This window comes from Prosthecobacter dejongeii, from assembly GCF_014203045.1.
GTDB lineage: Bacteria > Verrucomicrobiota > Verrucomicrobiia > Verrucomicrobiales > Verrucomicrobiaceae > Prosthecobacter > Prosthecobacter dejongeii.
In genome coordinates, this window is record NZ_JACHIF010000008.1 from 230,686 (window position 1) to 281,670 (window position 50,985).

Annotated in this window: 39 protein-coding genes; 22 read left to right on the forward strand and 17 right to left on the reverse strand. The window is 52.5% G+C overall.

The window, feature by feature from the left end; all coding sequences use genetic code 11:
- Positions 1 to 257 precede the first annotated feature (257 nt).
- Positions 258 to 10,418 (forward strand): choice-of-anchor D domain-containing protein, encoded by a 10,161-nt coding sequence (locus tag HNQ64_RS18060; RefSeq protein ID WP_184211249.1) that lies wholly within the window; start codon positions 258 to 260, stop codon positions 10,416 to 10,418.
- Between the two features lie 86 nt (positions 10,419 to 10,504).
- Entirely contained in the window at positions 10,505 to 14,308 is a 3,804-nt protein-coding gene (locus tag HNQ64_RS18065) for a kelch repeat-containing protein (RefSeq protein ID WP_184211251.1), read from the forward strand.
- 92 nt (positions 14,309 to 14,400) lie between these two features.
- Here the strand turns inward: HNQ64_RS18065 and HNQ64_RS18070 are convergent, their stop codons facing one another.
- The 3 genes from HNQ64_RS18070 to HNQ64_RS18080 form a co-directional block, all read right to left on the reverse strand.
- Complete coding sequence (locus HNQ64_RS18070) at positions 14,401 to 15,039, reverse strand: response regulator (RefSeq protein WP_184211253.1); 639 nt, start codon at positions 15,037 to 15,039, stop codon at positions 14,401 to 14,403.
- Positions 15,036 to 17,396: a PAS domain S-box protein gene (locus HNQ64_RS18075; protein ID WP_184211255.1), complete on the reverse strand. Its 2,361-nt coding sequence runs from the start codon at positions 17,394 to 17,396 to the stop codon at positions 15,036 to 15,038. Before HNQ64_RS18075 ends, HNQ64_RS18070 begins: the two co-directional genes overlap by 4 nt.
- Before the next feature lie 347 nt (positions 17,397 to 17,743).
- Positions 17,744 to 18,154, reverse strand: a complete 411-nt coding sequence (locus HNQ64_RS18080) for a GxxExxY protein (RefSeq protein WP_184211257.1) — start codon at positions 18,152 to 18,154, stop codon at positions 17,744 to 17,746.
- 230 nt (positions 18,155 to 18,384) lie between these two features.
- Between HNQ64_RS18080 and dhaL the strand changes: the two genes are divergently transcribed.
- Positions 18,385 to 19,020: a dihydroxyacetone kinase subunit DhaL gene (dhaL, locus tag HNQ64_RS18085; protein WP_184211259.1), complete on the forward strand. Its 636-nt coding sequence runs from the start codon at positions 18,385 to 18,387 to the stop codon at positions 19,018 to 19,020.
- A gap of 17 nt (positions 19,021 to 19,037) precedes the next feature.
- Here dhaL and HNQ64_RS18090 read toward each other — a convergent pair whose 3' ends face one another.
- The 6 genes from HNQ64_RS18090 to HNQ64_RS18115 all read right to left on the reverse strand — a co-directional run bounded on the left by HNQ64_RS18090 (position 19,038) and on the right by HNQ64_RS18115 (position 24,782).
- The gene (locus tag HNQ64_RS18090; protein ID WP_184211261.1) at positions 19,038 to 21,590 is read right to left on the reverse strand and encodes a peptidase MA family metallohydrolase; all 2,553 of its coding nucleotides are present in this window, start codon (positions 21,588 to 21,590) and stop codon (positions 19,038 to 19,040) included.
- Between the two features lie 221 nt (positions 21,591 to 21,811).
- The gene (locus HNQ64_RS18095) at positions 21,812 to 22,318 is read right to left on the reverse strand and encodes a hypothetical protein (protein WP_184211263.1); all 507 of its coding nucleotides are present in this window, start codon (positions 22,316 to 22,318) and stop codon (positions 21,812 to 21,814) included.
- A gap of 49 nt (positions 22,319 to 22,367) precedes the next feature.
- Complete coding sequence (locus HNQ64_RS18100; protein ID WP_184211265.1) at positions 22,368 to 22,979, reverse strand: sigma-70 family RNA polymerase sigma factor; 612 nt, start codon at positions 22,977 to 22,979, stop codon at positions 22,368 to 22,370.
- 94 nt (positions 22,980 to 23,073) lie between these two features.
- Positions 23,074 to 23,430 carry a dihydroneopterin aldolase gene (locus HNQ64_RS18105; protein WP_184211267.1) on the reverse strand — a complete coding sequence of 119 codons (357 nt, stop codon included), beginning with the start codon at positions 23,428 to 23,430 and terminating at the stop codon, positions 23,074 to 23,076.
- The gene (locus tag HNQ64_RS18110) at positions 23,427 to 24,065 is read right to left on the reverse strand and encodes an HAD family hydrolase (RefSeq protein ID WP_184211269.1); all 639 of its coding nucleotides are present in this window, start codon (positions 24,063 to 24,065) and stop codon (positions 23,427 to 23,429) included. Before HNQ64_RS18110 ends, HNQ64_RS18105 begins: the two co-directional genes overlap by 4 nt.
- Before the next feature lie 66 nt (positions 24,066 to 24,131).
- Positions 24,132 to 24,782 carry a DUF2306 domain-containing protein gene (locus HNQ64_RS18115; protein WP_184211271.1) on the reverse strand — a complete coding sequence of 217 codons (651 nt, stop codon included), beginning with the start codon at positions 24,780 to 24,782 and terminating at the stop codon, positions 24,132 to 24,134.
- Positions 24,783 to 24,807: 25 nt separating this feature from the next.
- Between HNQ64_RS18115 and HNQ64_RS18120 the strand changes: the two genes are divergently transcribed.
- The 15 genes from HNQ64_RS18120 (at position 24,808) to HNQ64_RS18190 (ending at position 44,006) form a co-directional block, all read left to right on the forward strand.
- On the forward strand, positions 24,808 to 25,530 hold the full coding sequence (locus tag HNQ64_RS18120; protein ID WP_184211273.1) for a YARHG domain-containing protein: 723 nt from the start codon (positions 24,808 to 24,810) through the stop codon (positions 25,528 to 25,530).
- A 210-nt stretch (positions 25,531 to 25,740) separates the two neighbouring features.
- Complete coding sequence (locus HNQ64_RS18125) at positions 25,741 to 26,604, forward strand: sugar phosphate isomerase/epimerase family protein (RefSeq protein ID WP_184211275.1); 864 nt, start codon at positions 25,741 to 25,743, stop codon at positions 26,602 to 26,604.
- Between the two features lie 359 nt (positions 26,605 to 26,963).
- Positions 26,964 to 27,938, forward strand: a complete 975-nt coding sequence (locus tag HNQ64_RS18130; RefSeq protein ID WP_184211277.1) for a Gfo/Idh/MocA family protein — start codon at positions 26,964 to 26,966, stop codon at positions 27,936 to 27,938.
- A 116-nt stretch (positions 27,939 to 28,054) separates the two neighbouring features.
- Complete coding sequence (locus HNQ64_RS18135) at positions 28,055 to 28,390, forward strand: zinc ribbon domain-containing protein YjdM (RefSeq protein ID WP_184211279.1); 336 nt, start codon at positions 28,055 to 28,057, stop codon at positions 28,388 to 28,390.
- 139 nt (positions 28,391 to 28,529) lie between these two features.
- Positions 28,530 to 31,037 carry a PSD1 and planctomycete cytochrome C domain-containing protein gene (locus HNQ64_RS18140; protein ID WP_184211281.1) on the forward strand — a complete coding sequence of 836 codons (2,508 nt, stop codon included), beginning with the start codon at positions 28,530 to 28,532 and terminating at the stop codon, positions 31,035 to 31,037.
- A gap of 32 nt (positions 31,038 to 31,069) precedes the next feature.
- Positions 31,070 to 32,473, forward strand: a complete 1,404-nt coding sequence (locus HNQ64_RS18145) for a DUF1501 domain-containing protein (RefSeq protein ID WP_184211282.1) — start codon at positions 31,070 to 31,072, stop codon at positions 32,471 to 32,473.
- 75 nt (positions 32,474 to 32,548) lie between these two features.
- On the forward strand, positions 32,549 to 33,670 hold the full coding sequence (rsgA, locus tag HNQ64_RS18150) for a ribosome small subunit-dependent GTPase A (protein ID WP_184211284.1): 1,122 nt from the start codon (positions 32,549 to 32,551) through the stop codon (positions 33,668 to 33,670).
- A gap of 97 nt (positions 33,671 to 33,767) precedes the next feature.
- Positions 33,768 to 34,769: an AAA family ATPase gene (locus HNQ64_RS18155; protein WP_184211286.1), complete on the forward strand. Its 1,002-nt coding sequence runs from the start codon at positions 33,768 to 33,770 to the stop codon at positions 34,767 to 34,769.
- A gap of 54 nt (positions 34,770 to 34,823) precedes the next feature.
- On the forward strand, positions 34,824 to 35,735 hold the full coding sequence (locus HNQ64_RS18160; RefSeq protein ID WP_184211288.1) for a DUF58 domain-containing protein: 912 nt from the start codon (positions 34,824 to 34,826) through the stop codon (positions 35,733 to 35,735).
- Positions 35,735 to 36,820: a DUF4381 family protein gene (locus HNQ64_RS18165; RefSeq protein ID WP_184211290.1), complete on the forward strand. Its 1,086-nt coding sequence runs from the start codon at positions 35,735 to 35,737 to the stop codon at positions 36,818 to 36,820. The genes HNQ64_RS18160 and HNQ64_RS18165 overlap by 1 nt, the downstream gene beginning before the upstream one ends.
- The gene (locus HNQ64_RS18170; RefSeq protein WP_184211292.1) at positions 36,817 to 37,842 is read left to right on the forward strand and encodes a VWA domain-containing protein; all 1,026 of its coding nucleotides are present in this window, start codon (positions 36,817 to 36,819) and stop codon (positions 37,840 to 37,842) included. The genes HNQ64_RS18165 and HNQ64_RS18170 overlap by 4 nt, the downstream gene beginning before the upstream one ends.
- 13 nt (positions 37,843 to 37,855) lie before the next feature.
- Positions 37,856 to 39,811, forward strand: coding sequence for a VWA domain-containing protein (locus HNQ64_RS18175; RefSeq protein ID WP_184211294.1), 1,956 nt, complete (start codon positions 37,856 to 37,858; stop codon positions 39,809 to 39,811).
- A 24-nt stretch (positions 39,812 to 39,835) separates the two neighbouring features.
- Entirely contained in the window at positions 39,836 to 42,391 is a 2,556-nt protein-coding gene (locus tag HNQ64_RS18180) for a BatD family protein (RefSeq protein WP_184211296.1), read from the forward strand.
- Positions 42,392 to 42,676: 285 nt separating this feature from the next.
- Entirely contained in the window at positions 42,677 to 43,240 is a 564-nt protein-coding gene (locus HNQ64_RS18185; RefSeq protein ID WP_184211298.1) for an RNA polymerase sigma factor, read from the forward strand.
- Positions 43,233 to 44,006: a hypothetical protein gene (locus HNQ64_RS18190; protein WP_184211300.1), complete on the forward strand. Its 774-nt coding sequence runs from the start codon at positions 43,233 to 43,235 to the stop codon at positions 44,004 to 44,006. Before HNQ64_RS18185 ends, HNQ64_RS18190 begins: the two co-directional genes overlap by 8 nt.
- Here the strand turns inward: HNQ64_RS18190 and HNQ64_RS18195 are convergent.
- Positions 43,992 to 44,444, reverse strand: a complete 453-nt coding sequence (locus tag HNQ64_RS18195) for an RrF2 family transcriptional regulator (RefSeq protein ID WP_184211302.1) — start codon at positions 44,442 to 44,444, stop codon at positions 43,992 to 43,994. The genes HNQ64_RS18190 and HNQ64_RS18195 overlap by 15 nt on opposite strands.
- 109 nt (positions 44,445 to 44,553) lie before the next feature.
- On the opposite strand from HNQ64_RS18195, the gene HNQ64_RS18200 reads away from it, so the two are divergent.
- The 4 genes from HNQ64_RS18200 (at position 44,554) to cysS (ending at position 47,178) form a co-directional block, all read left to right on the forward strand.
- Positions 44,554 to 44,832: a hypothetical protein gene (locus HNQ64_RS18200; RefSeq protein ID WP_184211304.1), complete on the forward strand. Its 279-nt coding sequence runs from the start codon at positions 44,554 to 44,556 to the stop codon at positions 44,830 to 44,832.
- A gap of 209 nt (positions 44,833 to 45,041) precedes the next feature.
- Positions 45,042 to 45,290, forward strand: a complete 249-nt coding sequence (gene rpsP / locus HNQ64_RS18205; protein WP_184211306.1) for a 30S ribosomal protein S16 — start codon at positions 45,042 to 45,044, stop codon at positions 45,288 to 45,290.
- Between the two features lie 67 nt (positions 45,291 to 45,357).
- On the forward strand, positions 45,358 to 45,678 hold the full coding sequence (locus HNQ64_RS18210) for a KH domain-containing protein (protein ID WP_184211308.1): 321 nt from the start codon (positions 45,358 to 45,360) through the stop codon (positions 45,676 to 45,678).
- A gap of 90 nt (positions 45,679 to 45,768) precedes the next feature.
- Complete coding sequence (cysS, locus tag HNQ64_RS18215; RefSeq protein WP_184211310.1) at positions 45,769 to 47,178, forward strand: cysteine--tRNA ligase; 1,410 nt, start codon at positions 45,769 to 45,771, stop codon at positions 47,176 to 47,178.
- A 172-nt stretch (positions 47,179 to 47,350) separates the two neighbouring features.
- Here cysS and HNQ64_RS24500 read toward each other — a convergent pair whose 3' ends face one another.
- The 7 genes from HNQ64_RS24500 to HNQ64_RS18245 form a co-directional block, all read right to left on the reverse strand.
- Positions 47,351 to 47,500, reverse strand: coding sequence for a transposase (locus HNQ64_RS24500; RefSeq protein WP_408004365.1), 150 nt, complete (start codon positions 47,498 to 47,500; stop codon positions 47,351 to 47,353).
- Between the two features lie 15 nt (positions 47,501 to 47,515).
- The gene (locus HNQ64_RS18225; RefSeq protein ID WP_184211312.1) at positions 47,516 to 47,905 is read right to left on the reverse strand and encodes a hypothetical protein; all 390 of its coding nucleotides are present in this window, start codon (positions 47,903 to 47,905) and stop codon (positions 47,516 to 47,518) included.
- Positions 47,906 to 47,930: 25 nt separating this feature from the next.
- Positions 47,931 to 48,062 carry a hypothetical protein gene (locus HNQ64_RS24185; RefSeq protein ID WP_281382954.1) on the reverse strand — a complete coding sequence of 44 codons (132 nt, stop codon included), beginning with the start codon at positions 48,060 to 48,062 and terminating at the stop codon, positions 47,931 to 47,933.
- Positions 48,063 to 48,306: 244 nt separating this feature from the next.
- Positions 48,307 to 48,939, reverse strand: coding sequence for a hypothetical protein (locus HNQ64_RS18230; protein ID WP_184211314.1), 633 nt, complete (start codon positions 48,937 to 48,939; stop codon positions 48,307 to 48,309).
- Between the two features lie 10 nt (positions 48,940 to 48,949).
- The gene (locus HNQ64_RS18235; protein ID WP_184211316.1) at positions 48,950 to 49,588 is read right to left on the reverse strand and encodes a hypothetical protein; all 639 of its coding nucleotides are present in this window, start codon (positions 49,586 to 49,588) and stop codon (positions 48,950 to 48,952) included.
- A 5-nt stretch (positions 49,589 to 49,593) separates the two neighbouring features.
- Positions 49,594 to 49,827, reverse strand: a complete 234-nt coding sequence (locus tag HNQ64_RS18240; protein WP_184211318.1) for a hypothetical protein — start codon at positions 49,825 to 49,827, stop codon at positions 49,594 to 49,596.
- Between the two features lie 3 nt (positions 49,828 to 49,830).
- Complete coding sequence (locus tag HNQ64_RS18245) at positions 49,831 to 50,976, reverse strand: hypothetical protein (RefSeq protein WP_221305492.1); 1,146 nt, start codon at positions 50,974 to 50,976, stop codon at positions 49,831 to 49,833.
- Positions 50,977 to 50,985: the final 9 nt, after the last annotated feature.

The window sequence follows — 50,985 nt, forward strand, 5'->3', positions numbered from 1 at the left end:
GATTTTTTTTGTAACGCAAACCCATCGATCCTGTAGAGCCTAGTGTGAAGTACTATGGGACATTGCCTGACAGACGAAAAAGTAAGGAAAATAAAAAATGTCAGACAATATTAAGGTAAATTAATCATTTTATTTCGGCTTTAAGGATTAAGTATAAATACGAAAGCTCAAAAATTAAGATAATTACAATACTTTATCTTAAACAAAAATTTCGCTCAAAGACACCCCGCATAGACGCATTGCCACCTCCCGATTCCATGAAACGACCCTCCCCCTCCAAATTACGACTCTTGGCCGCTGCGGCCTTTTCGATACTGTCCGGTTCTTTATCCGCAGCCACCATCAATGTAACGGCCGGGGACATCATTCAAACCGCTGTCAATAGCGCGACAGCTGGGGATGAGATTGTTGTTGGTCCTGGCACCTACAACGAACGTGTCGTGATCAACAAAGCGATTAAGCTGATTTCTTTAAATGGTCGTGGGACGACGATCATTGACGGTTCTGCTGTAGCTTCTGGTGCTCAGGGTGCGATTGAATTGATCGGAAACACGGACGGAACTGTCATCGGTGAAACGGGTCACGGATTCACTCTTGTGGGCTTCGATAATGTTCCCGGCAGCGAGGTGGGGGCCTTGTATGTGCAGGGAACGCACAACAACCTGAAAATCGAAGGCAATGATATTGTGGCAAATGGAGATTCAGCCTTAACGTTCCAGTTCAATGCTGTGACGGGAACAAATGTTCTCATTAACGACAATATTTTCTCCGGCAAAACCTTCGTTGGTGCCTTTCCAGCAACAGGAAATCAGTTCACGGTACCCAATGTGGCTCGGCAGGTCATTGTTATTGGAAATGGTCCATCGAATCCTGTGACCCTTTTTAATCTGCAATTCACCAATAACCAGATCACTGCGATTTCAGGTGCCACGCAAGCAGGGGAAACAAGGGGTAATCTGCTGGCGACAATTGATGTGGATGGCGTGACAGTTACTGGAAATACCTTTGCTGGCGTCACTCCTAGCAGGGCCGCGTTTCGGGCTCGGCGTCCAGATCTCGTTCTTACTGGTAACACGTTCAATACCACCAATGTCGGTTCTTTGCTCGACGTTCAAAACAACACGACGCCGCTGAGTTCATTGATCGCAGCAAACACGGTCACCAATAGCAGCTCATCTGCAGCAGGTTCCGCCATTACTGGAACTGAGGCTTACACAACGATTCAGGCTGCTGTGAATGCCGCCATTCCTGGCGCTACCATCAGTGTGACGCCTGGTATCTACAACGAGCGAGTGGTCATTAGCAAAGCGGTGCGCCTGATTTCAACGGGTGGTCGTGGAGTCACTACCATTGATGCGAGCGCGGTGGCGGGCAGTGCTCTGGGGGCAATTGAAGTGCAGGGAACACTCACTGGTGTGACTATCGGTGAATCTAGTGCTGGATTCACGCTCATTGGTTATGATGGAACTCCAGGGCTAGAAGCAGCAGCGCTGTATGTGAAAGGTTCGCAGACGACCCTTAAAATCGAAGGCAATGACATTCGCGCCAACGGTGATTCTGCGTTAACCATTGAATTTGGAACGGCGGGTTCGGGTGTTCTCATCAATGACAACCTGTTTTCAGGTAAAACTTTTGTTGGTGCCAATCCCGCCTTTGCTCCCTCATCCCAACAATTCACTACCGCAAATGTCGCGCGTCAGCTGATCGTGATCGGTAATGGTGGTGGTGCTGGAGCTTCTTCGCTAAGTGGTGTTACTTTTAGCAATAACAGGATTGAGGCTATCACGGGTGGATATGACACCGCTGTCATGCCTCCCGTTGCTTGGGGGAACAATGCGGCCACGATTGACGTGAGCAATCTCGTGATGACTGGCAATCAATTTGTCAGCACTATTACTTTTGGGACTGCTTTCCGTGTTCGTCGTTCGGGTGCCACAATCTCGGGCAATACTTTTGACACCACCAACATGGGGCCAAATACGGCTCTGATCATTACCGAAAACAACGTCACGTCGATTGCTGATTTTATTGCAGCGAATACTCTGGTGAAAAATGGCCAGCCTGCAGGCGCTGCTCTTACCGGAAGCAACGCCTTCACCACCATCAATGCCGCTATTGCGGCGGCTGCACTCAATGCCAACATCAATCTTCTGGCTGGCACTTACTCTGAATATGTAAACGTGAACAAAGCCGTGACTTTGATCGGTGCTCCTAATCGTGCCTCGATCGTCCAAGCTCCCGCCGGTGCAGCGACTAGCGCTGTTACCATTGCTGCTTCCAATGCAACGATCTCAGGTCTGACGATCACTCGTTCTGGAAACACTGTTGCAACTTGGAATGACACCTTGAGTTCTGCGGGAATTTCCATTCAGGGGGCATTCACCAATGCACGTATCACGGAAAACTTGATCACCGGGATGCGCACAGGGATTGACATCAACAATAGCAGTGGCCACTCCGTGTTCCGCAATGTTCTGGAGAATAACCACACTGGGATGATTCTGCGCAACCAGACGGACAATCTATTGGTTGAGCAAAACTACATCATCAATAACCGCACTGTTGGGGTTCTTTTCCTTGATGCTGGAGGAGCTCCCCCGCAGCAAGCTGCTAACAGCAAGTTCAACAGCAATGCAATCAGTGGCAACTGGTATGGACAGGTAGTTGATCGCCAAACCAATCCCTCGTTGTCGCCCGACAAGTTGAAGGATTTCAGCGGCAACTGGTTCGGCACTGCCACGCCTTCAGTCGTCACCGCCAATAGTGCAGAGCTTCGCTACGACGAGCTTATTCCAGTCGTGTTTGGTGGCACCGCTTCCGCTCCAGGAGGCCAACCTGAACTTGCAGGCCCCGGTTCTGCCAACATCGATTTTTCACCCATTTTTACTTTAGGTACCGACGCAGAACCTGCGACTTATGGTTTCCAAGGTGTTCCTGCCAATCTACAGGTCAAAGCAGACATTGCGGTGGTTGGTGCGGCTACCATCAGCAACATCCAGCAAGCCATCAACGCCGTGACCTCTCCGGCCACTGTTAAGATCCCAAATGGCACTTATGGTGGATCAGTGAGTGGGGCAGGTAAGGCCATCACTTTCAGCATTGGAGCGAGCCCAGGTGCCATTGTGGTCAACGGTGATTTTGCGATCGATTCTGATGACACCTTGGAAATTGAGATTGAGGGCAACTTGCCAGGCACAGGTTACGACCAATACACCATCAATGGTGCCGTTTCTCTTGGCGGCGCTAATGTAGTGTTCTCTGGCGGTTACAGCTTGCTCGAAACGGACCAGATTTTATTCTTGGTGAATGACTTAGCGGATGCCGTCATTGGCACCTTTGCAGGCAAGCCTAACGGCACCGTGGTATCGTTCGGAGGTGGTTCGGCGATCGGTTATCTTTTGGGAAGCGGTAATGACATCGGTCTTGGTCTTTCCAATATTACCGTTTCTCAGGGCCCTGTGACCATTACCGACGGCCAAAACACCCCATTGATTGATATCGGGACGAAGACTCCAGATTCGGGTGATCCATCCAAAGTCTTCACTATCCAAAACTCGGGCGCATCTCCTGTCGAGATTACCGATGTTACCGCCCCAGCTGCCTACACCATTTCAGGCATTGCACTCCCTCTGTCTCTGGAGCCTAATCAGACGACCACTTTCACGGTCACTCTCACTTCTGACACAGCCAACACTCACACTGGCACGGTATCTATCACCAGTAACGAGGCAGTGGGTAGCCCATTTACCTTCGGCATAACGGGGTTTGTGACACCGGATGTCGTGGTGACGCCCGGTGGTGTGGCTGGCGAGGCCGATGTCGATATCCAGATCTACAACGCCGCAGGGACAGATCCGCTCACTCTCACGGTCGCTGTGCCGAATGATACCACTTACACCCTGACCCGCAGCAGTGGCACCTGGGGCACCATTGCATTGACAGGTGTCAGCAGCGCCAATACTGCGGTGTTGACCATCACAAAGTCTGAAGTGGACGAGGTGAACATCCGTGATGTCGTGGGCCTGGGATCAGGTGCGGTGCAGGTGACCTTCAACGGTCGTGGATCGGTCACATCTGGCCGGACTTTTGACGATGACTTTAATGTCTTTCTCGACACAGCCACGGCCGGAGAAGTGAGGCTCGACGGTAACTGTCAGTTCACCGGTGATGCATCTTTGAATGTGGAGACGCTTCTTAACATTTACCTTACGGGGCAGACTCCTGGCCGCACGGTTTCTGTCGTGGATGGCGATCTTACCCTGAAGGCCAACCAAGGGGCGACCGCTAGTTCCGGCGAATTCACTGGAATCCATTTCAATCGTTACACAGCTAGTTCCAGCGGTAGTGGAAACATCACTCTTCTCGGACGCGGCGGTAACGGCACTAATGGGGCATCCAACCGGGGATTCTACATGCAGTCCAATTCGGTTGTTGAGAGCACTTCAACGGATGTCATGACCGCTGGAACCATCGAGATCAGCGGCACAGGTGGTGCGACAAGCGGCGCGACAAATAATGCCGCTGGCGTTCTCATCACTGGGGCCGCCACCCGGATCATCTCAAACGCAGGTGGCATTGAGGTGGTTGGCAGCACTGACTCGACCGGCACAGGTGGCAGTTTATTGGGCGTCTCCGTTGAGAATGGAGCACAGATAAACGGCATTGGCTCTGCAGATGTCACCGTCACGGGAACCGGTGGAGATGCTACAAGCGGTGCTAACAACCGTGGTGTATCTGTCAATGCTACTAACTCGTTAGTCACGGTTGAAGATGGAACGTTGATCATCAGTGGCACTGCGGGTGATGCGCCCGCCAGCAGCTCTCAGATTGGTGTTCGCATTTCAGCCGGTGGCGCTGTTAGCTCCACTGGGGACGGTCCAATTTCTTTAACAGCGATCGCTGGTGCAGGCACCACGGATAACATCGGGCTGCAAATCACGGGTACAGGAAGTCAGCTTACCTCACTGAACGGTGACATCACGGTGACTGCGACAGCAGGAGGTTCTGGTGCTACTAATGGTAATAATGGCATTCGTGTGACAGCTGGGGGCCGCGTTATTTCCACGGGGGCCGCTGATATCAACATCACCGCTACCGAAAAATTCAATGGTCCCAATTCTCAGGCCTTCAGCCTGGATAATGCCGATTCTGCCATTGTTTCAACGGCAGGAACTGGTGACGTATTCATTCGGGCGAATTCGATGCGAATTGTAACCGGGGGTGTCATCACCGCTACTGGGAATGAAGTCACCGTCGGTCCCCGCACAGCACTTCCTGCCACATTGGGAGGCGATGACGTGGTTTCGATGGGCTCTGTGATCAGCTTTGGTATCCCTCAGGCTGAAATCAACAGCATCGCTGCTGCCAAATTGACGGTCGGTGACATTAGCAACACCACAACGGTGGCAGTGGGTGTGCCAGTCACCATCCCAGCGGGTATGGACCTGGAACTGGCCGCAAGTGGCAATGTGGAGTTGGATGCAGTGATCACTTCTGCAGATGACGTCATCTTTACCTCCGCAACAGGCGTCGTGAATCCTGATCTCACAGGCAATGATCTTACCGCAGGATCGGTGGCCTTCGGGAGTGGGACGACTCTCCAAATTCCTATCAAAGGAACGACGGCTGATAGTGAAGTCGGCTACCGTAAATTGACGGTCACTGGCGCAGTGAACCTCACTGGTTCTGACCTTGAGATTCCCAGCGATGTCTTTGCTCCATCCGTCGGTGCCCGATTTGTTATTGTAGAAAACGATGGCGTCGATGTCGTCACTGGCAATTTCGCCGGACTGCCACAAGGCTACCTGATTCCCAATTTCCGAGGAACTGCACGCGAGCTGCTTGTTCGTTATAATGAAGACTCCACGACGCCTCTCGCCACTGGCAATGACGTGGTGCTGACTCTGGTTGCCCCGGAAATCCAGGTCTTCGACGGACTCACCGAACTGGCGGACGCACAGCTGGGAGTCACCGCTTTTGGCTCGACGACCGTGGGTGGTCCAGTCGGCAAACAGTTCACCATTACCAACGATGGTCTCGGCACCCTGGCCATCAGCAGCATTACGGCTCCTACAGGATTTTCCGTGAGCGGAGCACCGACTTCGATCGCTCCTGGGCAGTCATCCAACTTCACGGTGACCTTCACCGCTGCCACGGCAGGCACCTTCAGTGGTGACGTGGAAATTGTCAGTGACGATGTCGATGAAGCATCGTTTACCTTCCCAGTGAGTGGCACCGCTACTCCACAGGTGGTGGTGACTGGCACTGTGGTGGACATCGAACTGGCAAATACTGGCAATGATCCGTTCAACATTGTTATCGCCGTGCCTGCCGCGCCGAACGACAATCGTTACACATTGACCCGCAGCGCTGGAACCTGGAACTTTGCCGAGACGCCAGGAGTTGCAACGGGCACCGGCACATCGGTACTGACGCTCTTCAAGAGCGGTGTCACAGAAGTGAACATCACGGATGCCGTCGGCCTTGGAACAGGCCTTGTGGGAGTGGAGTTCAACGGGCGTGCTGCGATCACGACGGGGAGAACCTTCGATGATTCTTTTTACGTGGATCTTGACACAGCGACTGCGGGTGCGGTGACTTTTACCGGCAATTGCATATTCACTGGCACTGCCTCCTTGGATGTGGAGACATTGCTGAATATCTCAGTCAGCAGTGGTCGCACCGTTTCGGTAGTGGACGGAGATCTGAGCTTGATCGCCAACCGTGGAGCTGTGGCATCCTCGGGGACTTTTGTGGGTGTGCGTTTGGATGGAGGGAGCGTGATCACCAACGGCACGGGAAGTGTCAACGTCAGCGGACGTGGAGGCAATACACTCACAGGCGGCGAAAACCGTGGGGTGCTCTTGATTAACGGTGGCAAGGTGCGCAGTCTTTTCACCGGAACTAATCCAGGAACTGTCACGGTCAGAGGGACAGGGGGGCCAGTGACTGGATCCACTACCAACTCCTCTGGGGTGACTGTGACTGGTGGTGCAAGCATCATTTCTTCCGCTGGCGGGGATGTGCTTATCTCCGGTGACAGTGAAACGCAGGGTACAGGTGGCAGCCACTACGGTGTGGCAATCAACTTGATGGCCGATGTGGAGGTGGCTGGCGATGCTGAGCTTTCCATCATTGGCGTTGGAGCTCCTGGCAATGCTGGCTCTGGTAACCACGGTGTTTTTATCAATGCTTTTGGCACTGTCGTCAGTGCTGCCGAAGGTAAGCTGAGCATTCAGGGAACGGGTGGGTCCTTCGTGGGTGACACGACAGGAACTTATCGTGGTGTGAGTATCGGGGGCGGTGCCATCGTTAGTTCCACGGGTGCGGCACCGATTGAAATTACGGGAGTGGGGGGAATCGGCCTCAGTGACAACATTGGTGTTTTTGTGGATTCCGATGCTGAGATCACTTCTGCGACTGGTAAGATTACTTTGGCTGGAACGGGCGGTGGCCACAATGCAGCAGCTAGCCAAACCAATTATGGAGTCCGAATCACAGCCGGGGGGACTTTAGCATCTACTGGCACTGCTGATATCGAGATCAGAGCCGCAGGCAATGGCCTCCCATTGGCTGCTTACTTCCCGCCATTCAGCTTGGATGGTGATGGATCATCCATCGTGTCCTCAGGCACTGGCGACCTCGAAGTCATCGCTAATGGTGTTCGGATTTTCAGCAGCGGTGTTAACCCCTATCCTACCATCAACGTAGCAGGCAATGGCGTGACATTCCGTCCGCTGAGCGCAACGGCAGTATCCATCGGTGGTGCTGATGCCTCCGGGATATTGGGTCTGGTTGGGCTGGAGCTAAACACCATCACCGCTGGTAGCATCACGGTGGGTGATCTGACCCAGACAAGCACGCTCACTGTTGCTGCGGATGTGACCGTGCCGACAAATGCAAATCTGCTGCTGAAGGCGGATGGTAACATCACTCAGAATACAGGTGCCGGCGCGATCACCACTCAGGGGAGTGGTGCCGTGCAGGTGACTTCCCAATCGGGTGCCCTTCGTCCGCTGCGAACGACCACCGACATGACGGTTGCCGGAGCAGCAGGGCTTACCTTCGGGACTGGCGTGACAACTGAGCTTGAAATCTCGATTAATGGTTTGGCTCAGAACAATGAAGCCACAGGTTATCGGGCCTTGATCGTTGCTGGCGGAGTATCTCTCCACAACACGGCGCTGCTCCTGACTGGCAGCTTCCCAGGGGCTAATTTAGGCGACAGCTTTGTGATCGTTGAGAACGATGCTGCCGATGCTGTGGGAGGCACTTTCCTTGGCCTCAATGATGCGACCCTTATATCTGCAGATTTTCAGGGTTCGGGTAAACCGGCCTGGGTGGACTACCTGGGTGGAGACGGCAATGACGTGGAACTCGTAGTTGGTAATCCCGATCTCCGCGTCGAGCAGCCGGTTAGCACGACATTAGTGGTAACGCCGACGCCTGTGATTGATTTTGGTGATGTGGCACCTGGCACCAGCGATGTCCTGACCTTCACCCTGACCAATGAAGGTTATGCGAAACTGGTTTTGGGCACGATTCTCGTCCAGGGGGGCAGCGATCCAGAATTCAGTGTGATCAATGCTCCTGCCGCCTCGACTGTTCTGAGGGCGGGCGAGTCCACCACGTTCCAGGTGAGGTTCCAGCCGAACAGCCTGGGAGGCTACACCGGTAGCGTTCTCATCTCGAGCAACGATCCCGATGCTGAAGGCAGTTTCGTTATCAATCTGGAAGGCACTGGAGCCTTTGATCCACCGACACCCGTGCCTTCATTCTATGGTGACGTCGTCACCGGCAACTTGGCTCCTGATTCAACTGGAACGGGCACTGTGGGGACTTTTGGTCCGCTCATCCGCGGTGCTTATCTCGCTGAAAACGGTGGTCTCGTGTTCCCCGGTGAACTTTCGGGGGGTGAAAAGGGCATCTGGAAAACAGAGAACATCTTGACTCCCAACTCTCTGAAGTTGGTGGCTCTGACGGGTGATCTACATCCCGAAAGCCCGGTCCAGAGTTATGACTTACTTCCGGAGATCCCCGCTATCAACCGCACTGGGCAGGTATCCTTCGTCGCGCGGATAACGGGTTCCGGAATCACCGCAGACAATGACACAGGTCTGTGGAGTGAAGTTGGCGGGCCGCAGGGCCCCCTGCTTGTCGCCCAGGAAGGTGAAGATGAAGTGCTCACTGGCGTGAAGATCTCTGGATTTGGCTCTGGAGGCACCACTGCTAATGCGCCGCTTTCATCTGCCGCAGGTTGGGGCACGGCTCAGATCGGTGCGGATGCGGAGGTCGCTTTCTCGGTTTCTCTGAGTGGAACAGGTGTCCTCACGGCCGGAGCCGATGCTAACGCGACTGCCATTCTGCGAGCCAGCTTCGTGGGTGGTGTGGCTCAGCCTCTGTCCATTTTGGCTCGTCAGGGAAGCGTGGCACCAGGGGCCACCACCGCCAAATTTGGTAATCTCGCGGGCAACTTCAGTGATCCTGTCCGTGTGGATGATGATGGCAATGCCGCCTTTGGTGCTGTCATCACAGGTGGGTCCGGTGTTTATTTTGCAGCGCGTGGGCAGGCTCTCACCAAAGTGGCAGCGACAGGTGACGCGGCTCCTAATGCCGGTGCAGATACGACATTCAGAACCTTAGAGGCACCCACTCTGGGCACAGATGGCTATGTGGCGTTCCGCGGCCTGTTGAACAACACTGGAACCAATGCGGATGGTAAGACCAATGATGGTATCTGGGGTGGTATGGCGAATAATCCAGCAGGCCTGCAAGTCCTACTTCGCCGTGGCTGGGTCATTAATCCTGACCGGACCGTCACTCCGACCGGAGCCCCTGGACGCCCCAAGGTGGGCAATCCATGGGGAGGATGGCTGACACGCAATGGCGACAACCGTGGTGCTTGGCGCGCCTGGGTGGATGCCGATGGTGATGGTGTGCTAACCACCCGTAACGCTCCTGAAAATGATTACCATGGCATTTATGCCAATACCGCTGTGGACGGCATCATGCGGTTGGTTGTTGCTGAGGGAGACATTGCCCAGGGCTACGAGGCCGCTACCTTCATCTCACTGGATCATCCTCTGGCCGGTGGTGACAACCAGGTCGCGTTTGTTGGGACTGTGGGTGGACTGGTCACAGTCAGCCCGCCGGTGGCAGCGAACTCCTCCAATGGCAACAACAAGGGAATTTGGCGCCAGTCCCCTAACGGTGGTCCGTTCTACCTGATCATCCGCACTGGCCAGACCATCATGGTTGGTGGCGTTCCTCGTGTCGTCACAGATGTGGATCTTCCTGGGTCAGGTGTGAACATCACAGGCTCACGCCGCATTGAGCAGCCGCTCATGGATGGCAGCGGTCGTCTGGTCATCTTTGTGACACTGCAAGGTGGAGACACCACACAGGTTTTAGCACCTTGATCTGATTCAACCCACCTGGGAGTCAGAGGATGCGTCCTCTGACTCCCTTTTGCGTCTATTTCATCCTTTTTGTTATGTCATGCTTTATGCCTCGATTTGACGGGTGCCTGAACGGTTTGCTCAAGACTTCCATTTTGATGTGGTTCTCGGCTGTATCTTCGCTTTCAGCAGGGGAATTTGACACTATATCCAACCTGGCTTCTGGTCGCAGTGGCTGTACCGCGACCCTGATGACAAACGGGGAGGTTCTGATCGCCGGAGGACTAGGAATCGGAGATCTGGCCCTGGCCTCGACGGAAAGCTGTGACATGCGCACGGGCAGGGTGGCGGAGTCCACTCCCCTCGCGGCGGCGCGTAGCGGTCATACAGCTCTGCTCCTTCGTTCAGGACGCGTTCTTGTAACTGGCGGGACTGGAACAGGCGGGGTCATGTCTTCTTGTGAAATATTTGATCCGAAGACCCGGGTTTGGTCCACCGCTGCGGCCATGGGACAGGCGCGCAGCGGACATACCGCAACCATGCTGTCTGATGGACGGGTGATGGTCGCTGGGGGGCTGGGAAACGGAACTGCTCTTGCGTCTGTGGAGATCTATAACCCTGCCGCAAACCAATGGACCGCGGCTGATGACCTGGGAACGGCGAGGCAAGGACATACGGCTTCTCTGTTGCAGGATGGTCGTGTGTTGGTACTCGGGGGGCAGGGGACCGGAGGACAAACCCTGGCTGTGGCTGAAATCTACGACGTAACAGCTAACCAATGGGATGGAGCTCTTTCCATGGCAACGGCCCGTCATCACCACACTGCTACACGTTTGGTGGATGGTCGGGTGCTCGTGGCTGCGGGGCAGGGCAGCGGACCCTTGACTTCCGTGGAGATTTTTCAGCCAACTTCGGGGCTGTGGAGTACAGCAGATGCACTTTCGACCGCAAGATCCCATGCGGGTGCCATTCTGTTGGTGGATGGTAGGGTGCTTGTGCTCGGTGGCCAAAATGCCGGGACACCGTTGGCAGCTTCTGAGATTTTTGACCCGGAGACAGGCGATTGGTCTTCTGCCGGCGAGGACCTCACCCAGGCGCGTCATTCTGCGGCCGCCCTTGCATCTCCGCAAGGTGACGTGTGGGTGGTGGGTGGTCAGGGAACTTCAGGAAAGGTGGCTGCCGTCGAACGGTGGCGTCATCTGGCTCCCAAGTGGCAGCCTGCGACAAGCATGCCTGCCGTACGTTATCTGTCTTCATCCGTTTTGCTTACCGATGGAAATGTTTTGATAAGCGGGGGCTCCCGCCCAGGAGGCACGTACTCCAGTGTGGTCGTCTATCAAACTGGGAGCGGACAATGGGCCGCCACAGGCAGCCTGCTTACTGCGCGTTATCTGCACAGTAGCACCCTTTTGCATGATGGCCGGGTCCTGGTGGCGGGCGGTCTCGGGTCCAACAATATTCCGCCTGTGAGCTGCGAAATATTTGATCCAGTGGCAGGGACGTGGAGTGCTTCAGGAAATTTGGGCACAGGTAGCTACTACCATACGGCAACGTTGCTATGGGATGGCCGGTTGCTTCTCGCCGGAGGCACCTCCACAGGGGGCATCCTCAGCAGGGCGGCTTTGTTTGATCCTTTGTTGGGCACATGGCAGATCACCGGGAGTTTGATGCTCGCCCGTTCGAACGCCTCTGCCAGTTTGCTCAAAGATGGCCGGGTCATGGTCAGTGGCGGGATCTCTCCGTTGGGACTGGCCAGCGCATCGGTGGAGATTTATGATCCGGTGACGGGAGCCTGGTCTTCAACAGGGAGCATGGTGCATGCGCGCAGCTTCCATACCTCTAATTTGCTGCCGGATGGACGAGTACTGGTCACAGGCGGTAACAATGATGAATCTCAACCGGAGGAGGAAGCTGAAATTTACGATCCCGGTACTGGACGATGGTCCGTTGCTGGCAGCATCGCCATGGCTCGCTATCTCCACGAATCGGTTTCGCTGCCCAGCGGAGAGATCATTATTCTTGGTGGATTGGATGTTAATGCCAATTCAATCTCCGCAGCGGAAATCTTTGATCCTCACACATCAAAGTGGACTGTGACCACCCCCATGCCAGATAGCCGCTACTACATGAATGTCGTATTGTTAGGGGCTGGGAAGGTGCTGGTGGCTGGTGGTATCGGAACCGAAGGCGCTTTGGATTCAGCTGCAATCTATGATCCCGGCCAGTCTGCAAAGCTGCAATCCAGACCCTTGGTCAACTTGGCTGTTTTCGATTCAGGCGACCGACTAGTGGTGAACGGCAGTGGTTTCACAGATCGTCCTGAAGCTGGAAGCGGGACGACACAGAATTCCGCAGTCAATCATCCGATGGTTCAGTTAAAGTATCTAACGAACGGATATTCGGTCTTTGTCGAAGCCGATAGCACTTCGGCCTTTTCCGATTCGCTGTTTTCTTCCGCACAGGTTAGAAATGTCCCGGTGGGGCACGCTTTGCTGACATTGTATTCGGCTGGAGTGCCCAGTTCCGGGAAAATAGTTTATGTACCTGAGCCTGCGGTTGCTAAGCTGCGAGTACAACAGCCTGCAGGTGCTGACTTTGCCAGCGGTGGCCAGACCAATTTCGGCTTGGTCCTGGTGGGGCAGGAGAGCAGCCGCACCTTTGTGATCACCAATGCGGGACGTTCAGATCTCATCTTTACCAGCGGTCTGGAGGGGGGAGATGCCTCCATGTTCAGTATTACGTCTTCTCCGACCTCTCCTTTGTCCGGTCCAGGCAGCAGCACGGAATTGACGATCCGGTATAGACCCACGGGACCCGGGCCACGGGCGGCCACACTGAGGATATCCAGCAATGATCCGGACCGCCCTGACTTTACGGCTCTTCTTCGCGGCACCAGCTTTTCCAGTGATGCGAATCTGTCCGGTCTCGAGGTGAGTTATGGTTCATTCACGCCAGTGTTTTCTCCGGCAGTCACCGCTTACAGCCTGGAGGTTCCTAATGGAATTTCCACCTTGAAGGTGACTCCTTCGCTCGCTCAGGCGGCAGCGACTTTGAAGGTCAATGGGGTGGTAGTAAGTTCAGGGCAGGCCAGTCCGAATATTCCACTGAATGTTGGGGTGACTTCCATTCAGATTGTCGTGACGGCGGAGGACGGTGTGGCCCAAAAAACTTATGGGTTGAGTGTCGGTCGTTCGGGGCCGGTAGAAATGGTTGTTGAAGAAGCTTCGGGGAGTACCTTGGTTGATGGGGGGACAAGCGATTTTGGTCCGTTGCTGACTGGCTCGGCTCTGACGAAAATCTACACCGTCCGCAATCTCGGATCTGATCATCTGACCGGACTGCAAATTCTCAAGGAAGGTTCGCAGGCTACGGATTTTGAGGTGCTGAGCCTCCCGGTGGCTCCGCTTGCAGGTGGTGGCACGACAACTTTTAGTGTTCGATTCACCGCCTCATCCGGTGGAGCCAAAACTGCGTTTCTTCGGATCAGCAGCAACGATGTGCTGCGCAATCCTTATGACATCCGTGTCACCGGTCATTCTCTGGCTTTCAATGTGGATGGAGACAGTGATGGTCTGAGTGACGCAGCTGAGTTTCAGATGGCGTCTCTGGGCTTTGACTGGCAGGTGGCGCAGGCAAGCCGAGTACAGACCTATTTTTCCACAGCCTCTGGTGCCGGTCTCTACAATTCAGCACAGATTGAGACCCTCCATGTTGGCAAGCCTCTGCTCAGGCGTGATCCTCAAACGGGACACTTTACTTTGACCGTGGGGCTGCGTCGTTCTACGAATTTGACGTCTTTTACCTCATTTCCACTCACTGCACCCCAGGTGACTATCAACGCTCAGGGGAAACTGGAGTTCCGGTTCAATCCTGCGGGACCGGTGGAGTTTTTCAAAGTGGATGCCGAGTGATCGGGGAAAGGAAAAATCACAAAAAAACCGCCGGGAGCACCCCAAGGACTCCCGGCGGTTGATGTGAGGAGTTTATCAACTCCGGGTAGATCCTATTTTTCCACCCAGCGGACAGCTTCCATGAGCAGTTCGCGTGCGGAGGCAAGACCCAGTTTCTGGCGGATGTTAGCTTTGTGAGCGTCCACGGTTTTGGCACTCAGTTGAAGCTTCTCGGCGATTTCGTGAGAGTCAAAGCCACGGCCCACCATTTCGAAGACTTCAAGCTGGCGGTCGCTCAGCATGCGTCCTGGTTCACCACGGGAGCCGGAGCGGGGACCGCCACCGGAAACGATGCTGCCAAGAAGATTGGCACTGAAGAAGAAACCACCCCCGAGCACCTGGCGAACGGCCTGGAGCACACGGACTGCGCTTTCTCCCTTCATGATGTAGCCCATCGCGCCGGCACGGAGGCAGCGTTCGGCATACACGTTTTCATCATGCATGGAGTAAACCAGGACATGAATTTCTGGATGGCTCTGCTTAAGTTTTTTAACAAGATCCACACCGCTGCGGTCTTTCAGGGTGATGTCCAAGATGATAACATCAGGCTTCAGCTTGGGGATTTGGAGCAGAGCCGTATTGGCATCTTCAGAACTGCCAATGATCTGGAGGTCTTCTTGATTTTCGAGGATTTTCTTCAGACCTTCGATCACGATCGGATGATCATCGAGGATGTAGATTTTGTATTTCACGGTTTGTATTTTTGCTTTTGGTTTGGTTTTGTCGTCGCTTGGGGTGACCCCTCCTCGGAAGGTAGGGGAAATTTGCAGGTGATTCTGACGCCTCCTTCAGGAGGGCAGTTCACAGAAAAGTCAGCATGGATCAGGCTGGCGCGGTAATGCATGACACGGAGGCCGATGCCTTCAAAGCCTGGGCGGCAATCAAAAGCGCGGCCATCGTTGTAAATTTCCATCACCGCTTGGGTCGGGCCTTCTTGACGGAGGCTGATCTCGATGTGAGTCGGGTTGCCATGCCGAATGGCGTTGTTGATGGATTCTTGGGCGATGCGGAAGAGGTGACTGCTGATGCTGGAATCCGTCACTTTAACCTCCATCTCCGTGATGAAGGTACACTCCCGTCTAAAACTGGTCCTGACAGTATCTGCTAACAACTCCAGAGATGCAGCCAAGTCACGATGTTGGATCGCGGTTGGGGACATGTTGCGGGAAAGTTGCCGCACTTGTTGGATTGCCTGCCGCACAAGCTCATGAATGCGGGCTGCTTCAGATTCCTCAGTGCCTTTTAGACGTAGTTGGAGCATCTCTACCAGGGCACCAATACCGGTCAGCAACTGGCCCACGCCATCATGAAGATCATGGCCGATGCGGGCTTGCTCCTGCTCAATGGCCTCCATGAGGTGATGTTGCAGTCGCTGTTGCTCGGTGATGTCAATCGCCGTGATGATGAAGCCTTCGATTTGCTGGTCAGCATTGCGCGTGGCCGTGTTATGGACCTGGATGATGCGAAGGTCACCCGACTTAGTTCTTGCACGTGAGATGGCCGTCACGCGGGGGGCTCCTTCGATTAGTTTTTTTAATCGTTCACGTGCGCGAGGTAGCTCCTCCGTATCTACCAGACCGCTTTCCCAGATGGTCTTTCCTACGAGTTCCTTGGCAGAATAGCCGGAGATTTTCTCCACCGCTGGATTGACCTTTTGAATGTGGCCTTGGAGATCAACCAGGCCGATCATCGCGGCAGATTCTCGAACTAACGTATCATTGAGTTGCGATTGTCTTTTTAGCTCTTGCTCTGCCTGACGCCTCGCACTGATATCGGTGAAGATGATGATGCCCTGGCCACTTTCATGGGCGGTATCTGGTAGGAACGTGACGGCTGCGTGTGCGTAGAGACTTTTTCCCTCGCGGCGCTTGAGCGTGATCTCTATCTCTCGCCTAGGTTTGGAGTTGGCCTCCACCACCTGTTTCCAAAAATCTTCTTCCGGTCTGTTTTGCCCATCCAGTAAATCTGGAATGCGCATTTGTATGAGCTGCTTATCCGTGTAGCCCAACATGTATCGCAGCGCGGAGTTCACTTTCGTGATTTGCAAAGTCGTATCGAAAACGGCTACTCCTGAAGGGTTGTTTTCGAATAAGCCGCGGTAGTAAGCGGCCTGCCGGCGGGTGAATTCTTCGGCGGCGAGTTGTTCCCGAATATCACGTGTGGTGACGAGAACTCTTTCTCCCGGTAGCCTTCGTAGCACCACCTCCACCTTATGTTTGCCACCGTCTTTTTGCAGGTGAGACCCGCGGATGGTCACCTTCTGGCAGGTTTTCGGAAGAGTGGGTTCCTTTTTCTTTCCTAAATCCATCTGCACCACGTGCTTGATGGAACGACCGTGCAATTCTGCCTGTGTGTAACCTAAAGTATCTAAAGCACCTTGGTTGGCAAAGAGGATGCGCCACTGCTCATCCACCAGAAAGATTCCGTCCACCCATTCCTCCACCAACGTGCGACAAAGTGCATTGAGGGATGCTTCATTTCGCAGGGCCTGGGTGGAAAGTGCGAGTGGTGTGATCACTTGCACAAAACCGATGGCCCTCGTCATCTCCCCTTGGGAGTTTCTTCGCAGGGCCCTCCAATCATGCTGAATCCACTCCCAGCGACCATCCCTACAGGCCACCCTCATCTGGACGGTGACGGTCTCTGCTTGGCCGCGTGTCAGTGTTTCGCGCCCTAGGCGTACCCGTTCCAAATCGTCTGGATGCACAAGTGAATCCCAGCCTTCGGGCAGAGACTGAATTTCTTCGGAGGCGTATCCGTAAAGCCCTGCCAGACGTTCACCATTCTCGATCAACTGCTGGCTTTCGAAGTCATAAATGTAAGCCACTCGATCTTCGATGCCATCAATCCAGGCGTTGCAAAGAGGCTCTGAATCCTGGCTGTCGAGGAGGGCTGATCTGGCTGAGTAACCGTTACGTCGTTCGATTTTGTGAACGAGGTTTCTTTCCTCAAGATCCATCTCACTCAGCTCTCCTTTGGCTGCAAACACCCCCTCTACGCGATCATGAGGATCTCGGAGAATATAGTTTTGCTGGGGGTTTAGACTCACTTTTTCAGTAAGAAATATTTTCGTTTTTAAATTTCAAATGGCAGCCTTAGGAAAGCTGATCCTGGGCTAGGTGCAATTCTTTTTTCTAAATACGCACGAAGTAGCTGCAAATGGTCTTCCCTAGGCCGCTCTCTACAGGGCGGCCACGCTTATTCAAAACCTCCTTGGGAATTTGAAGGCAGGATTCCTTTAATGCTCGTTTGAAGATCTCAAACGGCTATTTTTTCATGGGGTATATTCACGCCATTCATCCGTGGAATGGTGGCCTGATCCGTTCATTGTCAGCATGATGCGAACATGGGAACCGATTTTAAACGACCAAGAGTGATTGGTGCTGCCCAAACGTGTCATTTTTGAGAATCGTTGGTTCCAGGATTCTCTCGTCTTTTGAGGGAAATGCGATGAATGCCTTTCCTTAAAACAGGCACTTGAAAATTTACAATCAAACCAGTCTTCAATCCACTGAGTTTTAGCCAAGTTTCCATGCCCCTTCGTTCCATTTCAGGCATTTCCTCACACGCCAGCACTCTTACCATGAGTGCCTCCTCGATAACGAAATCTAAGCTCGCCGCCGCAAGGATCTGCTGACCACGATAGATGAAATTCAGAGGTTTACCGCGCTCATAGGGAATCTCCAGAGTTCGTAACTCGACCGCCAAACACTCCTCGTAGGCTTCACGTGTCAGTCCCGGGCCCAGTGTAGCATGTACTTGCATGCAGGCACGAATGACGATGTGCGGAAGGTCTTGAACGTCCATAGAGGATTACCTCGAATTTGAACACCTTGAATCAATACAAGCACATTCTAAAGCTGTCGCTTGTCGCATGGATAAATTTAAGAAATCTGGCATTCTTGTCAAAGTCTCATGGCTTTTATTTGCAGGGTTGGCCGCGAGCTCACAGGTCTTCTTCTCTAGCGATCTCTTTGGTGAGCGGTTTCTCATTTTGAGCTTTGAAGTTGCTCATTGATCATTAAAACTCCATCACCATGCCAAAAAACAGCCTCTCTAAAGACGAAGTCAAATCCATGCTTTTGCTAGCCTGCGAGCGCATCATCGCTGCTGAGCCGGAGCTTTCTGAGGCAGATCGTAACCTGGGCGATGGTGATCATGGACTGGGGATGGAACGCGGGATGAAGGCAGCGACTGAGAAATTGAATAGCGGTGAAGTCGAGTCGGTCGAAAAAGCATTTTCATCTGTCGGGATGGCGATGATGAGCAGCATGGGAGGAGCTTCCGGAGCGATTTTCGGCACCTTCTTTCGCCATGGAGGCAAAGCTTTGAATGGGCAAGAAACTTTGGATGCGGCAGGACTTGCGGCATTTTTGCAAGCTGGTGTCGAGGGGGTAAAGCAGCGTGGAGGTGCTGCGGTGGGAGATAAAACAGTGGTGGATGCAATGCAGCCGGCGGCAGATAAGGCAAGCCAAGTAATGAACCAAACCTTGAGCGATGCGATCGTGGCTATTCACGAGGCCTCTCTAGCTGGACTGGAGGCGAGCAAAAGCATGATCGCTAAATTTGGTCGTGCCAAAACCTTAGGAGAGGCCTGTCTCGGTTTTCCTGATGCGGGTGCCCTTTCAGTAACCGTCATCCTCGAGGCGATGAAGGACTACATCTCTCAGTGAATGTGAACCAACCTGTATTATGGGGGCCAGTTACGAAGCATCTCATGCCCTTCGCGAAAGCGAGGGGCTAAGGAAATGGCATCTAGCAGATGTTTTTTGGCCTGGAATTTGTCTCGGCTTTTGTGCAACTGGGCTAGGTGGAAATGAGTTTGGGCGGCTGTCTCAGGCGCGAGAATTAAAACTCGACGATAGCTTTCAATGGCCTCCTCAGTGCGTCCCTCGGCTTCGGCTGCTTCTGCAAGTGCTTGCTGAGGAGTCTTTAGAAAGGGATTAAGGGCAATGGCCCGTTGAGCTTGCGTGCGCAGAGAAGTCCAATTTTTTTGCGAACGATCTTCTTCAATCAAGCGCAGAAAAACAGGCATGGCACTGCTCTCATGCTCAGCGATGTAGCGGAGAATTTGAATCTCCTCATCTTTACGCCCCAATTTGTTCAAGGCGTCTGCTTTGATTTGGTAGCCACTCTTCACACTAGTGTCCTCCGGAACGAGGCGAATGAGTTGATCTGCTGCCAGAATGACCTCTTCCCATTTTTCCTGTTCGCGCATCATCTGCACATAACTTTGAGTGGCTAACAAATGATTGGGATGACTTTGGCGATAGATTTTGAGGGAGTCTAGATCTTGGAGATTGACCTCTTCAGGTTTGGGCTTTTGCCAATCCGCGAGAGATCCAAACTGCTTTTGTGCTTGTTCTTTGAAGTATTTTTCAAACTCCTTTTCGAGTTTACCTAATTCTTCAGTGTGGGCGGCCAAAGCTTCATTGATACGTTTGCCCTCAGCTAGGTCTTTGAGAATACGCTGGATGGAATCCTGCCCGAAACGTTCTAAAAGCCAGGCGACGACACGACTGGACTGAAAGTAAGCGAACATCAGGTGATCTTCATCCTGAGCATTTAAAAAAGCACTGGTCAGTTCACCGATGGGAGTGATCGCTTCTTCGTCCAAAATCATCTGGCGGAACTCTGCGTTCATGTTCATACCCCAGGCAGGATTTTTTAGAGTTTCTTCATGCACACTGATGCCTTCACTAAGCCAGCGAGGCATTTTGTTGCGAGTCAGCGTCAGGGTGACAACATGACAAAATTCATGCCACAAGGTGGCCTCCCAGTTGTTTCGCCCATGGGCCAAACCGCCAGGGCTATTCATGGTGATGACGGTGCCGAAACAGACACCTAGGAGGCCCTGGCCGCCCAGACTGCCGAAGGTGCGAATGGCGAAGTCTTGCTGGGCTCCGAAAAATTCCACCATGACTGGTCGCTTGAGTTCGAGTCCATACTTAGCAGCTAAGACTGATTTGGCATCACGCAAGAGAGTGAGGGCTCGCTCGCCATAGATGGGCCAGTCTCGCTTCGGCATTTTGAGAATGAAGTCATCATAGCTCTGCGTGACATACCCCTTCATCTGCGCTTCTAAAAGACCGATGTTGTGGGCCTGGATGTTGTAGCCATCATGGTCACGAATTTCAGCCGCCAGTTTCCAGGCTTCATCTTCTTCTCCTAGACGCAAAAGGTCATGGCAGAGCTGCACTTTTGCCGGAAGAAAGGTCGGGGCAAAGGCGAGCGCCTGTCGCTGATGGGCCTGCCCTTCAGCAAAGCGATAAGCGCGCGAAATCACCCGACCAAGGATATGATCTACCTCTGGGTTTTGTGCCCAGCGTTGCAGGCCTCGCTGACGCGCAGCGATGACTTTGCCCTCCCCCGCAGCACTGAGACGAGCCACCGCAGCGCGTAGCGCCCAGGCTTCTGGACAGTTTTCACGAACATCTAGCACTTTCTGGATCGCTGCCTCAGCATCCATGAATTTCTCTGCGCCAATGAGCATCTCTGCCTGTGCTAGGTGGGCTTCCGCTTGAAGAGGATTCAGCTCCAGCGCACGGGCAATGTTTTCCATCTGCTTTTCACGATCGCTGCTGGCAAAAGCCAGAGCAAGCCCTGTACGGAGGAGGGCGGTTTCACCATGGGCTTTGAGTCCGGCGCGAAAGACATCCGCGGCACGGGCATCATCGTCTTTAGTTAGGGCTAGATGGCCTTCGGCTAGATAGGCTGCTTCAAGTTTAGGCTCCTTTTTTTGTGCGACCGTGAAATACTGTTCAATGACTTTTTTGGCATCGGCTCCCAATGCTAACGCCGCTTGGCCTAAAGATACCCAATCTTGGGCGGTTCGATCTTGGGGACGTTTAGTCTTGGCGGCTGCATTGACCGCCGTTAAAGCCTTATTTGCTATGTCCTTGCGGCCTAATAATATGGCATTTTCATGCTGAAGCATGAGGAGCTCTAAATTTTCGGGGAAGGTATTTACCGCTAACTCAACTTCATCTCGAGCGGTCTCTTCCTGACCTTGACGCATGAGGGCCCGTATTCGCATGAGTCTCCATTCAGGGGCTTTCATCCCGCGTTGGATAGCAGCTTCGCAAATGCGTCCGCACAACTCGTAATCTCCTTTGGCCAGTAATTGGGCCACGGGAGCTAAATTCCGATCTTCAAACAAGCGGTCAAGATCCAGCTCCTGTGCCAATGACGGCAACAACAGCGAACAACTGGCGGCGATCAGGCAGAGAATTCGGCAGCGCATGGCAGAGAGCAAAGCACAGAACGTGCGTGCTAATAGCAATCCTGCGTTAATTCAGCACGTTCATTCAAGATCGATCACTTCCTAGAGGGGGCTATTAGCCTGCACGGATATGAGTCGAAGAGCTTTTGGCTAGCAAAACTCGCCATAAAAAAACGGGGATGCATGTTGCATGCATCCCCTCAGATCGGAATCCACTCTCAAATTGAGGTGGAAAATTTACATCAGCGGCCGAAGTCACTGACGGGTAGTAACTCCGTCGAAATCGGAGACAAGTTGGCGGAAGAGGCTGCCAATTCATCACCTTCAAAGTGGCGGCTTAGCAAGATGCCTTCAATCTCTAGTTCCTGCTGCTGAGGCAGCGCCTCTTTGATTAATTCGCTGTCAACTGCAAAGGAAGGCTTATTTTGTAAGATCGCAGGAATGGAACCATCGGAAGTCATTGCAAAGTCGGCTCCTTGATGAGTTGCGGAACCTACAACTCCCAATGTTCCCCATGCTGCAAAGATGGCAAAGCCAGCGGTGGCCGTCGCAGTGGCCCATTTGGGCGAAATGATATCGCTAAAAAAGGTATTCACACGTTCCCAGAGCAGTCCCCGGGCAGATTGGCGTAGAAGCTCAGAGCGCTGACGCTCGCGAAACTGGGTCACAAAATCTTCCACAAAATCATCACCAGGAGTCTCATACTGTTTCAGACGAAGCAGCCTTTGGATGTTTTCGAATTCGTTCATGGTAGTGCGTCGGAGTTGTATCAAGAGCGTAATGTTAGCAGGAACTGTGTCACCTTACGAAATCTTCAAGATATGTTTGAAGAAGCCGATGAGCGTAGAAAAGCCTAGATCTCACAGTGCCTTCTGAAACACCGAGAATTTTGCTGATCTCGTTGTGTTGAAGGCCCTGGACATCGTAGAGAGTCACTACGGTTCGGTGATCTTCGGACAGCTTCATCATTGCTGTGTTCAATCTTTTTTGCAGCTCATGGATATTTACCTCACGGACTGTATCGCGATTGGCCGTGGTGATTTTGATAAAATCGGGGTCATTTTGGATCCCGCTATCCACATCATCCAGGCTGATCTTGGCATGACGCCCGCGTTTTTTAAGGAAATTAAGGGTCATGTTCACCGAGATCGAATAGATCCAGGTGTAAAAAGACGATTTCCCCATAAAACGTTTCAGAGAACGGTAAGCCTTCGCAAAGATCTCCTGAAGCAGGTCGGCGGTATCCTCCCGGTTGGAGGTCATGTTGTAAACGAGGCCGTAAAGCTTGGGGGTATATTTACGCACCAATTCATCAAAGGCGCGGGTGTCACCTGCCTGGGCACGCTCCACCAGCGCGCGATCTTCGGCTGCGCTGCTGCTGGCTGGGGGCTGATCCGGCGTGGTCTCCATGGTTCCTCTGACCGAGCGATCCGAGTCGCACGATCCATCAAGCAAACCATCCATCGGGGTATCAGACAAGCTTTTCTTCGAGTAAAGGGTTGATTCAGGGGCGGGTAAGACGCACAGCAACGTGGTCACAACCAGGTAAGATACGTTTGCGAAGCTGTACGGTGACAGTCTTTACAGCAAACTCGTCTAATAAACAGGCAGCGATCTCTGCCGCCAAAGTTTCGATCAATTGTCGGGGTTTCTCCGCCGCTAGAGCGCGTAACCGAGTCGCAACGGCCGAATAATCCGTGGTTTGGTCGAGCTGGTCGGCCATTTTTTCAAACCGATTGGCGATCTGGAAAGTTACATCAGCCTGGAGGGTTTGCCAATTTGCACGTTCTTCATCTGGGACACCTATTTGGACTGGCAGATCCAGCCCTTGGATCAAGATTTCGTCTGCAGGGGAATTCATATTTGTACTGTCAACGAGCGCATGAGACGTGTCAAAGCCGACAGGTTTTTTACCAGAATGTCCGGCTCCGCCTGCATGAGTGTGGGAATGGATTCATACCCGGTAGCCGTGGCGATGGTGGTCAGGCCCCCCACTTTACCTGCTTCAATGTCATGTCGCATGTCGCCAACGAAAGCTGTTTCGTGCGGGTTAAGATCATGCTGTGCCAAGAGGGTGGGGACATGAGCGCATTTATCAATGATGCCACAGTGGAAATGCTCAAAGAAGTGCGAGACGCGATTGACCATAGCCTGAGACTGCACGTGCTCTAGGGGAGCACTGCTGCAAATGAACATGCGCCTGCCGGTATCCGCTGCAAATTGGAGAAACTCTTGAGCATGATCGAGCATCGGGACCGAGTGAGCCGTCTCTTCGGGAAAGTGCTTTAGATACAGTGCCTGGAGATCTGTGAGAGGCACATCGGGCAGGATATGCCGATAAAATTCAGTGTAGGGGAGCTGGAAGACCTCGCGGAATTGATCTCGAGTAAAGGGCGGCTTGGCATAGTGGGCCATGACGCCATTCGTAGCGGCAATGACGGCCCCTAGATCGTCGGCCAGTGTGCCTGACCAATCGAGGATGAGGTTTCGGATCATGCGCTTACTTTTAAGACCCTGTTCACCTGCTAAACAACCTGGGATTTACTCTTTCATGGAGGGATATCAGGGGCGCAAGCGAGCCGTACTTTCTCGATAGATCAGCCATTCCACGAGCAGCAGATTCGGAACAAAACCTAGCCAAGCGACCATGCGGTAGAGATCCATGGGCCGGGGCTCGAACAGAAAAACCAGCGAGTATTTCCAAACCCGCAATGTGATGGCCGAGAGCGTTAATGCATAGCTGCGAAGCATCCACTCGCGGTGCCGTGTCCAATCCCGCTGCAATGCCGTGCGCCAGCCCAACGCGGAGGTGAACATCCAGCTTACGGCAAGGAGGATGAAGGCGAGCCTTGAGCTCCAGCCGCCATTGGCATAAAAAGCCATGACTAAGCTGGCTGGACCGGTGATGAAGCAAACATTGATCATGTAGGCACGGCCCATCCAGCGATGGATCTGTGGCATACGGCGCAGCACGGTAGGGAAAAATTGCGTGAACCCCGCTAGCAGGGCCAGCATGCTGGTAAAGACATGAATCCAAAATGCAGTTCTCCAGAGCTGGATACCGAGATACTGCTGCTTAATTTGGAGAAAAGCGGCATCGTCCCTGATAGGGAAATACTCGAGAGTGATGCGTAGCATCAGCCAGGTAAACCATGCCAGAGCAGCGAACCGTAAAATCGTGAAGATCGTTGCGAACTTTGGCTTGGTAGGCATCTTCAAAACCGTATATTCAGTCTGAATGATCAGCCTTCAATCTCGATTTATCATGTGGGTCGCCGTGGCTTGCCTAGTCACGGTTTTGCCCGTGCAGGCACAACAACTGACGAACGAAGACATCCAGCAGGCAGACAAGACGGCATCCTCAGCTATCGGAACTTATACAGGGATGTTTGATCAGCATAAGATCACGGTGAGTATCGAGAAAGTGGTGGGCCAGACTGTTCTTGGCTACAGTGTGGTGCAGGGGAATGAGCGTGCCTTTAGCGGGGCCTGGAGCACGGTGGAGGAGGGGATTGCCTTTGTTGGAAAAGAGCCGGGGGACCACGCAGAAGATGGTGTTTTTAACCTGACGTTCCATGCGAAAGAGAAGACTTTGACTGGCAACTGGGAACCCCAAAATAAGAAAAGAACGGGCGTGCCGCTGGCGCTGAAAGCGCAAAAATTTAAATACAATCCGAAGGCGGGTAAATACCCTCAGACCTCGACGAAACTTCTCAAGGAAACTGATGTGGAAAATTTGCGGCAAGAGGAACTGCGATTGATGCGAAATGAGATCTATGCCCGGCACGGCTATTCATTTACCATCAAGGACATGCAGGAACACTTTGCTAAAGTCGATTGGTACATGCCGGTGGCCCTGGATGTGGCAGGAAAACTGACGCCCATCGAGACAAAAAACGCTGCATTGATCAAGCGTTACGAAACCTATGGAGCAAAATATTACGATCGCTTTGGCCGATGAATGGCTGAAGTTCAGATTGATGCGATTGTTTTGAGTCGTGAATGGATGGCCAGTCATGGACTTGAGGCGCTTTCCGGACCGACGCTTCAAAGATGACCCTCAATTCGCTGCTGGACATCCCTCGGCCTGTCGTTTCCAATACAACTCGCGCCAGGAAACTGGCGCTCTTTTTAGCGATCCAAAACAACAACCGACAGCAATCCCTACTTTATGGCAAAAATTGAATTTGGCTCCCAGGTCTATACCTGGTTCATGCAGGGCACCGGCAAGGGCTACGACAATAAACTGGACCACATGATCAAAGTGGCTGGCGAGGCCGGCTTCACGGGGATCGAGCCGATGGTGCTCCAGATTTCTGAAAGCGCTCTTGGCTGTGGCAAATATTGGCTGGGTGATTTTTGTGACCCGATCCGTCTGAAAGACGCTTTGCAGGAGCACAACGTCAAACTGGCTGGTCTGGCTCTGGTTTGCGCATGGGATGGCGATGAAGAAACCCCTGCTGAAAAAGAGGCGGCGGATTTCACTCTGGATCTGCTCAAGCATTTTCCAGGCTCCATGCTGGGGACGGTGACCCTGCCTAGCGGTCGTAAAAACGACCTTCAACGTCGCCGCCTGAATGTGGCGCGCAATGTCAACAATGTCTCCAAGAGGGCAGCAGATCTAGGGATTAAGGCTTCCTACCATCCCAATAGCCCCCCACCTTCCCTGGTGCGCACCCAGGAAGATTACGATGTGGTCCTCAGCAGCTTGGACCCTAAAGTGACGGGTTGGACGCCTGACGTCGGCCACATCATTCGCGGCGGCATGGATGTCATCGCCACGCTGAATAAATTCCAGCACTTGGTGAATCACATCCATTATAAAGATTACTCTGGCAATGGTCCTGAGCCATGGGCCCAGATGGGAACCGGCAAGCTCGACTTCCACAAGATCACGGAATGGCTTGTCGCCCGCAAATATGAAGGTTGGATCATCTGTGAAGATGAGGCCCACATCGCCGTCGAGGATCCAGATGGTGTGACCAAGCAAAACGGTCAGTGGTGTAAGGAAAACCTGCTACCTCTGGTGGATTGATTTTGATATCTCCTGCCGTGCCCTAATTCCTGGGGCACGGCACTGCCGTGGGTAAATGGCCTCTTATGTTCTGGCTCTTTTCGCAAATCTCTTTTGAAGTCTCTCTATTGTTTTAGCAGCATTAGGTCTTTAACACATTCAGTGGAACATCGGATGAGCCTGGTGGAATGGTAGTGCGGAGTTTTGCTCAATTCCGGGGAATTAGAAAACCTCTCTGGAGGACTGTTTTAGAATCATTCGTTCCGATTCAGATTTTGAGATCGGCAAACCTTGCCGATTGTGACAGATCTCCGTGCGGATGTCACGAATCGTCAAGTCGGGGAAAGGCGCGAAGGAATGTCGCGTAATGAGAGTCCTTCATGATTCGCACCTTCATCACTCTTACCTTGGCATTGCTCGCCAGCACTGTCGCCTCGGCCCAAAACATTCGTGCGGGCATCATTGGCCTGGATACTTCGCACGTATTGTCCTTTACCAAGACACTGAATACCGACCCGCAAAAGCCTGAAGTCATGGGGGTGCGAATGGTGGCGGCTTACCCCCAGGGATCAAAGGACATCGAAGGCAGCGTCAAAAGAGTGCCTGAATACACGGAAAAGGTAAAGGCCATGGGCGTGGAAATCGTGCCAAGCATTGATGCCTTGCTGGAAAAAGTAGATGTCGTCTTTCTAGAGACCAATGATGGCCGCCCGCATCTGGAGCAGCTGCTGCCTTGTTTGAAAGCTGGCAAGCCTGTCTTTATTGATAAACCCATCGCCGGGACTTTGGTGGATGCGATCAAGATTTTTGATGAGGCTAAGAAGGCTGGTGTTCCTGTGTTTTCTTCATCGTCCCTCCGCTTTGGGAAGAACACTCTCGCTGTTCGGGCTGGCAGTGTTGGAACGGTGAAAAAGGCCGATACTTTTAGCCCTGCTTCTCTGGAGGCAACGCACCCTGACCTTTTCTGGTATGGCATTCATGGAGTCGAGAGTCTGTTCACAGCCATGGGGACAGGTTGTATTTCCGTTAAACGCAGCACCACACCTGAGGGGAAAATTACCGTCACTGGAATTTGGGAGGGAGGTCGCACGGGCACGTTCACGGAAGGTAAAGGTTACGGTGGAAAAGCCATCGGTGATAAAGGTGAATCTCCGATTGGTAGCTACGATGGTTATGATCCGCTGCTTTTCGCCGCAGTGCATTTTTTCCGCACCGGGCAGTCTCCTGTGACGCCGGAAGAAACACTGGAAATCTATGCTTTTATGGAAGCTGCGGACGAAAGCAAACGTCAAGGAGGAGCTGAAGTCACCCTCAAGTCTGTCATGGACAAAGCCGTGGCTGAAGCTCGCAAGTGAAGATCGCTAAATCGTCTCCATTTTCGACTGAGCCGCCATCATTAGGATGGCGGCTTTTTCTTTGTTGCGCATCACTCGGGTGTTGTTTTCTTGGCTGAAGGGTTCCTCTTTCCTTTATGAATAATCCTGCCTGCCCGATGTGTGAGATGGATGAGATCTTAGACCATGTGGATCATTCAGAATGTGTGACCTGTGGGCATGAATGGGCTCATGATGCTGAGGTCTCTGCTGTGGATCGTGTGGTAAAAGATGCCTACGGCCATGTGCTTGCCGACGGAGATATCGTGGCGATGATCAAGGATCTAAAATTGGGCGGCACCTCGCAGGTCCTTAAAGTGGGCACAAAGTCGAAACCGATTCGACTGGTGGACGGTGACCATGAAATATCCTGTAAAATGGAAGGATTAGCAATTTCGTTGAAGGCCTGTTTTGTGAAAAAAGTGACCACGTAAAAGGCTTTCTCAACTAACATGTACGATGATAGGGCGTTGATTGTGTGGTTTGATTTTTTGCTCGAATCTTGCATGTAGAGAAAGTTGCGCAACTATGGAGGCCTAACTGGGTTTTAGACAGAGTAAATTTCTTTGTCTCATGAAGCTCATTGTCTGCGCCATTGTTGTTTTTGCCTCGGGGGTACCGCATCTCTCTGCGGTTGAGGCAACACATGGAGAAATCTCTGCCGATAAACTCCATTTTTTTGAATCCAAGATTCGCCCTGTTTTGGTGGAGCAATGCTACAAATGCCACTCAACAGAATCTGAAAAAGTCAAAGGTGGGCTGAGGTTAGACACTCGAGAGGCTACGATCCAGGGCGGCGAATCTGGGCACCCAGGTATCACTCCAGGTAATCTGGTGGAGAGCAGTCTTTATGAAGCCATCACCTGGGCAAATGACGATATGCAAATGCCACCGAAAAACAAATTACCGGAGGATGTCATCGCCAATTTTAAAAAATGGATTGAGATGGGAGCCCCTGATCCGCGCGAAAGCAAAGTGGGTGACAACGCAGGCGCGAAACGGGAAATCAACATGACTGAAGGTCGCAAGCATTGGGCCTTTCAACCTCCCATAAAAACGCAGCTGCCCAAACTTAAAACTGAGGGCTGGGCAGTGTCAGATGTGGATCGGTGGATTTTAGCTGGTTTAGAGAAGGGTGGGCTAAAACCGATGCCTCCGGCAGATCGTCAGACTCTTATCCGCCGTATCTCTTATGATCTAACGGGGCTGCCGCCGACGCCTGAAGAGGTGGATGCGTATGTGAAAGATCGCTCTCCATCTGCCACTGAACGCATTGTGGACCAGTATTTAGAATCTCCTCGTTTTGGAGAAAGATGGGCACGTCATTGGTTAGACGTGGTGCGTTATGCTGAAAGCAGTGGTAAAGAGGTAAATCTTCTCTATCCCCACGCCTGGCGTTATCGGGATTACGTCATTGATGCGTTCAATCGAGACAAACCTTATGACCAATTTCTGAAGGAGCAAATTGCTGGTGACCTCATGCGTTATGAAAACAAACGTGACCAGGCTGAGAAGATCGTGGCTACAGGCTTTCTAGCCATCGGTGCCAAGGGGCACAATAACCGTGATCGCCGCCAGTTTAATTTGGATTTGGTGGATGAGCAGATAGATGCTTTGTCGCAATCTATGTTAGGCTTGACGCTTGCTTGCGCACGCTGCCATGACCATAAATTCGATCCCGTGACCCAGCGGGATTATTATGCGCTCGCGGGTATTTTCCTCAGCAGTGAGACGTTGTATGGCACGCATCAGCAACTCCAAAATAACAACCCTTCGAGCTTGATTGAACTGGAGAGTGAGGCCCAGCAGGTCTCTGCACTGGCTAAAATTCGTCCTGAAGAAGTTGCTGAATTAAAGAGACGACATGAGGCTGCAAAAAAGGTGAGTGAAGAAGCCCAAAAGGAGGTTTTGGCTCTACGGCGAGAGGACCGCGAGCGCGGAGGTGCGGCGAGTTTTCTCAAGATTCGTGCAGCCCGGGATCGTGAGGAATCTGTAAAGGCCGATTTGGACCAGTTTCATAACGATGGAACTCCTCGCACTTTAACCATGGGGGTGCTGGACCGTGACCGCCCGGTGAATAGTGCCCTTTTGGTGCGAGGCGATTTGAAACAACCAGCCGAGACAGTGCCTCGCGGATTGGTGGAAGTTCTTTGTGCTGAAGGCGAACCACGAAACATCAGCGAAGGCAGTGGTCGCCTTGATCTAGCGTGGTTTATCGCGTCTAAAGAAAATCCGCTGACTGCGCGTGTGATGGTCAATCGCATCTGGCTCAAATTGATGGGCAGCGGTCTGGTGAGCACGCCAGATAACTTTGGCGTCATGGGACAAAAACCTTCACATCCTGAGTTGCTTGATGCCCTGGCACTTTCGTTCATGGACAAAGGGTGGTCGGTGAAACGGATGATCCGTGAAATCCTGTTAAGTCGCAGTTATCAAATGTCCTCGACTTACGACCCGGATAATTTCGCATTGGATCCTGATAACAAGCTGCACTGGCGGATGAACCAGCGGCGGTTAGAAGCCGAAGCGATCCGTGATGCCATGTTGGCTGTCGCAGGTAACCTAAACCTTTATCCCGTGGATGGTTCTCCCGTGGCTCGTGCGACTGAGGGCAGGGAAGGGTTCTTCACGCTCAATCGTGAATTGGCTGGAAAACCCTACAATTATCGCAGTATCTATTTACCCATCGTTCGCGATTTGATTCCTGAATCTCTGACGGTTTTCGATTTTCCTGATGCCAGCTTGGTCAATGGCGAGCGGGACAGTACCAATGTTCCGAGTCAGAGCCTTTTTCTGATGAACAATCCCCAGGTGCTCAGCGCTGCAGATGCTATGGCCGCAAGGATTGCCAAGCATCCAGGCAATACGATGGAGCGCCTCACGTATGCTTACCAACTGACCTTTGCACGTTTACCCACGGAGGCTGAGTTAGCCGCGATTCGTAGTTTTTGGATGCGATTTGCCCAGCAGGCCAACGATGGTAAAAATACGCAGCAGGCGCGTGATCAGGCCCAGTATGCAGCACTTTCCGCCTTTTGCCAAAGTCTCTTCGCCAGTGCTGAGTTTCGTTATTTGAACTGATCGTTTGTTAGTCAATTTACTTCTTCATTGCCATGAATGATCCTTTTAACCGGCGTCAGTTTTTAAAGACTACCTCCAATGGATTTGGATATCTAGCTTTTGCCGCTCTGGCACAGCAGCAAGCCCTGCGTGCGAGTGCACCGCTTGCGGTAAAAAATCCGCATTTTCTTCCTCGCGCCAAACACGTGATTTTTCTCTGCATGCAGGGAGCACCTTCGCATGTGGATCTTTTGGACTACAAACCGAAGTTGCTAGCCGATGATGGGAAAAGTGCTCCTTCCATCGCCGGACGTTATGGCCAGGCCAAACTGATGAGGTCTCCCTGGAAATTTAGCCAGCACGGTAAAAGTGGATTATGGGTCTCTGAGTTGTTGCCCAACTTGGCTAAACATGCGGATGATCTTTGCATCATCAATTCCATGGCTACAGATTTGCCAGCGCATCCTCAGGCCTTCACCCAACTTCATACCGGAACCACTCAATTTGTTAGGCCGTCATTGGGCTCTTGGGCTTTGTATGGTTTGGGGACGCAGAACGAGAATCTGCCCGGCTTTGTGACGATCAACCCTCCCGGTAATGCAACGCGGAGTTATGGCAGCGCATTTCTCCCCGCTATTTATCAAGGGACGAAAATCGGCGGGGGCGGTGATGGTGCGCTAGCACGTCGCTTTGGTGGTGGCTCAGATCAGGCCAGCATCGCCAATATTAAAAACAGTCGTTACAGCACGGAGGCACAGCGCACTCAGTTGGATCTGGTGCAGTCTCTGAATAAAAACCGTATCATTGAGGATGGGGGTGTCAGTGCTGAGGTCGAGGGCGTCATTGAGTCTTATGAATTAGCCTTCCGTATGCAGGCAGAGGTGCCCAAGGTGATGGATTTGAGTCAGGAAAGTCGAGCGACACAAGAGATGTATGGCATCCCGAATGAAGCGACGGCAACTTTCGGCAAGCAATGTCTGATGGCTCGTAAGTTAGTGGAGGCTGGGGTGCGTTTCATCGAGATCACGCATGGTAATTGGGACCAGCATTTTAATCTCAAAGCTGCGCTTGAGCGCAATTGTGACGCCATTGATCAGCCTATTTCGGGACTGCTCCAGGATCTCAAACAAAGAGGATTGCTGAAAGACACTCTCGTTATTTGGGGCGGGGAGTTTGGCCGCACTCCTCACAGCCAGGGTGAGGATGGTCGTGACCACAACAACAAAGGTTTTACGATGTGGATGGCGGGCGGCGGGGTGAAAGGCGGTATGAACTATGGCAAGACGGACGAGTATGGTTATGAGGCCGTGGAAAACCGAATGCATATTCATGACTGGCACGCCACCGTTTTGCATTTGATGGGGCTTGATCATGAAAAGCTGACCTACCGTTACGCTGGGCGGGATTTCCGCCTCACCGATGTGTATGGAACCGTGGCGAAGGAAATTTTGGCATAATGCTCAGGCAATACTTCTGCGCAGTTCTCAAATCGTTGATTTGTTCTTTACCGAAGCTGCCTCTACACTGGACCGATGACGTTGCTAGACATCGGCTGGAATGCTGCCTTTGAAGAAGCCTTTGCCCCTTACTACAAGGAGGGATGGGTGCCCGCGCGCTTGACCCGCGACAATAAGATCACTTATGGTGCCTTGGTCGGAGATGGGGACGAGTATGAGGCCATCATGTGTGGTAAGGTTTACCACGATGCTGAAACGGATGCCGATCTGCCTGCCGTAGGAGATTGGGTGGCCCTGGAAGTGGGCCAGGAAGACCAGGAGCATGTCATTCGTGCTCGCCTGCCACGCCAGACTTGTTTTTCCCGCAAGATGGCTGGCAAGAGTACCGAGGAGCAGGTCATCGCTGCCAATGTGGACGTGGTCGTGGTCGTCACAGATGCTGGCACTGACTTCAGCCTGCGGCGTATGGAGCGCTACTTCACCATCATCACACGCAGTGGTGCCAAAGCGGTGGTCCTGGTGAACAAGTCAGACCTTTATGAAAAGGCTGACAATGAAGAAGCCGCGGAGCAGATCCGTGCACTGAATCCTGAGGCGGACGTGCACATCACTTGCGCGACTAAAAAGCGAAGTCTTTCGGTCTTGCGCCAGTACCTGAAAAAAGGCCAGACGGTGACACTCATTGGCTCCAGCGGTGTGGGAAAATCTTCCGTGCTGAATCAACTTCTCGGTGATGAGTATCAGTGGACGGATGATGTCAATGAACTCACAGGGAAGGGGCGTCACACCACCACCGCGCGTGAGTTGATCATCCTGCCGAAAGGGGGGATTCTCATTGACAATCCTGGCATCAAAGAGGTCCAGATGTGGACGAATGAAATCACCCTCAGGGAAGGGTTTGCGGACATCGAACAACTCGCTCTCCAGTGTAAGTTCGGCGATTGTAAACACGGTAAGGACGCAGGCTGCGCGATCCGTGCTGCTCTAGAGGCAGGCAAATTGGATGCCGGACGTTATGAGGGATTTCTCAAATTGGACGACGAGATCGAAAAACTCCGCCGAAGCCGCAAAAAACGTCAAATGACGGTGGAGCGCCGCTCCAAACGAGAACTTCGTGCCCAGGTGCGTCAATATGAAAAAAGACGTGATCCTGAGCATGAATTGGAACCTCGCGAACGCCGCCAAGGCGGAAAATAGGCAATCTTTTGCGGCAGAAAAACCTCCCCATGTCGTTTTGAACATAGAGGTCCTGTCTTGACTCTCACTACGCCACCGTTGATTTTTCCATTAATCCATGTCTGAAATCGTTCCTCCGCCCGCCGTTCCTGATTCGAGCTCGATTGAGAAAGCCTCCACCTGGGTGCAGCCCCTTCGCAATGAGATCGGGCGAGTCCTCGTCGGGCAGGCTGAGCTTGTGGATCGTCTCCTGGTCGCCCTTTTAACCAATGGTCATGTTCTTTTGGAGGGGGTGCCTGGACTCGCCAAGACTCTCGCCGTGCGCACGCTTTCCAGTGCGCTTCACGCCGACTTCAAGCGCATCCAGTTCACGCCTGATTTATTGCCGGCGGATGTCATCGGCACCATGGTGTATCATCCTAAAGAGGGAAGTTTTACTGCTCGTCTAGGGCCCATTTTTGCCAATCTCGTCTTGGCCGACGAAATCAACCGTGCCCCGGCTAAGGTCCAAAGCGCCCTGCTGGAAGCCATGCAGGAGCGCCAGGTCACCATAGGTGAGAATACTTACAAGCTACCAGATCCCTTCATGGTTCTCGCCACGCAGAACCCGATCGACCAGGAGGGGACTTACACCCTCCCAGAGGCGCAGTTGGACCGTTTCTTGTTTAAAGTCCGTGTCGTTTACCCCACACCGGCTGAGGAGCGCCGCGTGTTGGACGCCATGGCCACTAGTGCTCCTAAGTTGGAGGTGAATCAGATCACCAAGACCGAAGACATCGTTGCTAGCCGGACTTTGGTGAATGCCATTTACATGGATGAAAAGATTCGGGATTACATCGTCTCCATCATCCAGGCCACTCGCACCCCGGATGCCTACGCTCCGCATCTGAAGCTGCTCATCCGTTGCGGGGCTTCTCCTCGTGGAACTATCAATCTGGCTCTGGCTGCCAAAGCTTACGCTTTCCTGGCGGGACGTAATTACGTCACCCCTCAGGATATCAAAGACCTAGCGCCAGACATCCTGCGCCATCGCATTCTCCTTTCGTATGAGGCCGAAGCAGAAGGAGTGAGCAGTGAAGATGTGATCAAGCAGTTGCTCGACAAGCTGCCTGTGCCGTAAGCACCCAGGTTAAAGATCCCAACGGTCTCCTAGATCTGCTGACTGCCCTGAATCATGTCTGCTTCCACTCCTGAAAACGACGAACAACTCACCCGCATCCTCAAGCGAGTGCGGCGTATCGAGTTGATTACCCGCGGTATGGTGAAGGAAACCTTGGGTGGGCAGTATCATTCTCGGTTTAAAGGGCAGGGGATCGAGTTCGACGATTTTCGCGAATATCAGGCGGGTGATGATGTGCGTTTTCTGGATTGGAATGTAACTGCGCGTATGAACGAGCCGTTCGTGCGCAAATACATTGAGGAGCGTGAACTCACGGCCATGATCGTTGTGGATGTGAGTGGGTCGGGTGACTACGGTAGTCAAGAAGACAGCAAACGTGAGCGCGCTGCTGAGGTCGCTGCGGTTTTCGCCTTCAGCGCGGTACAAAATCAGGATAAAGTGGGCCTCATTCTGGTCTCAGACCGGGTGGAGCACTACCTTCCTGCGCGTAAAGGCAGTGCCCATGCTCTTCGTATTTTGCGAGATATTTTGACGATCCAGCCGAAAAGCCGGAAAACTCAACTCTCACCGGCCTTAGATCTCGCCTTGGAGCGCGTCGCTCATCGTGCTTTGGTGGTGCTGGTATCAGATTTTTTGACCCATGAAACGACTTGGGAGGCCAGCCTGCGATCTCTGGCAGCCAAGCATGATGTGGTCGCTGCTCAAATCAGTGACCCACGGGAGTGGCAGTTACCGGCAGCGGGTCGCCTATGCTTGGAAGATCCAGAAACCGGTGAGCAATTCACCGTGAATACATCCCACCCAGCCGTGCGTCAAAAGTATGCTGAGGCGATGAGCGAGCGGCAGACCGCGCTGGGCAAGTTACTTCGGAAAAATGGTGTCGAGCGAATCGATGTTCGTATGGACGATGATTATGCACCAGCAATGAAGGCTTACTTCCGTGCCCGAAGAAGGAGGAAGCGCTGATGATTAACTTTTTGTTAGCCCAAGCTCCTGCTCCCCCCCCGCCGCAGCCCCTGCCGCACCCAGAGCTGCCAGAGGTTTTCCTGCCACCTGTTCCTGAGCCTACCTGGATATACGCCGTGGCATTCTTAGCACTGGTCGGTCTGCTAGCGCTCGTTCTGTGGCTGCTTTTGCGGCCACGCCAAGCCGGGCGGCCTGAGCCTAAGAGGCCCTGGAAAAAAGCCATGCGCGCGCTCAAAGAGCTTTCTTCTAAAGCTCGGGGTTTACCCGCAGGCGAAGTCAGTGCTCAAGTCTCAGAAATTCTGCGCCGGTATTTTTTAGATCGCTACCAAGTGCCGGCACCCTTCCGCACCACTCGCGAGTTGTTTGATACTGCAAGTGCTCTGCCTGTTTCTAGGCTCCAGAAGTATGCGTCTTTAGCTACTGTGTGGGATGAGCTTTCGTTTGCGCCGGCTCCTGCATCAGAAGAAGAGACGATGGAATTGCTGGCCAAAGCGATTAACGCTTTGGAAGAGGATCATCCCGTGCAGGCGGCCGATATCGCGGCTGAAGAGCGTGTGGAGACCCCGCTTCCGCCGCTGGATGTTGGCGTAGGTCTTCGTAAGCTGTTCTTTCTGATTGCTGGGTTTGACTTTCTCATTGCGGGTGGGATGATTTCGCTGCTGTTCTTTCACGGACAGGCTCAAGAGATGTGGTGGGTTATTTTGATTCTCGCCGCCATGGTGGCCTTTTTAGGCCTTCGCAATTTCCGTGATGCTAGCGCCATTGATCCTCGGCAACGGGAGCTTGAATTGGATCCTGATGCGCCTCTAGAAGAACAAATCCGTTATTATCAACAACGGCTGATTGCCGTTCCATTGATCATGATTCCACTGACGATATGGGTGGCTTATGACATGGAGAGACTGAGCTCGGGCGCTGTTGAACAACTTCGCGTGTGGGCTCCTATCGCCGCCCTGTATGATTTCTTTGGTTACTGGGGGGCGGTTCTACTTTTCCCTGTTTTTGGCCTAGTCTCTGTGATCTTGACATGGTCCAGATTGAAGGTGCTGAAGTTGCATCTCGCACATCAAGCCCGCTCCAAATGAATCTCCCTTTTTTACCAGACATCATTCTTGCCCGGTGGGAATGGCTTTTGGCCCTTCTGCTCCTCCCGCTCATGATGTGGTGGCGGGGGCGTATCGGGCAGGCTCCTGCGGTGGCTTTCCCCACGGCTTTCATTCTTCGGGATCTAGGCTTCAAGGCTAAGTCCACTTCGGGTGGGGTGACGTTTGGACTCGTCATTGTGAGTTTAGCCGCAGCCATCATCGCTCTGGCACGACCTCAAAAAGTGATCTCTCATGATGAGGACAATTCTGAAGGTATCGCCATCTGTCTTACTGTGGACGTATCCCTTTCCATGCTGATCGAAGATTTCTACATCGGTGGCTCTCCGGTGAATCGCATCACGGCAGCGAAGAGAGTGATGCGTGACTTTATTCGTGGTCGAAAAAGCGATCGTGTGGGCATCGTGGCCTTCGCTGGCGCTCCTTACCAACCGTGCCCCTTAACCCTGGATCATGAATGGCTGGAATCGAATCTTGATCGAGTTCAAACGGGTGTGATGGAGGATGGCACTGCCATCGGCTCAGGGCTGGCGGCCGCCTCTCGCCGTTTGGATAAAGAAACCGTGCCCAGCAAAGTTATTATCTTGCTAACGGACGGTGCTAACAACAGCGGTAAACTGAGTCCTCAAGATGCGGCCAAATTGGCAGCAACTCTGGGGCAGAAAATTTACACCATTGCCATCGGTACACCTGGGGTCCACCGCATTCCCTTGCCCGACGGGCGTGTGATCACCAGTGGCAGGCAAGAATTTGACGAAGGCACCCTCCAAGAGGTCGCACGGATTGGCAGTGGTAGCTTTTACATGGCGCAGGATCTTACGGCACTGAAAGAGATCTTCAGCACGATTGATGCCCTGGAGAAAACGGAGATCAAACGCCGAACGATCAGTGAAACCGAAGAACTATTTTTCTTCCCAGCCTCTTTGGCCGCCATGCTCCTCGCACTGGCGTTGCTTTTACGACTCACCTTTTTGAATTCAGCGCCTGTGGCTGTGGCCACCTGATTTTGCTTGGCCTATGACTTTTGCATTCCCAGATCTCCTCTACCTGCTGCTTGGACTTCCTGTTTTTTTGGGATTGCGCCTGTGGGCAGCATGGCGTGCGGGGCAGATCGTGCAGAAGATGACGGCCCCTCGGCTGCGCCCCCAGCTCTTGCTGGGTATTTCAGCCGCGCGTTCCAGCATCATTTTTGCTTTGCAGCTCCTCGCCTTAGCTTGCTTCATCATTGCAATTGCGCAGCCGCGTTGGGGAGAGGATAAGACCGTGCAGGTCGAATCAGGTAGAAACATCATCATCGCCTTAGATACCTCGCGTTCCATGCTGGCGAACGATGTCACACCAGATCGTTTGACCCGGGCTAAACTGGCCGCGCAGGATGTTCTCAATTCCTTAAAAACAGATCGTGTAGGTCTCATTGCATTTGCTGGCAATGCCTACCTTCAGGCCCCTCTGACCACCGATCATGAAGCGGTGGTCGAAGCGATTCAGTCGCTTGACTTCACGGCCGTTCCTCGAGGTGGGAGTGAATTGGGTAAAGCTCTAAAGTTGGCGATGGAGACTTTTGAAAAAAGCCCCGCGCGCAATCATGGATTGATTCTTTTCAGCGATGGCGGCGAACCCGATGCCCAAGTGCGCGAATATGCCCAACAGGCTGCGAAGAAAAACATCCTCGTTCTTACAGTCGGAGTAGGGACAGAGTCTGGCGCACTGATTCCGGACCCAGATCCAGATCGTCAAGGTGACTATGTCCGTGATCGCAGTGGGAATGTTGTGAAGACCTCATTGCAAGGGGCTGTGCTGCAAGAGGTGGCTGCTGCTACACGTGGGAGGTATCTCAAATTGGGGTCCCAACCTCTGGCTGTATCCGTGGTGCGGGATCTGCTCTCTGCGCTCCAAGCACAGGCAAATGAAGCCAAGCAACTTGTGAAACCCATCGAACGTTTTCAGTGGCCGTTGTCTATTGGAGTATTGTTTCTTATGATCGCTTGGTTCCTCCGCCCATCTCCTTCGCGCCGTCGTTTGGTGCCATCTATAGCTATCATCTTCCTGAGTATTGGACAGGGCTCACAGACGGCGTTTGCTGCTTCAACAGCACCTGTGTGGGCCACTCTTTTGACCGAAAATCAGGAAAAAGTGCAGGCTGCAGAAGAGGCACTCAAAAGTGGCAATCACAAGCTGGCCTCTGAGCTATTTGGCAAACTGCTCAAGGATGAAAATCCGCCGCCCAGTCATCGTTATCGCTACGCTCAGGCTTTGGGATACTCGACTCATCAACTCAAAGATTACGACCGTGCCGTCGGAGCCTTCAGCCAAGCTCTAGAATCCGATGAGCCTCAGGTGCAAAAGCAGGCTCATCAAGGGTTAGCTCACAGTTTGTATGACCAAGGGGACCGATCTTTGGCCAAGCAGCCCAAATACACGCTCAAAGCTTGGCGGGATTCGGTGAAGCATTTTGAGGCCATTTTGAAAATGGAACCTGAAAACAAAGCCATTCAGGAAAACCGAGACTTTGTGAAAAAGCGTCTGGAAGAGCTGCAGAAGCAATTGGACGCCCAGGAACAAAAAGGTAACAAGGGTAATAAGGGCGACAAAAAGAAAGGCCAAAAAGGGGATAAGGGAGAAGAAGGGGAAGATGGAGGTGAAGAAGGTGAATCCGGAGAGGAAGGGGACGAAAATGGAGAAGGTCAAAAAGACAAAGACCGCAGTCGCAAAGAAAGCCTGGGAAAACAAAAGGGTGAAAAAAAGGAGGAAGAACTGCCTGAAGGTGAACTGAAAGCTGCGGATAAAGGTGAGCCCAAAGACAAGGAAGGCCAGCAGGCTGAGCAAGCCGAAGCCTCTGAAAACAAGGCCGATGATGCTACAGGCTTTAGCCGCAATGAGGCCCGTGCCTTTCTGCGAACCTATGCAGACGATCAAAAGAAAGCCCAGATCGTGCGTCCGCGAGATCCGGCAGTGAATGGCAAAGATTGGTAACTGGAAATGAACATGATGGGACCCATGACTAAAGTGATTCGAGATTCCTGCACAGCTTGGCGTTTACTTGCTGTTTTCTGGCTGGCTTTGACCAGTCTGTCTCATGCTGCCACAGTTCGTGCCTACATTCAGCCAGCCAAAGCTAGGCCTAACCAAATGGTGATGTACGTTATTACCGTCCAGGATGGTCAGGTAGAAAGCGTTCCGGATCTTCGACTGCCGCTTCAGATCAGTCAATCCACAGCAGTCTCGACTTCTCAGCAATACAGTCTTTCTCAAGGTCGTCAGACGACTTCTATTCAACTCAGTTGGGGGGTCGCAGCGTCTGAGCCTGGGGAGTTTGTCATTCCTGCGCAAACTCTTCGTATCAATGGGGAAGAGGTCGCGACGAATGAAGTAAAACTTTCTGTGGAGGCTGGTAGTGATCCCTCCGGCCTTGGCTCTGGCGAGGATGCTAATCAGCCAGTTCTTCAAATCGAGCTTGGTAAAAAAGAAATTTATCAAGGAGAAGTCATGCCGGTGACCTGCAGTTTGTACGTGCCTCGACAGACCCAGCTTCGTCGCCTCGGATTGATCGAAATTGAAAAGAGTGACTTCGCCATTTCACGTTTCCCTCAGCAAAGTGATCAGACGACGACCGTCATTGACGGGGTGGGTTATGTTGTTCTGACGTTTCGCAGCACCCTTTCATCTCTGCGGACAGGTGATCTTAAAGTGGGGCCTGCATCCATGGAGATTTTGGTCGAAGTTCCCATGGAAGGAGCTCGTCGCCCCAATTTGCCTCAGAATTTTCCACAAGCGTTCTTTGGGGTCCCTACTGAGCCGCGAAAACTGGTGGTCAAAAGCCAGCAAGTAACTCTCAAAGTGCTGCCTCTGCCAACTGAGGGGAAACCCGCTAGCTTCAGTGGGGCGGTGGGAGATTTTTCGATGACAGCCAGTGCCAACCCAAACGAGCTCACGGTGGGAGATCCATTAGCAGTGGAGTTAATCTTTGAAGGCACCGGTAACTTTGACGCGCTCACGGCTCCGGCGCTGACTGCTCCGAGTGGATGGAAATCTTATCCTGCGAAGCGCTACAATATTGAAGGGCAGCTTGACCAAAACCAAGTGCCGACTTTAGAGCGAAAAATTGGTTATTCGCAGGTTTTCATTCCTGAGGCTGTCCACGCTGCGCTTCCTCCTTTTGAAGTCAGCTATTTCAGCGCCACGCAGAAGCAATACGTGACTCTTCGCACAGAAGCGATCCCGCTGACCATGAAACCTGCAGCGCCCACCTCTGAGACTGCTGCGACGGCCTCGACGACAGCGAATATGCCCGTGCCCCCCCCTGTTGCAGATCCCTCGCCAGATATCACAGACATCGTGATTAAGCCCTCGCCAACCTCTCGCTGGCTTGCACCTACCAGCACGCTACTCATTCACAGCCGCACTTTTTGGAGTCTTCAGATGGTGCCCGTAGGATTGCTCCTTTTAGCAAGTGTATTTGCGATCAGTCGCCGCCGCCGTTCAGCCCGCATGGCAGGTCGGGCAGGGGAGCTCCGTGCTGCCTGGGCTGAATTTGAATCAGGTAAAGCCTCGGAGGCTAACTTTCTGCGCCACGCAGCCCAATTCATCCATGTCGCTAGTGCTGGAACTCCGGTGAAAGATCCTGATTTGAAAGCGATCGTCGAACGCTACGAAAACACACATTTTACCGCTGCGGGTGCTAGTCCTATCCCAGCGATTGAGCAGCGCAAGATCACGGAGACTTTAAGTCGCCTGTTTAAACAAGCTCTCGCCAAGGTGACTTTGCTGGCCCTTTTAGGATTTCTGGCCTCCACTAGTTCATCGGCACAATCTTCGAAAAACTCAGCCCCCACCTCAGATGAAGTCTATCGTGAAGCTTTGGCGGAAATGGAGAAGGGGAATTTCGCCCGTGCTCAATACGTGGCTGAATCACTGACCAAGAAGAAACCCGCTCAACTCAGTCCTGAGGTTTTTCAACTCATCGGTCACGCGCGCTACCGCCAAGAGGATCTTGGTCGTGCCGTTCTATGGTATCAGCGAGCGCAGTTATTTGATCCACGCAATCCTGAATTACGCCAGAATCTGCGCCATTTGCATGAGCGGCTACGTTTTTTGTCTTTTGGTGAAAAATCGCCCCTAGCAGAATGGAGTCTGTGGCTAACGCCCAATGAATGGGTGCTTTTGGCTGCTATTGGTTTTTGGCTTGTGATGTTCTCCGTTCTTTGGCGTATCTTAGCTGGTCGCGGGGCTCTAACGGGGGCAGTGATCGTTTCTGTTTTGGGTCTTTTGATCGCCATTCCAGCAGCTTCTTTGGCTGCATTCAGGCCCCAGGGACTGGAACGCATACAGAATATTTCTCTGGTCACCGTGTCTGATGTACGGGCCTACACCGCTGCTACCGTGACATCTGGGACTGTGATGGATCTACCGCCAGGTTCTCAAGTGCGAGTTTTAGAAAAACGTGGCACTTGGGTTTATATAGAAATTCCAAATGCGCCCGAAAACTTGCGCGGCTGGGTGGAGGGGGGGGCCATCACCCCATTGTGGATTTGGGATGAAGCTTTAGTCCCCTGATTTTTTTTAGACCCCGAGGAATAATTCCGTCACAGCGGGCTCTCATGGTTAGGCATTGCCGCATTTGGGATGCTGAATTAAATCCAACCACAACCTACCTGATATGAAAGCTATCCTTCTTCTTTCCCTCGCCCTTGCCAGCCTGGGTCTCTCCAGTTGCGCCAATTGCTGTAAAAAGAAGCCTGCTGATTGCACGAAATGTGCATCGTGTGACTCGAAAAAGATGTAGAATGGGCTGAGTTTTTAAGAGCTCAACCTCTCATTTTTTATTGTTAGCTGCGTCACATGGAGTTCGAACACTTGGTTCAAGAACACTACCAGGGGCTTTATCGCTTCGCGCTGAGTCTTGCCCAGCGCGAGGCCGACGCAGCTGACCTGACGCAACAGACTTTTTTGCGTTGGGCTACTCGGGGTTTTCAACTCCGTGATCGTAGCAAAGCCAAGACTTGGCTTTTTACGACCCTTTATCGTGAGTTTCTTACTGGCAGTCGCCGTTCGGTTCGTTTTCCACATGTAGAACTGGCAGATGCGGAGCCGGAACTCCCTGCGGTGCAGGATCGCACGATGGAGGAATTGGATGGTCAATCTGCTCTGGATGCGCTGAGCCAGTTGGACGAAACTTATCGCGCACCCCTGACTCTTTTTTATCTTCAGCAACACAGTTATCAGGAAATCTCGGAAATTCTCAATGTTCCCATCGGTACGGTGATGTCTCGCCTTTCGCGGGGGAAATCCCAGTTGCGTCAAAAGCTGTCCCCAGCCCGCGAAGATCAAGATTCTAGTGCTTCTCCTCCTTCTCCCAAAGTGATTCCTTTTGTCGAACCCCCACGTTCTAGTCGCCATGGATGACTCAGAAATTCAGCTTCGTCTGAGTGCCTGCCGCCCGCACGGTCAGGACAATGATGATCCTCTTTTGAAAGAGGCTCTGGAGACTTTGCCTCAGCGTCCTGCTTTGATGGAATGGTTTGCTCAGGAGCAGGAGTTCGACCGCAAAATGTGCAAATGCGTCGGTGAAGTGCCGGTTCCTGATTCCCTGCGGTCAGAAATTTTAGCGGCGGCTAAATTGACCACTGCTGTGCCTCGCTGGCAGCGACTTCCCTGGTTGGCCACGGCGGCTGCGATTGCTCTTATGGGGATTTTGTTCACGCTCTCCGAGCCCGCAGCCACGGCGGGCACTCCCACTTTAGCGGAATTTGAGACAGAGATTGTGGATATTTTCGATTCCATGAAAAATCAAGGCTTTGGTCTGGATCATGTCACTGGTGAAATCGCCAATGTAAGTGCTTGGCTGGGTACCCAGGGTGCACCTAAACCTTATGTCGTAAAACCTTGTACCAAAGAGGCACGCCCATTCGGTTGCCGCACCGTCTCATGGCGAGGTCAAAAAGTCGCCATGGTTTGTTTTGGCCGAGGGGATCAAGAGGCCCATCTTTTTGTCGTCTTGAAAGAGGCTTTAAAAGACACCCCAGACCAACTCAACCCTGAAAAGGTGGAACGTGTGGAGGGATATCCTGTAGCCTCCTGGTCATGCCGCAAATATGTCTATGTGATGATGGGAGATTCCCCTGAAACGAATTTGGACGAATTCCTCGTCGCTAGTTCAGATCTCAAATGACACGGGTTGGCGGATTTTGTCCCGCTCGAGTACGTCGGCTAATGTAGTGGCCTGTAGCCAGGCATTGACATCATTGCGCAGGTTGCCAAAGACTTGGCCGAGCCCACACCCGCCTGGAATGCCGCATTCGCATTTGGCCCCGGGTTGATCAATCATCGTCGCACAGTGAATGGGCTCAAAGGGCCCATCAATCAGTTGCACGATTTCGCCAAGGGTGATGCGGAGAGGTGCTTTTTGAAATTGGTATCCCCCACCCACGCCTCGTTTACTCCGCAACAGTCCGCCATTTTTAAGGACCAATAAAATCTGTTCCAAAAATTTTAAAGGGATGCGTTCATTCGCGGCAATATCCTGGATGGAAAAGGTGGATATTTCAGGCGAGCGAGCCATAGCCAATAAGGCGCGCATGGCATACTCGGCTTTACGGGAGAGCTTCATGAAGGCTATGCGTTAAAGGAGTTTAATTTTGAGGCAACCAGCAATGGCAGCATTTACGAAATTTTTTTTGACAACTGGACTCGTTTCTGGCCAAACTCTCATTGTTCCTATGAAATGGATTTTCTCCCTCATCACCCTCTCCGTTCTTTCTTCTTGCACCACGAAGCCCTACATGGTGGGCAGCGTGAATGAGCAATTCTACAAACGCTATCGCACTCCGGGTGCAGGCTACCATAAGAAGGGTGAAGTGCGTGAATTCGACTACACTTGGCAGGAGCGCCTTCAAGGCACTGCCCACCTTCCAGTCGCCTTCAAGCAGAACCGCTCTAAAGTGGTGTATGTTCAGGAGGAAACTGTGGTGACTACTCCTTACACCAGCAGTAAATAAGCTCGCTGACAAAATGATTTAAATGAGAGCGGCTAACCTGTTGAGGGTTGCCGTTCTTTTTTTATGGTTTGTCAAAGCGTTGCATGCTCCTGCTATTCTTCTTGGCTGAATCAGTTAAGGGAATTTAGAAATCTGAAAATAAACCTTGATTCCCCAGGTTTATCTAGCATCCTCCACCTCCCCGAAAGTCCGAAATATTATTTGATCTCATGGCAGTAGCAATCCGTCTCCGTCAAGAAGGCTCCAAAGGCCGTCTGTTCTATCGTGTCGTCGCCGCTGACCAGCGTTTCAAACGCGATGGTCGCTTCCTCGAAATCTTGGGCACTTATGACCCACAGAAAAAAGGCGCGAACACCAACATTGATCTTGAGAAGGTGAATTCTTGGATCGCCAAAGGCGCTCAGCCTACAGAAACAGTTCGTAGCCTCATCAAGAGAGCTGCAGCAGCTGCTAAGTAAGCAATTGGTAACATCATTTTTGGTTTCCGTTGTTGCTCGGGCTGACGGAAACATTTAATTGCTTGTCATGGACGCCCCCGAAGCTCTTCGCGAATTCCTGACCTATGTGGTGGCCAATTTGATTGACCACCCTCAGCAAGCTTCCATCGCCATTGGCCACAACGCCAATGGCGTTTTGGTGTTTAGAGTGCAACTTGCTCCCGAAGATGTTAAGCATGTATTGGGTAAAAACGGCATGACGGCTAGTTCTATCCGCTCATTACTCACGACGGCCGCTGAGAAACACGGCATTCGTGTCAGTCTCAAAATCGGTGCTGCACGTGATTTAGAGGGAGAGGAAACCCCTGAGCAGGAGCAACAACGCGAAGCTGCCGCTGCTGGTTGTTGAGGCGGGACCTTGACGAATTTTCGTCCTGTTATTTTGATCCCCAGCGGTTGCAGAAAGCACCGCGCCGCATTATCCCCAGCGTTCCTTTTCATGTCGCTGACTCTTCACGATACTCTCTCTCGCTCCTCACGCACCATCACACCTTTGGATGGTAAGACACTGCGCTTCTACTGCTGCGGCCCTACGGTTTACGGTCCGGCCCATATTGGCAATTTCCGTACCTTTGTCGCTCAGGATGTTTTTCGGCGGGTTATCGAGCAAGGCGGCCTCGCAACCTTGCACGTGCGCAATCTCACGGATGTGGATGATAAGACAATTCGCGATTCTCAAAAAGCTGGCCAGAGCCTCACCGACTTCACCCGTTATTGGACGGAGAAGTTTCATGCCGATTGCGCAGCCTTGAATCTTTTGCCACCTCATGTGGAGCCGAGCGCCGTGGCTCATATTCCGCATCAGATCCGCATGATCGAGACGCTCATTGAGCGCGGTCATGCTTACGCCACTCCGGATGGCAGTGTTTATTTTAAAGTCGCCTCCTTCGCGGATTATGGTCGCCTTTCTCATTTGGAAGATCGCGAACTCAAGCTCGGGGCCTCTAGCGCTGCCAGTGCGACAGATAGTGACGAATACACTAAAGATTCCTTGGCGGATTTCGCTCTTTGGAAAGGCAAAAAGACGGAAGATGGCCCAAACCATTGGTCCAGTCCCTGGGGCGAAGGCCGTCCGGGTTGGCACTTGGAGTGCAGTGCCATGTCTCTGGAGTATCTTGGAGAAGACTTTGATGTTCATGGCGGTGGGGTGGATCTCATCTTTCCGCACCATGAGAATGAGATCGCTCAAAGTTGCTGCGCTACCCACGGCAAATTTGCCCGTCATTGGTTTCACGTTACCCACCTCATGGTGGACGGCGGGAAGATGAGCAAGAGTCTTGGAAATCTCTATACCCTGGAAGATCTCGGTGCGCGTGGTTATACTCCCGCAGAAGTCCGGTATGTACTCATCAGTGGACATTATCGCACGCCTTTGAATTTCACGCTGCATTCCCTGGATGCAGCCCGCCAGGCTCTTCAAAAGTTGGCCAAGTTTGATAAAGTTCTGCGTGAAATCAGTGGCCGGGTGGGGGATGTGCAGGGCTCTGCGCCAAGTCTATTTGCGAAAGCTTGGGGAACGTTGAATGAGGACCTGAACGTCCCCGGTGCGTTGGGCGATATTTTCGGTGCCATCAATAAGACGAAGCCTTCGTCTTTGTCCAAGGACGAAGCTACAGCCGCACTTGAAGGGTTCCACTTTTTGCTCCGTGCTCTTGGCTTACAGTTCCCTGACCTGATGGATGAAGTTGCTGCGGAGGTTCCTGCCGATATTGCCGAGTTGGCAGAAAAACGCTGGCAGGCTAAACAGTCCAAAGATTGGGCTGCTGCCGATGTTCTGCGCAAAGAACTCGATGCTGCGGGCTGGATCATTAAAGACAGCAAAGACGGCTACCAGGTGCTGCCGAAGTGACCTTAGCGCTGAATGTTTGATGGAAAGATCAACCTAGAATGGGCGCATGGAGCTATAGCAATCACGAAAAGGATTTCCTGATGGAGCAGACTGAATCGGTCTGAGGGGTGAGTCATGACCTCATTGAGCGCTAGGCTGATCTATTCCTTGAGCTCTGGCTAGTGCGCGCGATTCAGTCCGTGAAGAAGTCCGCTTTGAGCCTTAACCACAGCCTCTTAATGGGATTGAGGTCCGGGCTGTATGGCGGTAAAAACAGCACTTCGAAATGGTGCCAACGCAGACTTTTGACCTTGTGCCAGGTCGCATTGTCGAGCACCAGCACCCGACGTACCCCTTCCTACAAAGGCACGCTTTTGGCCAGCTCATTCAGCCAGCATTTGAAAACCGCGCTGTCGAATCCGTCAAACACCAGGTGAAAGCTCTCCCCGCTAGCAGGGCACACCGCCCCGACCACACTTCGCCGCAGATGTTCGCCCAAGTGCGGAACCTTCGGCTTGCTGCCTGGCTGCATCCGCCTGCGTCTTGGCCGAGGATCTCCTTCCACGCCTAGATCCTGGGCCTGACTTTTGATCTTTACTTCAAAGGCCTGGTGCCGGGCTCCATGCTCAGGCTCATCCAGAAGCGGCAAAGGCCACTTGCGCGGCAACTGCGGATTGAAATCCAGATCATGGAGATGGCGGATGACGGTGTTATAGCCGAGCTCCACCTGGAGCTGTTCTTTGAGCACTGTGACGGAAGATCTCGCACACCTCCTAGCGAGTGAGGCCGTGTAACAGGCAGCGAATGGCGGAAAGCCGGATGTAAGCTGTGCTTGTTAGGGCAGTGTCCGTGGCCACCTGAATTTCCTCCAGGCTGGCGTTGTCACAGTTGGGGCTGACTTCCATAGGCTTCAAGGTTTCTCCAAACCACACTTCAGGTCTTTGTAGAGCGATTTGTTCCAACCTACATACCGGAAATTCTTTCCGTGATTTACTCTAGTCGATCCGTTTCATCTGCTTGTCCGGAAATAAGCCAGGCCACCCGCGAGTGCAGGCAGCCGTTCTAACTCTGTTACTGTGATCGCAAAGTTTGTTCGGCGCTTCTACCACACCCACGCGTGCACAGTAGGCACGGTGCTACCGATCTTTTTCAGGATGGCTCCAAGGCGGTGGCGACAAACTTATTGTCGCCACCGCCTCCTTCTGTACTAACATCAAAAAAGGGATCATTCTCCCTCTGCGTAAAAAGCTCCTGGCCCAATTTAACGCCATCTTGGGCGCTCATCCTCCCTGCCAATAAATCAGTATAAAGTCGATTTGTTTTGATAGCCAAAGAATGAAGCAAACTTGGTTTTAAACTGTCTTCATGTTGAGGCCATTTCTGAATACTCATTTTTTCATTCACCACATTGCTTAAAAAAGCATTTAATTTACTACTACCATCCAAAATTTCCAGATCGACCGCAGGGTGTTCAATATTGATCAATGATGCGATCCAAGCTGTCTTCCAGTAAGGCAAGTGCTCTTTGGAAGCTTGCAAAGGATTTAACTTTTCAAGTATTGATCTCCCTTCAAAAATCATTGAAACAGCATGCTTGAAAGGCTCTGTGGGGTTGTTGCCTTCACGCCAATGGTATAAACCTAAAAGATGATACCGCTCCACCAGATTGTTCAAAGTTGTAACTGCTAAGTCGTAGTCTTCTTCTTTGATGGCTCGTTTCCAACGAGAATGAGAGCCCTGTAATCTCTCTTCATAAAAAGAGATTCGTTCAATTGCATTCATTGCCATATAATTATTTTATTTTAATAGGACTAAACTTACAAGGATTTTCACTCACTGGAATCAGTCTCCAGAGGCTCTGACTGCCTTTTAAGGCTGCATAGCTCTCCAGTTTTTTATCTTCTTGCAAGTCAAGAAGCTGTTTAGCCAGTTGCTTGTGCGAGCCATCCCCTTCCTTGAGGTAGCTTTCGAGACGTTTTTGGTTGTAGTTGAGACTACCCTGCATGTTTCCTGTAGTATCCACGGCCAGTGACTCAAGCCCTTTCCCATGCTTGGCCTCCACGGCGGCGTAGGTGGGGGTGGTGACCAGGGCGAGTTCTCCGCTGGCGGTGCGGAAGATGAGATCCAGGCCCTGGTTCCCCCGGTAATGTAGGGACACGTTTTCAAGCTGGTAGCCGATGCGCTTCATCTGCTGGAAGGCGTGGACGATGCCCTGGGCTTCCTCATGCGTCTGTGCGCGGTTTACCATGTTTAGCAGGGCCTGGCGCTGGGGCTCGGGGCCGTAGTCTTCCAGCTTCCCGGGGAGCTCAAAGAGGGTGTCGCTGAGGGCGGGGTTTTCCAGCCGCCTTTGAAAGTCGGCCGGGGTGTAGATCTGGGTCATGCCGGGCTCCACAACGAGCCGACCGTCTGCACGCGCGCGGGCCACGGCCATGGCTGCTACTCTTCCAGTTCAGCCCAAACGTATGTGCCTCTCAGATGAACCGGCAAAGCACGCAAAAAGTCCTTTCCGTCTTTAGGGTAATAAACTTTCCCGATGCCTGTTATTCCTTCCTTTTCAGCGAAGTAAGTCTCCCTGACATCATCACACACCGCTCTGCCATTTTCATCTAAGGTCCAAGTTCCCATGTGTTCTGTTTTACCACCACTAGAATCAAAAATTTTTACTTTCATAAGTTATTCATTGATCTCGTAATCATACACTTGCCTGCTCATCTTAAAGTTTGGTGGAAGGTGAGAATTGATTTCTTCCAACACGAAATTGCCATAGGTTCCACGCATAAGCAAGGCTTTGGCTCGGGCAAAAAGCCCTGCAACTGCAGCATTCTCGAGATACGGTTCTAGATCTCTTTCTATCTCTGCCTGATGAGAGATCATATGGCGCAGCCGTTGCAGATTCTTTAGGCCTATCGAATGCATTTCCCGTGGGCCATTGTGCCGCTTTTTAAGCACGCCAGGATTCGCACTGAGGCAAAGTCCGTTATCAATTAACGCAAGTTCAATCACCTTGTTCTGATCGTTCACTCTGATCATGTAGTTACTCTGATGGCGGTCTGTTTCAAGCAGGAGATCTTCCAGCAGTTGCCAATCTTCGGCGATTTCATCTGTGACCAATTTGCGGGCATCAAAAAATGGATCTTTTAAGATAGCTGACATCTTTTTTCCTGTTAAAAAGCCTTCCTTCATCAACTGGGCGGATCCCTCTCCATTGATATTTTCAATACGGGCGGTGGGAGGGATCAATGAAATCGTGAGATGCTCAGCCACCAGGCTCGCGGCGATTTCGCGCCGCCACTGAGTGGAAGGCTCAATTCCAGCCCGAATTTTTTCACGTGATTGAAATTGTGCAGGCTTATAGATGACCGGGACGCCATTGCGAAGTTCAAAGGCGAAATTGATGCCTCCGCCCTGAATCAGTTTACGGCTGGTGAAGGTAGTGGTCTCGATGTGTTTACGCATTGAGGCTGTGGTATCCGCAGCGCGCAATTTTTCTAATTCCTGCTGGATGTTAATGTCCACAGGCGCATTCAAAACTTCATGAAGAGCCTGCTGTATTCTTGCCATCTCCTCTTGAGAAAGAGTCCGTTGATTAGTGGGCATGGTGGCGCTGGTATCAAACGGCGAGACAAGCTCATCACCTCCGGTGCCATAGGCAGCCTGCCCTGCACCACTCCTCTGGCTGAACTGGAGGCGGGCTTCGGGTGCGGGGCCGGTGCTGCCTGCGGCCTGTGGCACCGGGCGGAGGGCGGCGTCGCGGGCGCGGCGTTGCAGGTCTTTGACCTGGGTTTCAAAGCTGCGGCCGAGCGTCGGCTTCAGGCCCACACGGGCCAT

Coding starts and splice junctions, on each gene's coding strand:
- HNQ64_RS18060 (WP_184211249.1), top strand. CDS start 258: ATGAAACGACCCTCCCCCTCCAAATTACGACTCTTGGCCGCTGCGGCC.
- HNQ64_RS18065 (WP_184211251.1), top strand. CDS start 10,505: ATGCCTCGATTTGACGGGTGCCTGAACGGTTTGCTCAAGACTTCCATT.
- HNQ64_RS18080 (WP_184211257.1), bottom strand. CDS start 18,154: ATGGACGTTCAAGACCTTCCGCACATCGTCATTCGTGCCTGCATGCAA.
- dhaL (WP_184211259.1), top strand. CDS start 18,385: ATGCCAAAAAACAGCCTCTCTAAAGACGAAGTCAAATCCATGCTTTTG.
- HNQ64_RS18090 (WP_184211261.1), bottom strand. CDS start 21,590: ATGCGCTGCCGAATTCTCTGCCTGATCGCCGCCAGTTGTTCGCTGTTG.
- HNQ64_RS18095 (WP_184211263.1), bottom strand. CDS start 22,318: ATGAACGAATTCGAAAACATCCAAAGGCTGCTTCGTCTGAAACAGTAT.
- HNQ64_RS18100 (WP_184211265.1), bottom strand. CDS start 22,979: ATGGAGACCACGCCGGATCAGCCCCCAGCCAGCAGCAGCGCAGCCGAA.
- HNQ64_RS18105 (WP_184211267.1), bottom strand. CDS start 23,430: ATGAATTCCCCTGCAGACGAAATCTTGATCCAAGGGCTGGATCTGCCA.
- HNQ64_RS18110 (WP_184211269.1), bottom strand. CDS start 24,065: ATGATCCGAAACCTCATCCTCGATTGGTCAGGCACACTGGCCGACGAT.
- HNQ64_RS18115 (WP_184211271.1), bottom strand. CDS start 24,782: ATGCCTACCAAGCCAAAGTTCGCAACGATCTTCACGATTTTACGGTTC.
- HNQ64_RS18120 (WP_184211273.1), top strand. CDS start 24,808: ATGATCAGCCTTCAATCTCGATTTATCATGTGGGTCGCCGTGGCTTGC.
- HNQ64_RS18125 (WP_184211275.1), top strand. CDS start 25,741: ATGGCAAAAATTGAATTTGGCTCCCAGGTCTATACCTGGTTCATGCAG.
- HNQ64_RS18130 (WP_184211277.1), top strand. CDS start 26,964: ATGATTCGCACCTTCATCACTCTTACCTTGGCATTGCTCGCCAGCACT.
- HNQ64_RS18135 (WP_184211279.1), top strand. CDS start 28,055: ATGAATAATCCTGCCTGCCCGATGTGTGAGATGGATGAGATCTTAGAC.
- HNQ64_RS18140 (WP_184211281.1), top strand. CDS start 28,530: ATGAAGCTCATTGTCTGCGCCATTGTTGTTTTTGCCTCGGGGGTACCG.
- HNQ64_RS18145 (WP_184211282.1), top strand. CDS start 31,070: ATGAATGATCCTTTTAACCGGCGTCAGTTTTTAAAGACTACCTCCAAT.
- rsgA (WP_184211284.1), top strand. CDS start 32,549: ATGACGTTGCTAGACATCGGCTGGAATGCTGCCTTTGAAGAAGCCTTT.
- HNQ64_RS18155 (WP_184211286.1), top strand. CDS start 33,768: ATGTCTGAAATCGTTCCTCCGCCCGCCGTTCCTGATTCGAGCTCGATT.
- HNQ64_RS18160 (WP_184211288.1), top strand. CDS start 34,824: ATGTCTGCTTCCACTCCTGAAAACGACGAACAACTCACCCGCATCCTC.
- HNQ64_RS18165 (WP_184211290.1), top strand. CDS start 35,735: ATGATTAACTTTTTGTTAGCCCAAGCTCCTGCTCCCCCCCCGCCGCAG.
- HNQ64_RS18170 (WP_184211292.1), top strand. CDS start 36,817: ATGAATCTCCCTTTTTTACCAGACATCATTCTTGCCCGGTGGGAATGG.
- HNQ64_RS18175 (WP_184211294.1), top strand. CDS start 37,856: ATGACTTTTGCATTCCCAGATCTCCTCTACCTGCTGCTTGGACTTCCT.
- HNQ64_RS18180 (WP_184211296.1), top strand. CDS start 39,836: ATGACTAAAGTGATTCGAGATTCCTGCACAGCTTGGCGTTTACTTGCT.
- HNQ64_RS18185 (WP_184211298.1), top strand. CDS start 42,677: ATGGAGTTCGAACACTTGGTTCAAGAACACTACCAGGGGCTTTATCGC.
- HNQ64_RS18190 (WP_184211300.1), top strand. CDS start 43,233: ATGGATGACTCAGAAATTCAGCTTCGTCTGAGTGCCTGCCGCCCGCAC.
- HNQ64_RS18195 (WP_184211302.1), bottom strand. CDS start 44,444: ATGAAGCTCTCCCGTAAAGCCGAGTATGCCATGCGCGCCTTATTGGCT.
- HNQ64_RS18200 (WP_184211304.1), top strand. CDS start 44,554: ATGAAATGGATTTTCTCCCTCATCACCCTCTCCGTTCTTTCTTCTTGC.
- rpsP (WP_184211306.1), top strand. CDS start 45,042: ATGGCAGTAGCAATCCGTCTCCGTCAAGAAGGCTCCAAAGGCCGTCTG.
- HNQ64_RS18210 (WP_184211308.1), top strand. CDS start 45,358: ATGGACGCCCCCGAAGCTCTTCGCGAATTCCTGACCTATGTGGTGGCC.
- cysS (WP_184211310.1), top strand. CDS start 45,769: ATGTCGCTGACTCTTCACGATACTCTCTCTCGCTCCTCACGCACCATC.
- HNQ64_RS24185 (WP_281382954.1), bottom strand. CDS start 48,062: ATGGAAGTCAGCCCCAACTGTGACAACGCCAGCCTGGAGGAAATTCAG.
- HNQ64_RS18230 (WP_184211314.1), bottom strand. CDS start 48,939: ATGAATGCAATTGAACGAATCTCTTTTTATGAAGAGAGATTACAGGGC.
- HNQ64_RS18235 (WP_184211316.1), bottom strand. CDS start 49,588: ATGGCCGTGGCCCGCGCGCGTGCAGACGGTCGGCTCGTTGTGGAGCCC.
- HNQ64_RS18240 (WP_184211318.1), bottom strand. CDS start 49,827: ATGAAAGTAAAAATTTTTGATTCTAGTGGTGGTAAAACAGAACACATG.